General features: G+C 54.6%; 42 protein-coding genes and 6 pseudogenes (1 of these 48 running past the window's edge). 22 read left to right on the top strand and 26 right to left on the bottom strand.

The window, feature by feature from the left end:
- Positions 1–43: 43 nt before the first annotated feature.
- From AC2TDA_RS16765 to AC2TDA_RS16745, 5 genes are all read right to left on the bottom strand, one after another.
- Entirely contained in the window at positions 44–472 is a 429-nt protein-coding gene (locus AC2TDA_RS16765; RefSeq protein WP_480879855.1) for a dioxygenase family protein, read from the bottom strand.
- 370 nt (positions 473–842) lie between these two features.
- A complete protein-coding gene (locus tag AC2TDA_RS16760; protein ID WP_480879854.1) occupies positions 843–2,369 on the bottom strand; it encodes a tripartite tricarboxylate transporter permease in 1,527 nt (508 codons plus the stop codon).
- 11 nt (positions 2,370–2,380) lie between these two features.
- Positions 2,381–2,806 carry a tripartite tricarboxylate transporter TctB family protein gene (locus AC2TDA_RS16755; RefSeq protein WP_480879852.1) on the bottom strand — a complete coding sequence of 142 codons (426 nt, stop codon included), beginning with the start codon at positions 2,804–2,806 and terminating at the stop codon, positions 2,381–2,383.
- 52 nt (positions 2,807–2,858) lie between these two features.
- Entirely contained in the window at positions 2,859–3,806 is a 948-nt protein-coding gene (locus AC2TDA_RS16750; protein ID WP_480846992.1) for a tripartite tricarboxylate transporter substrate binding protein, read from the bottom strand.
- 84 nt (positions 3,807–3,890) lie between these two features.
- Positions 3,891–4,721: a universal stress protein gene (locus AC2TDA_RS16745; RefSeq protein ID WP_480879851.1), complete on the bottom strand. Its 831-nt coding sequence runs from the start codon at positions 4,719–4,721 to the stop codon at positions 3,891–3,893.
- Positions 4,722–5,520: 799 nt separating this feature from the next.
- Between AC2TDA_RS16745 and AC2TDA_RS16740 the strand changes: the two genes are divergently transcribed.
- The 4 genes and pseudogenes from AC2TDA_RS16740 to AC2TDA_RS16725 form a co-directional block, all read left to right on the top strand.
- Complete coding sequence (locus tag AC2TDA_RS16740) at positions 5,521–6,270, top strand: helix-turn-helix transcriptional regulator (protein ID WP_480879850.1); 750 nt, start codon at positions 5,521–5,523, stop codon at positions 6,268–6,270.
- Between the two features lie 126 nt (positions 6,271–6,396).
- A complete protein-coding gene (locus AC2TDA_RS16735) occupies positions 6,397–8,013 on the top strand; it encodes an FAD-dependent monooxygenase (RefSeq protein ID WP_480879849.1) in 1,617 nt (538 codons plus the stop codon).
- Between the two features lie 11 nt (positions 8,014–8,024).
- Positions 8,025–8,201: a hypothetical protein gene (locus AC2TDA_RS16730; RefSeq protein ID WP_480879848.1), complete on the top strand. Its 177-nt coding sequence runs from the start codon at positions 8,025–8,027 to the stop codon at positions 8,199–8,201.
- A 140-nt stretch (positions 8,202–8,341) separates the two neighbouring features.
- Positions 8,342–8,686 (top strand): annotated as a pseudogene (locus tag AC2TDA_RS16725) (DDE-type integrase/transposase/recombinase); the annotation flags it as partial.
- Positions 8,687–8,840: 154 nt separating this feature from the next.
- Here AC2TDA_RS16725 and AC2TDA_RS16720 read toward each other — a convergent pair.
- The 4 genes from AC2TDA_RS16720 to AC2TDA_RS16705 all read right to left on the bottom strand — a co-directional run bounded on the left by AC2TDA_RS16720 (position 8,841) and on the right by AC2TDA_RS16705 (position 14,397).
- Positions 8,841–9,872 (bottom strand): YeiH family protein, encoded by a 1,032-nt coding sequence (locus AC2TDA_RS16720; RefSeq protein WP_480879847.1) that lies wholly within the window; start codon positions 9,870–9,872, stop codon positions 8,841–8,843.
- A gap of 62 nt (positions 9,873–9,934) precedes the next feature.
- Entirely contained in the window at positions 9,935–10,942 is a 1,008-nt protein-coding gene (pta, locus tag AC2TDA_RS16715; protein ID WP_480879846.1) for a phosphate acetyltransferase, read from the bottom strand.
- Between the two features lie 24 nt (positions 10,943–10,966).
- Positions 10,967–12,742, bottom strand: coding sequence for a sulfoacetaldehyde acetyltransferase (gene xsc, locus AC2TDA_RS16710; protein ID WP_480879845.1), 1,776 nt, complete (start codon positions 12,740–12,742; stop codon positions 10,967–10,969).
- A 38-nt stretch (positions 12,743–12,780) separates the two neighbouring features.
- A complete protein-coding gene (locus tag AC2TDA_RS16705) occupies positions 12,781–14,397 on the bottom strand; it encodes a GMC family oxidoreductase (protein ID WP_480879844.1) in 1,617 nt (538 codons plus the stop codon).
- Positions 14,398–14,814: 417 nt separating this feature from the next.
- Between AC2TDA_RS16705 and AC2TDA_RS16700 the strand changes: the two genes are divergently transcribed.
- From AC2TDA_RS16700 to AC2TDA_RS16685, 4 genes are all read left to right on the top strand, one after another.
- Positions 14,815–16,053 (top strand): TRAP transporter substrate-binding protein, encoded by a 1,239-nt coding sequence (locus AC2TDA_RS16700; protein WP_480879843.1) that lies wholly within the window; start codon positions 14,815–14,817, stop codon positions 16,051–16,053.
- A gap of 66 nt (positions 16,054–16,119) precedes the next feature.
- Positions 16,120–16,785 (top strand): TRAP transporter small permease, encoded by a 666-nt coding sequence (locus AC2TDA_RS16695; RefSeq protein ID WP_480879842.1) that lies wholly within the window; start codon positions 16,120–16,122, stop codon positions 16,783–16,785.
- Positions 16,785–18,143, top strand: coding sequence for a TRAP transporter large permease (locus tag AC2TDA_RS16690; protein ID WP_480847007.1), 1,359 nt, complete (start codon positions 16,785–16,787; stop codon positions 18,141–18,143). Before AC2TDA_RS16695 ends, AC2TDA_RS16690 begins: the two co-directional genes overlap by 1 nt.
- 11 nt (positions 18,144–18,154) lie before the next feature.
- A complete protein-coding gene (locus tag AC2TDA_RS16685; protein ID WP_480847008.1) occupies positions 18,155–18,934 on the top strand; it encodes an IclR family transcriptional regulator in 780 nt (259 codons plus the stop codon).
- Between the two features lie 52 nt (positions 18,935–18,986).
- On the opposite strand, the pseudogene AC2TDA_RS16680 reads toward AC2TDA_RS16685, so the two are convergent.
- Together AC2TDA_RS16680 and AC2TDA_RS16675 are read right to left on the bottom strand one after the other, a co-directional pair.
- Positions 18,987–19,700, bottom strand: a pseudogene (locus AC2TDA_RS16680) (IS6 family transposase); the annotation flags it as partial.
- A 49-nt stretch (positions 19,701–19,749) separates the two neighbouring features.
- A pseudogene (locus tag AC2TDA_RS16675) lies at positions 19,750–19,928 on the bottom strand (IS6 family transposase); the annotation flags it as partial.
- Positions 19,929–20,130: 202 nt separating this feature from the next.
- On the opposite strand from AC2TDA_RS16675, the gene AC2TDA_RS16670 reads away from it, so the two are divergent.
- Both AC2TDA_RS16670 and AC2TDA_RS16665 read left to right on the top strand, forming a co-directional pair.
- Positions 20,131–21,012: a cation diffusion facilitator family transporter gene (locus AC2TDA_RS16670; RefSeq protein ID WP_480847009.1), complete on the top strand. Its 882-nt coding sequence runs from the start codon at positions 20,131–20,133 to the stop codon at positions 21,010–21,012.
- A 162-nt stretch (positions 21,013–21,174) separates the two neighbouring features.
- Positions 21,175–21,981 (top strand): hypothetical protein, encoded by an 807-nt coding sequence (locus tag AC2TDA_RS16665; protein ID WP_480879840.1) that lies wholly within the window; start codon positions 21,175–21,177, stop codon positions 21,979–21,981.
- Positions 21,982–22,056: 75 nt separating this feature from the next.
- On the opposite strand, the gene AC2TDA_RS16660 is transcribed toward AC2TDA_RS16665, so the two are convergent.
- The 4 genes and pseudogenes from AC2TDA_RS16660 to AC2TDA_RS16645 form a co-directional block, all read right to left on the bottom strand.
- Positions 22,057–22,704, bottom strand: coding sequence for a response regulator (locus AC2TDA_RS16660; RefSeq protein ID WP_480879838.1), 648 nt, complete (start codon positions 22,702–22,704; stop codon positions 22,057–22,059).
- Positions 22,701–23,843, bottom strand: coding sequence for a sensor histidine kinase (locus AC2TDA_RS16655; RefSeq protein WP_480879836.1), 1,143 nt, complete (start codon positions 23,841–23,843; stop codon positions 22,701–22,703). The genes AC2TDA_RS16660 and AC2TDA_RS16655 overlap by 4 nt, the downstream gene beginning before the upstream one ends.
- Positions 23,844–24,348: 505 nt before the next feature.
- On the bottom strand, positions 24,349–24,615 hold the full coding sequence (locus tag AC2TDA_RS16650; protein ID WP_480879834.1) for a MerR family DNA-binding transcriptional regulator: 267 nt from the start codon (positions 24,613–24,615) through the stop codon (positions 24,349–24,351).
- A gap of 69 nt (positions 24,616–24,684) precedes the next feature.
- Positions 24,685–25,079, bottom strand: a pseudogene (locus AC2TDA_RS16645) (DDE-type integrase/transposase/recombinase).
- 49 nt (positions 25,080–25,128) lie between these two features.
- Here AC2TDA_RS16645 and AC2TDA_RS16640 point away from each other — a divergent pair.
- Positions 25,129–26,117: pseudogene (locus AC2TDA_RS16640) on the top strand (aldehyde dehydrogenase family protein).
- Between the two features lie 49 nt (positions 26,118–26,166).
- Positions 26,167–26,370 (top strand): annotated as a pseudogene (locus tag AC2TDA_RS16635) (aldehyde dehydrogenase family protein); the annotation flags it as partial.
- Between the two features lie 218 nt (positions 26,371–26,588).
- On the opposite strand, the gene speB reads toward AC2TDA_RS16635, so the two are convergent.
- The gene (gene speB, locus AC2TDA_RS16630; RefSeq protein ID WP_480847015.1) at positions 26,589–27,536 is read right to left on the bottom strand and encodes an agmatinase; all 948 of its coding nucleotides are present in this window, start codon (positions 27,534–27,536) and stop codon (positions 26,589–26,591) included.
- A gap of 160 nt (positions 27,537–27,696) precedes the next feature.
- On the opposite strand from speB, the gene AC2TDA_RS16625 reads away from it, so the two are divergent.
- Positions 27,697–28,701, top strand: coding sequence for a LysR family transcriptional regulator (locus AC2TDA_RS16625; protein ID WP_480879833.1), 1,005 nt, complete (start codon positions 27,697–27,699; stop codon positions 28,699–28,701).
- Positions 28,702–28,841: 140 nt separating this feature from the next.
- On the opposite strand, the gene AC2TDA_RS16620 is transcribed toward AC2TDA_RS16625, so the two are convergent.
- The gene (locus AC2TDA_RS16620) at positions 28,842–30,317 is read right to left on the bottom strand and encodes an NAD-dependent succinate-semialdehyde dehydrogenase (RefSeq protein ID WP_480847019.1); all 1,476 of its coding nucleotides are present in this window, start codon (positions 30,315–30,317) and stop codon (positions 28,842–28,844) included.
- Positions 30,318–30,319: 2 nt separating this feature from the next.
- The gene (locus AC2TDA_RS16615; protein WP_480879832.1) at positions 30,320–31,597 is read right to left on the bottom strand and encodes a 4-aminobutyrate--2-oxoglutarate transaminase; all 1,278 of its coding nucleotides are present in this window, start codon (positions 31,595–31,597) and stop codon (positions 30,320–30,322) included.
- Between the two features lie 150 nt (positions 31,598–31,747).
- On the opposite strand from AC2TDA_RS16615, the gene AC2TDA_RS16610 reads away from it, so the two are divergent.
- Positions 31,748–32,314, top strand: a complete 567-nt coding sequence (locus AC2TDA_RS16610) for a cupin domain-containing protein (protein ID WP_480847023.1) — start codon at positions 31,748–31,750, stop codon at positions 32,312–32,314.
- 186 nt (positions 32,315–32,500) lie between these two features.
- On the opposite strand, the gene AC2TDA_RS16605 is transcribed toward AC2TDA_RS16610, so the two are convergent.
- The 5 genes from AC2TDA_RS16605 to AC2TDA_RS16585 all read right to left on the bottom strand — a co-directional run bounded on the left by AC2TDA_RS16605 (position 32,501) and on the right by AC2TDA_RS16585 (position 36,997).
- Positions 32,501–33,229, bottom strand: coding sequence for an MBL fold metallo-hydrolase (locus tag AC2TDA_RS16605; protein WP_480879831.1), 729 nt, complete (start codon positions 33,227–33,229; stop codon positions 32,501–32,503).
- The gene (locus AC2TDA_RS16600) at positions 33,226–34,254 is read right to left on the bottom strand and encodes an ABC transporter ATP-binding protein (protein ID WP_480879830.1); all 1,029 of its coding nucleotides are present in this window, start codon (positions 34,252–34,254) and stop codon (positions 33,226–33,228) included. Before AC2TDA_RS16600 ends, AC2TDA_RS16605 begins: the two co-directional genes overlap by 4 nt.
- On the bottom strand, positions 34,251–35,024 hold the full coding sequence (locus tag AC2TDA_RS16595; RefSeq protein ID WP_480879828.1) for an ABC transporter permease: 774 nt from the start codon (positions 35,022–35,024) through the stop codon (positions 34,251–34,253). Before AC2TDA_RS16595 ends, AC2TDA_RS16600 begins: the two co-directional genes overlap by 4 nt.
- Complete coding sequence (locus tag AC2TDA_RS16590) at positions 35,021–35,875, bottom strand: ABC transporter permease (protein ID WP_480879827.1); 855 nt, start codon at positions 35,873–35,875, stop codon at positions 35,021–35,023. The genes AC2TDA_RS16595 and AC2TDA_RS16590 overlap by 4 nt, the downstream gene beginning before the upstream one ends.
- A 63-nt stretch (positions 35,876–35,938) precedes the next feature.
- Complete coding sequence (locus tag AC2TDA_RS16585) at positions 35,939–36,997, bottom strand: extracellular solute-binding protein (RefSeq protein WP_480879826.1); 1,059 nt, start codon at positions 36,995–36,997, stop codon at positions 35,939–35,941.
- A 156-nt stretch (positions 36,998–37,153) separates the two neighbouring features.
- On the opposite strand from AC2TDA_RS16585, the gene AC2TDA_RS16580 reads away from it, so the two are divergent.
- From AC2TDA_RS16580 to AC2TDA_RS16560, 5 genes are all read left to right on the top strand, one after another.
- Positions 37,154–37,732: a TetR/AcrR family transcriptional regulator gene (locus tag AC2TDA_RS16580; protein WP_480879825.1), complete on the top strand. Its 579-nt coding sequence runs from the start codon at positions 37,154–37,156 to the stop codon at positions 37,730–37,732.
- 1,166 nt (positions 37,733–38,898) lie between these two features.
- Positions 38,899–40,755 (top strand): SLC13 family permease, encoded by a 1,857-nt coding sequence (locus tag AC2TDA_RS16575; protein WP_480879867.1) that lies wholly within the window; start codon positions 38,899–38,901, stop codon positions 40,753–40,755.
- 374 nt (positions 40,756–41,129) lie between these two features.
- The gene (locus AC2TDA_RS16570) at positions 41,130–42,821 is read left to right on the top strand and encodes a thiamine pyrophosphate-binding protein (RefSeq protein WP_480879824.1); all 1,692 of its coding nucleotides are present in this window, start codon (positions 41,130–41,132) and stop codon (positions 42,819–42,821) included.
- Positions 42,822–42,831: 10 nt separating this feature from the next.
- On the top strand, positions 42,832–43,296 hold the full coding sequence (locus AC2TDA_RS16565; RefSeq protein ID WP_480879822.1) for a putative molybdenum carrier protein: 465 nt from the start codon (positions 42,832–42,834) through the stop codon (positions 43,294–43,296).
- Positions 43,297–43,393: 97 nt separating this feature from the next.
- Positions 43,394–44,245 (top strand): DUF4396 domain-containing protein, encoded by an 852-nt coding sequence (locus AC2TDA_RS16560; RefSeq protein ID WP_480879821.1) that lies wholly within the window; start codon positions 43,394–43,396, stop codon positions 44,243–44,245.
- A 532-nt stretch (positions 44,246–44,777) separates the two neighbouring features.
- Here the strand turns inward: AC2TDA_RS16560 and AC2TDA_RS16555 are convergent.
- The 3 genes from AC2TDA_RS16555 to AC2TDA_RS16545 all read right to left on the bottom strand — a co-directional run bounded on the left by AC2TDA_RS16555 (position 44,778) and on the right by AC2TDA_RS16545 (position 48,914).
- Positions 44,778–45,290, bottom strand: a complete 513-nt coding sequence (locus tag AC2TDA_RS16555) for a hypothetical protein (protein WP_480879819.1) — start codon at positions 45,288–45,290, stop codon at positions 44,778–44,780.
- A gap of 190 nt (positions 45,291–45,480) precedes the next feature.
- Positions 45,481–45,930 carry a hypothetical protein gene (locus tag AC2TDA_RS16550; protein WP_480879817.1) on the bottom strand — a complete coding sequence of 150 codons (450 nt, stop codon included), beginning with the start codon at positions 45,928–45,930 and terminating at the stop codon, positions 45,481–45,483.
- The gene (locus AC2TDA_RS16545) at positions 45,927–48,914 is read right to left on the bottom strand and encodes a peptidoglycan-binding protein (protein WP_480879815.1); all 2,988 of its coding nucleotides are present in this window, start codon (positions 48,912–48,914) and stop codon (positions 45,927–45,929) included. Before AC2TDA_RS16545 ends, AC2TDA_RS16550 begins: the two co-directional genes overlap by 4 nt.
- 887 nt (positions 48,915–49,801) lie before the next feature.
- Here AC2TDA_RS16545 and AC2TDA_RS16540 point away from each other — a divergent pair.
- From AC2TDA_RS16540 to AC2TDA_RS16530, 3 genes are all read left to right on the top strand, one after another.
- Complete coding sequence (locus AC2TDA_RS16540) at positions 49,802–50,167, top strand: putative quinol monooxygenase (protein WP_480879813.1); 366 nt, start codon at positions 49,802–49,804, stop codon at positions 50,165–50,167.
- Positions 50,168–50,639: 472 nt separating this feature from the next.
- On the top strand, positions 50,640–54,098 hold the full coding sequence (locus AC2TDA_RS16535) for an adenylate/guanylate cyclase domain-containing protein (protein ID WP_480879811.1): 3,459 nt from the start codon (positions 50,640–50,642) through the stop codon (positions 54,096–54,098).
- 43 nt (positions 54,099–54,141) lie between these two features.
- A protein-coding gene (locus tag AC2TDA_RS16530) for a hypothetical protein (protein ID WP_480879809.1) crosses the window boundary here: on the top strand, positions 54,142–54,961 show its 5' portion. The gene runs 122 nt beyond the window's last position; only the first 820 of its 942 coding nucleotides appear in the window; it begins with the start codon at positions 54,142–54,144; its stop codon lies off the right edge, out of view.

Below are 54,961 nucleotides of genomic sequence, written 5' to 3'. Positions count from 1 at the left end.
GCCCAAATGCGCGCTTGAAAGTCCGAGGACTTGCCCTTCTCAATCACGCGCAAACAAGTTGGCAATGCCTGCGAAACACGTAGCTTCCGAACTCATCCGTTATGTCATGGCCAAAGCCTTGGAAAGCCCGATCAAATGGCACGTTGCGGTTATCGCCGGGATGCAGATACTTGCCGTTCATGCCGCATTGCCAGATTTCGACGCGGCGCCCAACTTGCGGCCGCCTGTCGCGATCCACGATGATGCTACGCAGGGTGAAGATTTCGCCGCCAGCCTCCTCAACCAGCCCTGCGATTTTGACCAAGTCATTGTCGATATCAGGCATCCGCATAGAGGGCTTGGGATAGAACAGCCCTTCTGCAGCTCGTGGGGTCAGGACAGCAGCAATGGCGCTGGTCGCAAGGGCGCTACTTCCCACCAGCCCCGCAATTCCAGCGAACACGCTGCGGCGTGTTTTCTTTGGTGTCGTCAAAAATTGCTCCCTTTTTTCAAGAGAGGTCCGGACGCCCGACTTCTATGGCCAACGATTGTTTATCGTAGTCCAGTGTGTATCGGTCTCAATGCCTGCCGTTCTCGGTTCGCAATTTCTTGTGCACTATGCAAAGTTGATTACAAGGGGCTCTAACCGACCACGAATGCAGTGGCGCAATCACACGATCTCGCTCCCTCCAAGTGTCAGACCGGCCCATTGCGGAACCTGGTGCCCCAACGAAGCACTGCGGCGAACTTTATAGGACCAGCCTTTCGGTAAACTGGGCATTATATGACCGTCGCTTCAGGCCACAGAGTACAGTTTCAACAAGTTCTGCGGCATGTTCAACATTAACACCTATGACTTGATCTCAGTCCTCGATTGTAACTTGCGATGAGGTGGTGTTGTCTGGTCCGGCACGCCTAAGGAACCACCATATCGATATGATCGATACCAGTAGCAAGAGGAGCGCGATCGGATATTCGACGATCCGTGCCAAATCGCCGTTCATCAAAGCAAGGCTTTGCGACAGCGACATCTCGAAGCGCGGGCCCAGAAAGAAGGCGATGATAAAGATGACGACCGAGTAACCGAAGCTGCTCATCAGATAGCCGACACCGGCAAAGACCAGCATGACGATCACGCCGAATATTCCACCTGTCGCCAAGGAAACCCCGACGATGCAGAGCAACAAGGCCGAAGCGAAGATAATGGATTCTGGCGCCGAAACGACCTTCACCCAAAATCTTAACCCCACTTGACCAACCCAAAGATTCAGGAAATTCGCCATGATCATGGCACCAAACAACCCATAGATCAGGCGGCCCTGATCCTGGAACAGCAGCGGTCCCGGTTGAATTCCATGGATCATGAAAGCACTGATGATCAGGGCCGCGCCGACACTGCCGGGAATGCCAAGCGTCAGTAGGGGAATGAGGTTAGAACCCACAACCGCAGAGTTAGCGGATTCCGCTGCCGCGATGCCGTGGAGATTGCCTCTGCCGAACGAACTGGGATCTTTCGAAGCGCTTTTGGCAGAGGCATAGGACATGAACGCCGCCGCCGTTGATCCGATCCCGGGCAGCGCACCCAGAATGGTTCCGATCACCGCACCTCGGAGCATGGTGAACCGGCAGGCCCAGTATTCAGCCCAGCTGACGCGCCGGTCCTGGGGGTTTCCAGTGTCCTTGACCTCGACCGCAGATTTCACCTCGCCGGACATTTGTGCCAGACGGCGCAGGATTTCCGCGATGGCCAGCGTTCCTATGGCGACCGATGCCAAAGGCAGCCCGTCGTAGAATTCGAACATGCCGAAGATCAGACGGGGGGTGTAGTTTTCCGGGTCGGTTCCGACCGAGGCGCAAAGCAACCCCAGGGCCGCGGCGATAACCCCCTTGATCAAGGAATTGCCGATCAGCCCGGAAAGCACCGAAAACGCAAAGACCATCAGTGCGAAGACTTCGACAGGCCCCATGCGCAGAGCCAGGATTGCCAAGGGAGCCGAAACCGTAATCAGGACCAGGTCGCTGAAGGTGTCCCCGGTTACCGAAGAAAACAGCGCCATCTTTGTGGCTTTCAATGGTTTACCGTCCCGTGCGAGCGGGTAGCCGTCCATGGCCGTTGCGGCCGCGTCAGGAGTGCCGGGTGTATTCATGAGTACCGCTGGCACGGCACCGCCAACCAGCCCCCCCTTGTTTACGCCGACCAAAAAAGCGATGGCCGGCAGCGGATCGAGGCCGAAAGTAAACGGGATGGCGATTGCCATAGCCATCACCGGGCCGATTCCGGGAACGGCGCCAACGAATTGGCCGACGACGACGCCGAACAGCACAAATGCCAGGTTCCAGAGCGTAAAGGCGTCCGAAAAACCGGACAGAATTGTGGAAAGATCAACCATGTCCGCTCTCCTCAGGGCAAGGCTCGGTCGAGGACCTGCGCGACCAGAAACCAGATCGCCGCGGGCATTCCTACAATCCCGCCCATCAACCAGAAGGGACGCCGTTCACCGATCAGCAGCATGATGACCAGGGCAATTATGGGGGCGACATAGACGAATCCAAACCGGCCCATGAGAACGAGCCCGACCATGAGTAGGCCGAAGTAGATCCCCGCCCGGACGAATTCGCTGACCTCTTGCGTGTGGTGTTTCGTGGGGCGCAGCATCAGCAAGGCACCGCAGAGGCTTAGTACGATAGATATGGCATTGGGAATGGTGTCGGGGTGGACCCAGCCATCTTCCACCTGTTCGACGAAGGTCGGAATGATGAACAGATAGAGCGCCAGTCCGAACAGCAAAAAGAAAAGTCCGGACGCACGGTCTGCGTTGATCTTCATGATGGCCTCCTGAATTTCCCCCCGCCGAAACCTGTCCGGCGGGGGAAGTCGATTACTGCCCAAACAGGACTTTGACGTTCTCTACACCGTCGACCATCATCTTCTCGGTGCCCTCGGCGCCGAGGTTCAGGACTTCGGTTGTTGCGGCGTTGCGCACGATCTCGGCCACTTCATCCGTGGCCAGTGCGTTTTCAAGCGCCTTGGTCAGGGCAGCGACAGCGGCAGGATCGGTGCCTGCAGTTGTGGCAAAATAAAAGTAGGGGTCGAGATAGGCGTCGATCCCTGCTTCACGCACCGTCAGTACGTCCGGCGCATAGTCATGACGAGCGTCATTAGCGCTGGCGATCATCTTGAAGTCACCCGACTCGAGATATTTGATGTGGGTACCAGCCGAGAACCCCGCCATCACCTGGCCGCCAAGGATCAGCTTTTGGGTTTCCGCCTCACCCTTGGTCGACACAAAGCGGAAATCTGAGTCGGTCTCTCGGTTCACCACTTCCATTAGCAGCTTTTGTGGCGGGGCGCCGAAGCCGATGGCCAACCCGTCATTGGCTTTAGAATACTCGATCATACCGGCAAGGTCATCGAACGGCGCATCAGCCCGGGCGATCAGCGCCAATTGGGCTCGCGAAATAGTGCCGAGGTAATCGAAACTGTCGAGATCGAAACCAAGTTGGTCGCCGCGCTTTACGAGGTTGATCAGGATAGGCATGTTGACGCCCAGACCGATGACATTCCCCTTGGGCGGCATATTTGCGATGCCGGTGAACATGGCGACGCCACCGCCGCCTGTCTTGTTCTCGGCGATGATGTTCCAGCCGGTTTGTTCTTTCATTACCTTGGCGATGACACGGCCCATTGTGTCGGTCGATCCACCGGCGGCGAAACCGATCTGCAGGCGAAGTGTGCCATTTGGTTTCCAATCTTCGGCCATTGCGGCTCCGGCAAAGGCCATCAACGCGCCGGACACAAGCCCGGTGATTGTCCGTTTCAAGTTCATGGTTTCCTCCTTTTTAATCTGTCTTTGGATCTTGCGTGCAGGGCAGATGGTTGATGCCCCTCCGGATCATCCTGCCCGTCTGTGTCAGTGAGAGACAAAAACGGGTATTTCGGCCTCTCTGAGAATGTGCTTCGTGACTCCGCCGAACAGGTCTTCGGATAGTTTCGAGTGTCCGTAGGCGCCCATGACCAAGAGGCCCGTTTTCCGTTCCATGCAGAAGTCGAGGATCGTTCGGGCGGTTCCGCCAGGTCCTTTCGGCACCACGACGTGTTTTGCCTCGACCCCATGGCGTGCCAGCAGGGTTGGCAGATTGATGCCCTTGGTTTCCTGTCGGGCGCCTATGTCCCCCACCGTGACGATTGTGACCATCTGCTTGGTTTCCAGGATGTTCATGGCGTCGAACAGGGCCCGGGACGCATTGCGCTTGCCGTCCCAGGCGATCACCGCGCTTTCGTTGATTTCGGTCGGGCGAAAATATTTGGGCGCAACCAGGATCGGACGGCCGCTTGCATGGGCAATCCGATCTGGGTGCAGAGCGTATTCATCGGCTGCCGGCAGGTTTTCATATTGTCCCAGAACCGTGACATCAAACATCCGAGTGTAATAGGAAATAGTCCGGTCCGGATCGGCGTGAACATCGATCCAGTGTTGTTTGTCGGAATCGACTTTGCCATCGAGGTAACCGCGAAACCTGCCTTCGAGTTCCGCCACCCGACCCGCAATGATGTCATCCAGAGAGGCAGAAACTTGCCGCGCCAGCCACGGAGGGAAATTCTGCACGGCGTTTGACACGCCATGCGCGACGATGCCAGTCAGATGGGCATCGTATTTTCGCGACATCTGTACGCCCAGATGCAAGGCGGTGTCCGACGCCTCGCCACCGTTATAGGCGACCAGCAGATTTTTCAGTGCCATGCCTTGTCTCCCAATTCGTCGCCATCCGCAACTAGGATTGGTTGGCAAACAAGTTAACGTGTGAATGGCTTCATGGCTGTCCACTGAAACATATGACAAGAAGGCTTCTATTTCGGCTGCCGCATGTCCTTCACACGGTGACTGGTGCCTTTTTCCGTCAGCTTGGCTGGGACATCGTTTTCATCCCAATCTCCGATCATCACGCCGATGCCCCATTTCGAAATTGATAAGCTTCCATCGGCATGTCGCAACCATGAACACCACGGCCTCCCGCGGGCTGGGCCCAATAAGGACGCCCTCGTTGTTGGTTGTGAAATCGACCCCGCAAAACACCGCCCCACGATCCGTATCTGACTTTTTGCCATACAGAACCAGCAGCAGGGATTCTCCTTCGAGGATGTGACTTGCCGCCTGCTAATTCCGGGAATGTCGGCGCCAAATCGAAGCTTTGCGCCAAAGCGTTACCGACTGTGCCGCGGCCACGGCCTTGGTCGAAGGGCCAAACGGGTTTTGTTCCACGAAGGTTTCGTCACAGGGCGACCCTGGGAAAAGGCGTTGACGTTATGTACAGAAAGGTCGGCCTTGTATTCCATCTGCGTTGCTTCACTGATAGTTTTCAGGCGCTCCTTGAGTGTTGGTGTCGTTTCGCCATATTCAGGGAACCGGTCGAAATCTGCCCGTGACGATAGGCATCAAGCTTGGAGAATTATGTCCCGTGTTGCAGGGGACAGGTCCGACAGCTTGGTCTCCGTTAAGTCCCCAAGTTGCCAACGCCACGAAATCTACTCATCATGAGATCATGACACTTGAAAATTTCTTCAGCGGTAAAGGGGCTCCGAAGTTCCTGAAAATATTGTCGTCTTGTTTGGCGTCTGTCGGCTCTGCGGACTTCAATGTACATTTTCTGGACATGATCGAATATGTCATCAAGGCCGATCAATGCATGATCTTCTCGTACAAGCACGACCGTCCGCACTGCTATCTTTCGTTTAATGAACGGCAGAAGCAGACTGCAAAGAACATGGCGCACAAATACCTTCGAGACGGGTATCTGCGCGACCCATTGCGCACAGATATCGAGGCGACAAAACAAGACGGAGAGATGCGTATTTTCACTCTGAGAGAGCTTTCCGATCGGATGCCGCCAGATTATAGGCAGGAGTTTTTTGAGAAGACAGGAATTGTCGACAAGATCACGGTGCTTGCGCGGAGCGACGACGAGGTGGTTGGTATGAACTTCTACCGTTTTCAAGAAAACGGGCCGTTCATCATCAGCGAAGATGAACTCCGCCGCGATTTCTGGACCCTCGTGTCGAAAATCGTATTGCTGCACTATTCCGGAAACCAGCCTGCACAGCTGCAAAGCCCGCTCAATTCACTGTCAGGCCGCGAAAAGGAGATTTGTGAGGCCATCCTGAGAGGCCTGACAACAGACGCCATCGCCTGGGAACTTGATGTGGCCGCCAGTACTGTCAATACCTACCGAAAACGGGCCTATGAAAAACTGGGCATCAATTCGAAGTCCGCTCTCTTTGCCTTGTGCGCGTGAGGTTGTTGACAGCAGTACAATGGTCACCAGTTCATTCTGCCTTGTCCCTTAACCCAGAGGACAGACAAGAGCGCCGCTGCAATGAAAGACTGCGCAGGAACGCGCAGTATTCAAAAGGTGGACGGCATGAGACCCGCAGGAAAAGGTCAACTGGACTCGCTGTACTTCACATATCCGCACTTTGATGCCCCGAAAGGTGCTGAACGGCGAGGACTTTCAAGTCGGGTAAAAGTCGCCATCGTCGGTGCCGGACCGGTGGGCATGACCGCGGCGCTGGCATTGGCAAAAGAAGGCATTCCGTCAGTATTGCTCGACAACAAGCCGACGTTCAATGATGGCAGCCGCGCGATCTGCATCGAGCGTCAGAGCTACTACATGCTGGAAAGCATTGATGCACTGGACCCGTTTCTGGAGAAGTCGCTGGGATGGACGACAGGCCGGTCATTCTATCGCAATCAGCAAATCCTCGAGTTCGAGATGCCGGATGGGGAGAACGAAAAATACCGTCCGATGTACAATATCCAGCAGCAATATATCGAAGAATATCTTCATGATGCCGTTGCCCGGAACGATCTGATCGACATGCGTTGGCAAAGCGAGGTCGTCGCAATCGAAGACCTAGAAGACGGTGTGGAACTGACCGTCCGGGACAGCGAGGACGTCTATGACCTTTGCGCCGATTGGGTGCTGGCTTGCGATGGGGGAAAAAGCCCGATCCGCAAAATGCGCGGGTTGCGGCTCAAGGGTGAGAATTATGAAGGCCGTTATGTCATTGCAGACGTGCAGCTGGATCATGATTATCCCACGATCCGACGGGCTCTGTTCGACCCGGCCTGCCGTCGCGGCGGTACGGTTCTAATCCACCGGCAGCCCGACAATATCTGGAGAATCGACTACCAACTATTCGAAGACGAGGCGACGGAAGAAGCCATACAGGAAGACCAGATCAGAGCTAGTGTGCAAGGTGTGTTGCATGAAATTGGTTATGAAGGTCCGTGGAACCTGGAATGGTGGAGCGTTTACACCGCCAACACGCTGGCCTTGGATGACTACCGCGACGGCCGGGTGTTCTTTGTGGGCGACAGCGCCCATGTCGTACCGATTTTCGGCGTGCGCGGTTTGAACAACGGCTTCGCCGATGCGATCAATATCGGTTGGAAACTGGGCTGGGTTCTGAACGGAAAGGCTGGACCGGCTTTGCTGGACAGCTACACGCCCGAGCGGCGCGGCGCGACGATGGACGTGTTTGCGAAGGCCTCCAAAAGCGCACGTTTTATGACACCGCCGACACATGGGTGGGAAGTGATGCGTAATGCCGCTTTGTCGCTGGCAATGGACCACGAATTCGCAGGGCAACTGGCCAATCCACGCCAGATGCGCCCCTATATCTATGCTGACAGCCCGGTTGTGACACCGTGTGCCGATGTGTTTACGGCGGGCCCCGAGGTTGGAAAGGTTCTGTCTGAGGTCAAGCTGGATCAAGGCTATTTGTCCGACCAGTTGGTCCATGGTTTTACGGTTTTGTGTTTTGATCACGCACTTGCTGATGCCATCAAATCTGCGGCTTCATGTGAACCCTTAAGCATCCTTGTGCAGCCGTTAGAAGGTCCAGTCGCGGAGTTCTATGGCGCGACAAAAGACACGGTATATCTTATCCGGCCCGACCGGCATGTCGCCGCTCGCTGGAATACCGCCACGCCGGCCGGTGTGCTGACGGCCTACAAAACTGCGGTTTGCAAGTGAGGAAAAATCTGATGTCGCAAGTCAACATCGAAACAATCTATGAGGCAATTGCCAAATCCATTGATCTGGTCGGCCCGCAGCAATCCGAGCAATTTCTCGCCAGACTTGCCCTGCTTCTAAGCCACGAAATCGACAGTACGGTAAAGGTCCTGTCGCTGGTGCAGCAAGCGGCCTTGTTTCAGGAGTAAGACGGGCCATCAATCCCAACAAATTTCTTGGGCATCAATCCGGTTTTTTCTGGGGTTGTCGGGCGTTTCTTTCTTGTTCGAATGACTGCATTCGTGATTGCCAACTTGTCTGCGCGTTCTGGAATGGTAAAGCGTCGTGCATGAAGATACTGCCCAATGTGCTGCGCCTGAATGGGTTTCGTTTCCCGCGCGAGGTCGCCAATGCCGTCTGGGCCTATCATCGCTTTTCGCTCACCACAGCCGATATTGAAGATCTTCTTGCTGAGCGCGGAGTTGCGGTCAGCCGGGAAACTGTCCGGCAATGGAATAACCGCTTTGGTGATCACGTCGCCAATTGCATCAGGCGAGACCTGCCCAAAGCGGCCGACCAACGGCATTTGGATGAAGTGGTCATCCCGATCAACGGCCGAAAATGCTGGCTCTGGCGGGCAGTGGATGCGAACGGGGATGCCCTTGATATTCTCGTCCAATCGCTGCGGCCCGCCGCTATCAACTCTTCGCCATCTCATTCCGTCACGCCAGGACCGGTACTTTCAACCTTTGGGACGGCTAGGCTTTCGAAATGACCGCCTGACGAACACAAATCAGGCCGCATTCAGGCGCGGGAATACAAGTTGGCCATGCCGTTGGCGCTGCGGATCAAGTCAGGAAGCCTATACCGACGAGGATAACTCCTGCTATGAAAAGAGTTTCTACGACAATAAGTGCGATGGCGGCGGCTCCGACCGACAAAACTTGTTTCAGATTTGTCTTCATGCCAACTGCCGCGATGGCAATCAGCAACAACCAGCGTGAGGTTTGGCTCAGAAATTCTGCAATTAGAGTTGGGATTAGCCCGAACGAACTGACAATTGCCAAGATCAGAAATCCGACGACAAAACCAGGCAGGATAGGAGGGCGTTTTCCACCACTGTCAATTTCGGAAAAGTTGCGAATAATCAAAGAGGCAACAAGAACCACTGGGGCCAGCATCGCCACGCGAAACAGTTTCACCAGCGTTGCAGTGTCGCCGGTCTGTTCCGAAATCGAAAAACCTGCACCAACGACTTGTGCAACATCGTGGATAGTTCCGCCCAAAAATATGCCGCCGGCAATTTCATTCATCCCGAATGCACGCACCAGAATGGGATACGCAATCATGGCGATGGTCGACAGGACTGTGACACCCAATACAGTAAAAATCAGTCTCTCTTCCGAGCGTTCGTCCTTAGGCAGAATGGCGCTGATCGCCATGGCCGCCGATGCTCCGCAGATCGCAACCGAACCGGCGGTCAGAAATGCAAACCGCCACTTGTGGCCAAAGAAGCGAGCAATAAGCAGGCCGAAAACAATAGTTGCCAGAACACCACCAATCACCAGCGCGATAAGATTCCAGCTGAGCCCGAGCATCAGCGTCATCGACACCCGGACTCCCAGCAAGGCTACCCCTACCCGGAGAAGGGTTTTCGCGGCAAAGTCGATGCCTTCGACGGTCTTACCTTCGTCACCCAGAAAATTCACCGCAATACCTAACAGCAGCGCCAGCAGCATTGCCGGGGTCGCGTAGTGCTCAGACAGGAACTTGGCAGTTACCGCAACAGTGATCGCCACCATCACGCCGGGAAAAAGAATGCGGGCGTGCCGACTATAACGTTGGCGCAAAGTTGACATCACTTCGTCTGCGGCAATCATCTTCATTTGTCCTTTGTCGGAAGAGAGCTGGGATACACGCCACGCGAGGGCCGGCAAGAATGTTAGGTGACGAGCGATTGCAATACGGTGACGGCGATGATTTGTGTCACATCATCCGAACTACACCCACGTGATAGGTCGTTGGCAGGCTTGGCCAGCCCCTGCATCACCGGACCAATCGCCGCATAGCCTCCTAAACGCTGAGCCATTTTGTATCCGATGTTCCCTGCATCCAGGTTCGGAAAGATCATTACGTTTGCCTGGCCCGCAACTGTCGAGCCGGGTGACTTTCGTTCACTGATCGACGGGTCGAATGCAGCATCGAATTGCAGTTCACCATCCACATTCAGCTCCGGATGGTTCGCGTGCAGCATTTTTGTCGCGTCTTGCACTTTATCGACGGCGGGATGCTTCGCGCTGCCTTTTGTCGAAAAACTCAGCATCGCGATTTTCGGTTCTTCCTGTAGCAGCGCCCGTGCAGAGCCTGCCGATGCGACTGCAATATTCACTAATTCTTCTGAGGTGGGATCAATCACGAGACCGCAATCGGAATACAACATGGCTCGTGCGCCCGGCTGCGTATCCTCGGGTGGGTACATAAGAAAGAACGACGAGACCATTCCCGCGTCCGGCTTCACCCCAACGACCTGGATCGCGGTGCGCACCACGTCGCCTGTTGTGTGAACTGCACCGCCAACCGTTCCCGTGGCGTACCCTATGCGAACCAGCATCGCCGCATAAACCAGCGGTGTTTCTACGGCCTTTCGCGCAGCAGCCTCATCTATGCCTTTGTGTTTGCGCAGTTCGTAGTATTCGCGGGCAAACTCCGGGGTCAGTTCGGATGTAGAGGGGTCGTGAATTGACACCCCTTTTCCAATCCTGGCCGAACCTGATTTCAACTCCGCTTCAACTTCGGCCTGAGGGCCGACCAGAATGATATCAGCCAACCCCGCCGCCTGTGCGGCCAGCGCCCCTTTTACGATACGGGGATCGCTGCCTTCGCTCAGAGCGACAACAGGATGGGTCGCCGGGGCGCAATCGCGCAACAGTTCAATCGGTGTTTTGGTCATGTGTCCCGGTCTTTATCCTTATACTTACACTTGCGACAGTGCCATGTCTGCAGCGTCGATGCCTGCCACGCGAACCGGCTTTTTCATTGCGTCGCGACGGAATGGATCGCCCAGTTCCTGGTTGATCAATGCCTCGATCAGGGTGGTTATGCCATTCTCCTGATCGATGATCGCCTGGTTCAGCGCTGCGGTCAGCTCGTCCATCGTACGAGCCTGAACGCCCTTCAGTCCACAGGCGTTGGCGATACCGGCATACGAAACCTGCTGATCCAGTTCGGTGCCCACGAAGTTGTCGTCGAACCACAGGGTTGAGTTGCGCTTTTCCGCGCCCCACTGGTAGTTGCGGAAGACGATCTGGGTAATCGCGGGCCATTCCTCGCGGCCGATTGCAGTCAACTCATTCACCGAGATGCCAAAGGCACCGTCGCCAGCAAAGCCCACAACCGGAATATCCGGACACCCAATTTTGGCGCCAATGATCGAGGGCAGGCCGTACCCGCAGGGACCAAAGAGGCCCGGCGCCAGGTATTTGCGGCCTTCATCAAAGCTGGGATAGGCGTTGCCGATGGCGCAGTTGTTGCCGATGTCGGACGATATAATCGCCTCGCGCGGTAGTGCCTGCTGGATCGCGCGCCAAGCCATGCGCGGGCTCATCCAATCTGGTTTGGCTGCACGGGCACGCTCGTTCCAGGTGGTGCCCGGATCATCGTTCTCATGCGTCAATGAGCTCAGCTCTTGCGCCCAGGCCGATTTGGTCTGCGCGATATGGGCTTTGCGTGCATCCCGGCCTGCGTCACCGGCGTCATCCGCCAATTGACCCAAAATTCCGTTTGCCACATTGGCCGCGTCGCCGACAATACCAACAGTAACGTCTTTGGTCAGGCCGATCCGGTCCGGATTGATATCCACCTGGATGATCTTGGCTTCGGTCGGCCAGTAATCAATGCCATAGCCAGGCAAGGTCGAGAACGGATTCAGGCGGGTGCCGAGACACAGAACCACATCCGCTTCAGAGATCAGCTCCATGCCCGCCTTCGAGCCGTTATAGCCCAGCGGACCAGCAAATAGTGGGTGGTTGCCCGGGAAGGCATCGTTGTGCTGGTATCCAACACAAACCGGTGCATCCAGACGCTCGGCCAACGCTTGTGACGCAGCAATCCCGCCTTTCGACAGAACAACGCCCGCGCCGTTCAAAATTACCGGCTTCTTCGCCTTCGACAGAAGTGCTGCCGCGTCCGCAACGGCTTTCGTGCCACCCGAGGGACGTTCGAAATCAACGATCTTTGGCAATTCGATGTCGACAACCTGGGTCCACATGTCGCGCGGAATGTTCATCTGCGCAGGGGCCGATGCCCGCTTGGCCTGCATGATCACACGGTTCAGAACCTCGGCCACGCGGGTCGGGTCACGCAGTTCCTCCTGATAGGCAACGCAGTCTGCAAACATGCGCATCTGTTCCATTTCCTGGAAACCGCCCTGACCAATAGTCTTGTTCGCGGCCTGCGGTGTTATGAGCAACAGCGGCGTGTGGTTCCAGTAGGCCGTCTTAACAGCCGTCACAAAGTTGGTGATGCCGGGGCCGTTCTGGGCAATCATGATCGACATCTCGCCAGTTGCCCGGGTATAGCCATCGGCAATCATCCCGCCAGTGCACTCATGCGCGCAGTCCCAGAACGTGATTCCGGCTGCAGGAAAAATATCCGAAATTGGCATCATTGCCGAGCCAATGATCCCAAATGCATGCTTGATGCCATGCATCTGCAGCGTCTTAACAAAAGCTTCTTCGGTCGTCATCTGCATGTGTTTGTCTCCTGGACAGGGTAAAATGGGGGGTGGCTTTAAGCGGTCATGTTGCGATCTTCTAAGATCAGATCGCTGCATTTTTCTCCGATCATGATGGCGGGTGCATTTGTATTGCCGCTGACGATGTCCGGCATGATCGATGCGTCTGCGACGCGCAGACCTTGTACACCGCGCACTCGAAGACGCGGGTCGACGACCGCCAAGTCATCGACACCCATTTTGCAGGTAGATGTTGGGTGATAGATCGTCTGGGCCATATTGCGCGCGGCTTCGAGGTAATCATCGTCCGTTTCAATTGTGCCGGACGGTTCGTGTTCACGTACGACGAAGGGCGACAGTGCCTTGGTCTTGGTCATGGCCCGTGCGAATTTCACGGCCCGAACAGCACAAAGCTGATCCGCGGTGGCCGACAGATAGTTTGGCACAATCTTGGGATAGACATGCGCATCTGGTGCCGCAATGTGAATGTGCCCGCGGCTTTCGGGGCGCAGTTGACATACCGAGGACGTAAAGCCTGAGAACGGATGCATTTCGATCCCGGGTTTGTCAGCCGAAAGCGGTTGGAAATGGAACTGGATATCAGGAGTTTCCAACCCCTCCATAGACTTGGCAAAAATGGCAACCTGAGAGGCACCCAGGCTCATCGGGCCTGTGCGACGCAAAGCGTATTCGATACCTATGCCCGCGCGATGAAAGATATTATTGATCGCATCGTTCAGTGTTGGGACGTTGACCTCATAAACAAGGCGGATTTGAAGGTGATCCTGAAGATGCTCGCCCACACCCGGTAATTCGTGTCGGACTTCGACGCCGGCGGCTTTCAGGATGTCAGGGTCACCAATGCCCGAAACTTCGAGCAATTGCGGCGAGCCAATCGCCCCGGCGGACAGGATGACCTCACCGCCAGGCTTTAGCATCGCTTTTTGCGGCGAGCCTTTGCGGTCATATGCGACCCCGGTCACCTGTTTAGGCGCATCGGCGGCGAATATCAGACCTTTGGTATGAGCATGGGTGACGATTTCCAGATTGTTGCGCTTGCCCTTTATCGGCGACAGGAATGCCTTGGCGGACGAACAACGGAACCCTTTGCGGGCAGTCTGGTGAAAGTAGCCGACACCTTCCTGTTTTTCGCCATTATAGTCATCTGTCCGGGGCACGCCCATCTCGACGGCGGCGTCAATGAACGCTTCGGATATTTTCGACTTGGCGCGGATCAGAGATACCGCCAGTTCGCCATCCTTACCGTGCAACTCGGAATCTGCATCCTCGTGGTTTTCCGAACGTTTGAACAACGGCAACACGTCATCCCATGCCCAGCCGGTGTTCCCCAATTGAGCCCAGCGATCATAGTCTTCTCTCTGGCCACGCACGTAGAGCAACCCGTTGATTGAACTTGATCCGCCCAGAGTTTTTCCGCGCGGCCAATCCAGCGAACGGTCATTCAGCCCAGGATCGGGCTCGGTCTTGTAACACCAGTCCGTATTCGGGTTGTGCAGTGTTTTGAAATACCCAACAGGAATGTGAATCCACGGATTTGAATCCTTTCCACCAGCTTCCAGCAAAAGGACATTGATACTCGGGTCAGCAGACAGACGGTTGGCGATGACGCAGCCTGCGGAACCCGCTCCGACGATTATGTAATCAAAGTTCATTTCTACCCCAAGTTATGTCTGGCTGGCGCCACGTGTGAAAGATGTGCCCGCGTCATGGCTGTGGCCAAACCCGCCTGCGCACCTGGGTGCAAATCCGTGCATTTTAGGAATCTTGCCGGTAGCGAATTTCCCTCTGGCACCATGCGAGAGGGTCTTTGTTTGGACCTGCAGCATGGCCCTAGACCGGTTTCGGAGAGATGGCGCTGGTCAACTAAGGGATCACGAATCAACTCGGGGTGACGGCTGTGCGGACCGGCCATCAGACATCCAAAAGAACGTGGTCGGACAATGGCGAAAATTACTTCCATAATGGTCTCCTCCCAAAGTTGCTGAAAAAAGGTCTATACAAATTGCTGCAATTATTCTAGTCTTTTTTGATACGAAACGTCTCATTTTTTGCGAACAGGGAGGTAAGCAATGGAGATCGGCAAAAAACTAACGGGTATTTCACGGCGGGATTTTTTCCGCGTGGCAGGCCGGTATGGTATGAGTTCCACGCTACTGGCTGCAGGAGGCTTCGGGGGCGCAATGAGCCTTGCGAATCTAGCGCAAGCCGCTGAATCGACATATGAAAAGCGGTTCTCAAAAGAACCCAAGCATACGCTGAAATTCGGCGCTTCGGGGTTCAACACCCGCAACCTGTTGATCGAACGCGCAGGTGCGATCGAGTTTGCGCGCGACTTGGAAGAACGGACCGACGGTGAGATTCGCATCGAGTTCATCGGCGACAACCAGATCTGTGGTCAGTTGAGCTGTGTCGAGAAAACCCAGCAGGGGATCGTCGACATCTATGCGGCTTCGACCCAGAACTCGGCGGGTGGCGCGCCATATCTGAACGTGTTGGACTATGCCTACATGTTCCCCAGCCGCGCGGCGCAGTATCATTTCTTTTATAGTCCCGCGAGCCAGCGCATTCTGCGCGAACCGCTGGAAAAACGGCACGGGCTGAAGTTCCTTTTCACCCATTGCGAACTGCGTGGTCTGCAAATGGGGTCTACCTTTGCCGACAAACCAACCGTCACCAAACTGGAAGAGTTGTTCGGTACTAAGAACCGCGTAACGGGCACACAGTTAGGCCGGATCGCCATGCAACTGCTGAACCTGAACCCGGTACCGGTGGCATGGGAAGAAACGTTGGACGCCCTGAAAACAGGTCTGATCGACGGGGCGGAAACCTGGGCGTCAGCCGTCGCCTACGCCAATATGTCACCAGTCGTATCCCAATCGGTGAACCTAAAGTTCTTCTGCGGAACCGAGCACACCTCAATGTCCGCCAAGGTCTTTGATGGGCTGAGTGGCGAATTGCAAGACGCCGTCATGGAATCGTCTTACTTCACACAGGCGCTTATCCAGGGTGCAAACGAAGCGGCGCTTTTGAACACGGTTGGCTTCTCGGATCCGCAATTGCCCAACACGATCTTCGCTGAAAACGGCGTGCGCCCGGCCTTCCTGGCGGACGATCAGATTAAACTGGCCGAAGAGATGTGCGCCCCCAACTACAACCCCGAACCTTGGGCACAATGGCGCGAGCGGTTGAACAAGTGGTCTGGCGGCATCGACACCTATCAGGAAATTTACGACGTCGCGCGCGAGATTCCAGCAGACACTCTTCCAGAAAATGTCGAACCACGCCGCTGGTGGAGGGGTGAGGCCTGATACAACTTTGAGACCCAGCTCCAATGGGGCTGGGTCAATCAAACACCAACAGGGAGGACGGGGTTCATGTCATTTTGGGCAGATCTCGGTGCAATTTTCAGCGCCTTACTCAGCCAGGATTCGTTCGAGATACAATCCGCATTGGCGTCTGACGCAACTTGGGTCGTCGGCACTGTATTTTCGGCCCTGGGTGGCTTACTCATCATGCTGATCTATCGGACAGTGCCGTTCATTGAACGACACTTTGAACGGGCTGTGATGGTTTATTCGTACCTGGCCATCTCTATGATCATCTTCTGGGGAGTGATTGACCGGTTTGTCTTTAACAATCAGGAACCCTGGTCCACCACCATTCCCCCGCTGTTGTTCATGGTTATGGCCTGGTTCGGCGCGTCCTATAATGTGCGCTTACGCACCCATCTGTGTTTCAGCGAATTCCGCACAGCCATGCCGCGTGCAGGACAATTGGCATGCCTGTTTCTGGACGCTGTCCTTTGGTTCATATTTGCCGTTATCGTTATCGTCACGACAACGCGGCTGGTGGCGCTGTCAGCTTCGAACTTTCAGATTGTACTGGGGACAGACAACATTATGCAATGGTGGTTCCTTCTTGCAGCACCACTTTCCTTCTTCCTAATGGTCGGGCGGGTGTTTCAGAATCTGGCCGACGACTTGCACAACTGGAAAACTGGCGAGCCGCTGATCAAGCAGGCCGTGATTGGAGCGGACTGATGGCTGACGGAACTTGGGTTACACTGATCTCGCTGGGCGTCACGTTCCTGTTCATGCTAGGCGTACCGGTATTACTTGTTATCGGGTATTGGGTGATAGGCTGTTCGTTTGTCCTCGGCCTGACGCTGGACAATATGGGCGCCGAGTTGCTCAACGTGTTCAACAAGGGCTTTGCACTGCTCGCGATGCCACTGTTCATCCTGACCGGAGACCTGATCAACAGATCAGGCATTGCCCGACGGCTCAGCGATTTTGCCTATGCCTGTCTGGGCTGGATACGCGGCGGGTTAGCTATGGCATCACTTGGGGCGTGCGGATTGTTCGCTGCAATCTCAGGCTCAAACTCAGCCACGACGGCAACAATCGGGTCGATGCTGCATCCGGAAATGGTCAAAGGTGGCTATGACGAACGCTTTAGCGCGGCCACTGCCGCAGCAGGTGGTACTGTGGGGATCATCATTCCTCCGTCGATTATCTTCATTGTCTATGGTTTCCTGATGAACCTGCCGATTTCCGAACTGTTCGTGGCAGGCATTCTTCCCGGTGCACTGATGGTAATTGGCATGCAGTTCGCGTGCTGGATCATTTGCCGGATCAACGGCTGGGGGCATCTCATTCCGTTGCAATTGAATCGTGTCCTGAAGACCGCTTTTGGGGCATGGCTCGGATTCTTTGCAATCGGGCTGGTGTTATGGGGCATTTATACAGGCAAGTTTTCCCCGACCGAGGCAGCGGGCGTCACCGTTGGGTTCTGTATGATAGCTGGTCTTGTCAGCTACCCAATCAACCGGATCATGGGCGCGCGCGACGATATCCTGCCAACTGACAAGAGCTTTGCTGAAATGTTGGTCGTCGAAGGGTTCACTGTCCCCGAGATTCCATCGATCGTCATTCGCTCGGCGCAGATCACCGGGATTCTTGCGCCGCTGATCGCAATTTCAGTCGTTATGCAACAAATCCTGTCTTTGCTGGGCGCACAACAAACCATCGGAGATTTCGTGACTTCGATGGGTGGCTACTACGCCGTTCTGTTCACCTCGATGGTGATTGTGTTCTTCTCGGGCATGGTGTTGGAAAGCCTGCCGGTGACGATCATTCTGGCGCCGATCCTTGCACCAATCGCAGCCTCGGTCGGTGTTGATCCGATCCATTTTTCGGTGATCTTCCTTGTGGGTGCATCCATCGGCTTTATCACGCCGCCATATGGGTTGAACCTCTATGTGGCGTCGGGTGTAACGGGCGTGCCTTACTTCCGTCTGTTGCGGTACACGGTGCCGTATCTGGTGGCGCTTCTGTCGGTCTGGATTTTGGTGGCGTTGGTGCCCGATCTGGCCTTGATCCTGCTGCCAAATAACTAGAATGTTGCAGGATGGCCGAGACGGAAAAACAAGACAAAGAAACCCAGATTCCGACCAATCTGCGTTTGCTTCTTATTCTGGAAGAGGTGGCGCGGCGTGGTGTGGCGGTAAAACCCGCTGAATTGATCGATGCCCTCGGCCTGGCTAAGCCAACCGTTCACAGGCTGCTTCAGACAGCCGAGGTCGAGGGTTTCCTACAGCGTGATCTGGACGGTCGTTCTTATGGTCCGGGTCCCCGATTGCGCAAACTATCGGTCAACATAATGTCTTCCGAACATTTGCGGACCGCACGGCTTGCTATCTTGCGAGGCGTCGCGGACAAAATCGGCGAGACATGCAACCTCGCCATCCCCGACCGCGAGGGCATGATCTATCTGGACCGGGTGGAAACCAAATGGCCGTTGCGGATTCAGCTGCCAATCGGGACCCAGGTGCCTTTTCACTGCACCGCCAGCGGTAAAATGTACCTGTCCACGCTGCGTCAGAAAACACTGGATGGCGTGCTGGAAGCAGGGCCTTTAAAGCAACACTCAGATCACAGGTCTATTGACACAAAGGCATTACGTGCCGAGCTGAAAACTATTGGCGAACGAGGGTATTCTACTGACAATGAAGAGTTCATGATCGGCATGACCGCAATTGCCGTGCCGATCAATGACGAACACGACCGCATCACTGCAACACTGTCAGTCCATGCACCTATCCAACGCCATGATATCAATGGATTGATAGACTTTCTTGCGATCCTAAAGCCAGCTGCTGGAAGGCTGGCCAAACTAATAAATGAATAAGGCATTCCAATTTGTTTGCCGCGACTGAATGCGACCTGGTTTGTGCCCGCCACGAGGTCATTTCGAGAGCGTAGCCATCCCAAAGATGGAAAGAATTGGTCTTGGCGTGACGGAGTGAGATGGCGGAGAATTGATAGCGGCAAGAGCTAAAGACAGTATTGATCTGATCGTGAGCGGCAAGAAACCTTTGCGCCTGCTTTGCGGACTTGAAACGTCCCATCAGCTTCTCGCGCTTTCGAGTGGGTCTGCGTGATCCTTCATCCTTCGATCCGATTGTTTAACCCTTTATGTGCTCGGTGAGCTGCACCCACCGCAAGATCGCGGATCGGCCTGAAATAGCTTCGCAACTTATCCGTGATCACGACACGGGGTTCGTAGTATTGCGAAATCAACTGCTTCAAAAAGCGCCGGGCCGCCTTGGCGTTCCGCTGTAGTTGGACGAGAATATCATAGGCATCCCCGTTCGCATCCACCGCCCGCCAGTGCCAGCGTTTTCAGCCGTAGATCGGGATGACCACTTCGTTCAAATGCCATTTGTCGGGCGCCTTTGGCCGGTTTCGCCTGATGCAATTGGCGAAATGACCACCAAAACGGTTAACTCACTGTCGGAGAGTTTCCCGGCTGACCGTAACTCCGCGATCAGCGAAAAGACCGTCAACATCGGCTTTACTGAGCGAAAAGCGATGATAGGCTCAGAAGCATTGCCGATGATCTCGCGCGGAAAACGAAACCTCATCAGGTGCAGCACTTTGGGCGGAATCTTCATGCGTGGCGCTTTACCAGTTCAGAAAGCGCAAGCATGTTGGCAATCACCTTTCGGCAATTCCGCCAGAATATCGTGTTACCCTGCGGTTTAACGTGGTGTGATCCACAAAAACGCAGCGTTCGGCCATGATCTCCTCATCATCGCGATATGACACTCCTTAGCGACCATTGAAGAAACGGTGAACAGGATCACATCCTTCGGATATTGTGTGTCTTTGAAGGAATATATGAGCTCGCTTTCGACCTGAAAAGACAGACAGTCATTCACACACAAGCTCCAAGAGCGTTAATGGTCAGAAGTTTGCGACAGAACTAGGTATCCGGCCATAAAACCCTATTCCATTTTTACGAAACACCTGTTTACGTTTCGAGCATGGGAACTCTCCTATAGCCCGAGTTTTCATTGACGTTTGATCGAGGATCGTGGCCAAATGACACAGAAATTCGCGCTTTGGTCCATTCCAATTTCAATCGCCGTACTGGTCCTAAAGCTGCTGGCTTGGTGGTTGACAGGCTCAGTGGCTTTGCTTTCGGACGCAATGGAGTCCACCGTGAACGTCATGGCCGCTCTGCTCGCGTATTTCGCGGTGCGGGTTGCCAGTAAGCCGCCGGATAAAAACCACCCATTTGGTCACAAAAAAGCCGAGTACCTATCTGCTGTTGTGGAGGGCATACTAATTGTGCTCGCGGCCTTTTTGATCATCAGAGAGGCGGTGTTGGCACTTCCTAATCCACATCTTGATGATGCGCCGCTGCTTGGTATCGCCATCAACATCATTGCGACTGGTGTGAATGGTGCTTGGGCCTATCTGTTGCTTAAAATCGGCAGGCGCGAGGGGTCGCCTGCCTTGGAAGCAAGTTCCCGACACATTTTCACGGACGTGATGACATCAGTTGGCGTCGTGGCGGGGCTTTTATTGGCTCTCGTCACGGGATGGCTGATCCTTGATCCGATCCTGGCAATTCTTGTTGCCCTGAACATCTTGTGGGAAGGATGGAAAGTTATCCGGGCATCCGTGGATGGTTTGATGGATGTGAGCCTTTCCGACCATGACTTACAGGTCGTTTCTGCTGCTATTGAAGCAAATCTCGGATCAGCTTTGGAGTATCACGACCTCAAAGGGCGTAGATCCGCGAATGTCATATTTGTCGAATTTCATCTTGTTGTGGACGGGTCAATGTCTGTCAGCGCGGCTCATGACATATGCAATGAAATCGAAGAAGAATTGGAGCATTTGTATCCGGGTTCTGTCTTTGTCATTCACCTCGAACCTGACGAAGAGTTGCAAGGTGACAGGGTTGGTGCACACTGAAATCTTTCGAAGGCCCTGTGAAAGCAATTTCAGTTGGTTTCGCGTTTCTGCCTAAGACGTTCGGCCTGCAATTAATCAGACCTAAGCCCGATGTGGGGAAACAGGGGCCACGATAACCTGTCTCCAGTTCATGAAACGCGTCGAACAGTATTGGAGGCGAAGATGAAAGTTCAAAGAAAGTTAGGCCAACTTCTCAGCACAGCGGCACTGGCTTCGTTGATTGCAGTGGCGCCGTACGTGCCAAAGTTTGACGCTGACGGTCGTCTGCAACTTGAGCCAGCCTACGCTTTTGCCAAGAGTGGTAAAGGTAAAGATGGGGATGGTCGCGATGATGATCGGGATGACGACCGCGACGATGACCGTGATGATGATCGCGACGACGACCGCGACGACGACCGCGACGATGACCGTGATGATGATCGCGACGGCCGTGATGATGACCGTGATGACAGTTCAGGATCAGGCAAAGGCGGTCGCGACGATGACAATGACGATGACTCGAAACGCGCCAACAGGGGCAGCGGAAAAAAGGATCGGTCTCATGCTGGGGGCAAGGCTTCAGGTTCGGCCGGGATAACAAAGGTCGAAACAAACGCTAACGGCATCGAAGTGCGTTACGCCGACGGAACCAAAGAAGAGATCGAAAACGGCAAGTATGAGAGAAAGAATGCTCAGAACCGAACCGTTGAGGAGCGCCCCGCGACTGGCGCCGACGTCTCAAGGCTCCGGTCTTTGGCAAATGGTATCTCAATCGATAACGTGCGCTCATCCGGACAAGGGGGCACTGCTGGTAGCCGGCCCACGAAAATAGAACGCCAGGGCAACAACATCGAAGTAAACTACGCAAATGGTTGGAAAGAAGAGATTGAGTTTGGGCGCTACGAGTTGAAAGACCCGTTCAACCGCACTGTTGTTGAGAGAAACGCAACTGCCTCTGATCGCCGGAGACTACAGTCGGTTACCAACTAAACAATAACTCTGGTCAATGTTCCGCTGGCGGTTTCTTTTAGTGAGAGACCGCCAGAGTCATCAAAGACACCGCAACTAGTCTGCTTTGTTCCAAACATCGTGCGCTATCAGAGCTGCCTCTACCCGATTTCGCGCATGAAGTTTGGACAGGATTGCCGTCATATAGTGCTTCACGGTTTTTTCCTGAAGGTCTAGGTCCTCTGCTATTTCCCGGTTGCTTAACCCCTTGGCCACACGCCGAAGTATTTCTTCCTCTCGATGCGTAAGTTCATTGAGGATGCCATCTTTTTTGGAAGTGTCGGCATCGCTGTTGATCTGAAGCAGTACGCGCGACGCCAGACCTGGCGAAACGAACCCCTCTCCCGCGGCAATGTTGCGCAGTGAACCTGTCAATTCGCTAGCTGTCACGCCCTTTACAATGTACCCTATCGCTCCTGCCTCCAAAGCATCCGCGACATCACTGCTGTTCTCTGAGACTGTCAAAATTGCAATGAAGGGAGGGTTCGCCATCGCCGCAATCTTACGTGTAGCGCTTATCCCACCACCCGGCATCGAGAGGTCGAGAATAGCTATGTCAGGCTGATGCGTTCCAACAAGTGAAATCGCCTCGTCTGCATTTGAACCGGCAGCGAGAACTTCGAACCCGTCGGCTTCTTCTAACGTACGCTGCAAACCGTCCCTGAAAATCGGATGATCATCCGCTATAACGACAGATGTTGTCATGATGTAATGTTCTTTCTGGGAAATAGTGTCATCGTGATGGTGGTTCCTTTGCCAGGGCTCGACGATACCTCGAACCGGCCACCGATACTTTCGACCCGATCTCGCAAACCCATCAACCCCTGGCCTCCATCGTCCCGTAAAACCGCGCCGTTTGTAGGATCAAATCCGGGTCCGTCGTCGTTGACATCAATGACGATGCGATCACTTTGCACCTCACAGGTGACTGTGCATCGGGAACTTGGCGCATATCTCGCGGCATTGGAAAGCGTTTCCTGGAGAAACCGAAACACACACAACTTGTCGGACACTGACAACCCGGGTGCCTGGCTTCCTTGAAACGAAACTTCCGGTCGCAATGGGCTGTGTTCCGAGTGATCTTCTATGGCTCTTTTCACGACATCGATGAGTGCCAGGTTGTCGATGTCCGGAGCAGACAGCCCCCGCGACAATGCACGAATTTCAGCCAGGGACTTTTGCAAGGATTGTTGAATTTCCTCTGCCTCTTTAGGCTTTTCGGCCCCTTCGGGAAACGCGGCCTCCAATCGAAGGGCGGCGAGTGAGAGGTATTGAGCGGGACCATCATGCAGCTCGCTACCAAGTTTTCTAAGAAACCGATCTGTTTGAGCGGAATATCTTTCAGATGCTTCGATTACGCGCGACCGCAGCATGGCATTCTGCTCGGCCATCTTTTCACTTTCAGAAAGACGCTCCTTTAGGAGACGCCCTTGCCGTCGAATTGTGTTGTCGCCAATTGCAACGATAGAAAACAGCACAATCGTACTTGCCACAAATGCCGAGCCGACGAACAGCCAGCTTGTTCTTCTTGCTCTGGCCATGTCCAGTTTCAGTTGATCAGCTCTCTCATAGAACTCGGCGACTGCAATGATTTCGCCGGACCAGAGTTCGCGAATAGGGCTGTAGACTTCCAGTAACGGTATCCCTAGTGCCGCTTCCGCGGCGCTTTCGGCATGATCGAGCTCTTCGAAAGAGCCGGAGATCTCTCCGCTCCATGCCCGCTTCAGATCTTCAGTTGGATTGAAACGATTACCAATTGCGGCTGTATCGGAAGCATGCGCAATCAACCCTTCTTCTTTCCAAAATTTGTAAGAGACAATGCGGTCACGCATTGGTTGGGTCATGAAAATCTCATCCAGTGCCCGGCTCGCCTGCTCAGAAAGACGGTCGCCATGTGCCAATTCCTGACTGAGGGGGGATACGATGCTCTCCATATACAGCGCCGCAGAGTTGGCGGAGTTCTGTACGACGGCGTTCTCTATACGATTTGACACCCAAATCCCGACAATTGCAGTAGCAGACCCCATCACGACAATACTGGCCGCGAGAAAAACTCGCGACAATGACCAATTGCCAATCGTCAGGTCAGCTACTTTCGCTCTCATCGTGAAATTGAATATGTACTACAAATTCTTAACGCACCACCGACCTTAGTCTGACGCGATCTGGTCTAAAAACCGGAGCTTGAGTTATGCCCCAGTTGCGAGACTTAGACGCCCTCCATCATTCTCAACGTGACAGCATCGGTCAGCGAACAATCCCGCTGTCACAATTGGCTGTGTGCTCGCTCAATACGTCCTCCATGCGTCTTAATTCATCGATCTTGCTTCGTACGTTAGCGATATGGGCCTAAGGCAATTCTTTCTCGGATCGGCAATCTTCGTCACCTGCTTTTGGCAGATACAAAAGCACCTTTGCGTCTGAGAGTGGAAGTTCCATGTCACGGCACTGCATTAGAAATCGAAGGCTGCCAACAGTGCTTTCTGAATCTTGCTGAATAGAGTGAGGATTGATCAGAGCTTGTGCAGGCTTTGGCACGATTCCTTCGTGTTCGTAATTGCGGATGGTTTCAGTTCCGACACCCGTTTGGCGGGAAGCCTCTCCTGTCGCAATCACGTGAACCGCTCCCTTTGGTTCTGTCGCGAAAATTTTGGATGGTCTAAATCAGTTTGCCATCGGACACAGTTATCCTGCGAGTGCCGCGAACTGCCTGAAACCGGGTTCACCGTTTGCACCAACTTGCCCTTTTCGGATCATGTGAGCGACCTCAATACCTTCCAGGGCCGCTACTGCTGAATGGAGGCCCCGAAGCCGAGCATCGCCCGGGTCAAGCGTTTGATAAACCGATGATCCTGTTCGATAACGTTGTTCAAATATTTGACCTGCCGGATCTCGATCTGGCGACCTGATCGGGCAAATTTCACGACCCAGCGGTTCAATGCGGCGTGGTCAACCGCAACGCCACGTTCGGCCATGATTTCGTCGAGATCGCGATACGAAACCCCATACCGAATACAGAAGAAAATGGCGTACAGGATCACGTTTTTCGGATAATGCGCGCCTTTGAAGTCCACCGTCATGCTTTCTACTCGGCTTCCTTTGAACACCAGTCTTCTATGACCTAGTAAAATCCAAAGGAAAGACGGGCGAAACCTAGCGACAGATCCAGATATCCTGCGCCTGATCGCCCTGCAAACGCAAAACAGCGGCAAGCCCCAGATCGAAGCCGAAATCGACGTCGGGGACGCGATTGCCACCTTCGAGTCTTACGCTGAGCTCGCTGATGGCCTTGATGCCGCTCAGGGCGCACGGGTCACCCATGCGGGTAAGGTGCATTTCGGGTTTGTGCGACATGAACCGGTCGGTCCTGTCGGAATGATCGTGCCCTGGAACTTCCCGCTAGTTACAGCTGCATGGAAACTGGGCCCGGCGCTTGCAGCTGGCTGCACCACAATTCTGAAATCGTCGGAAATGACGCCGTTTGCCGATTTGGTTTATGGCGACATCGCTCAAGAGATTGGCTTCCGGTCGGCGTGCTGGACCTGCTGACCGGAGATGCAGAGACAGGTATAGCACTGACCGGCAATCCCCTTTTCCGCAAGATCTCGTTTGCCGGCTCCAATATGGTTGGCAGTCAGGTCATGAAGGCTATCTCGCGCCGCTGCCTGCCGGTTGCATTGGAACTGGGCGGAAAGTCTCCGATCGTGGCCACGGCGGATGCGGATGTCAATAAAGCTGTTGACTGCATTATTGGCGGCATTTTCTTCAATGCAGGTCAAATCTGTTCCGCAACCTCGCGGCTTCTCGTGGATAAGTTTATCGAGTCAGAACTGATGGACGCCCTGATTTCCGGAACCCAAGCACTTAGCCACGGACCCGACAAAGATGACGGTGCTGACATGGGGCCAATTACGACCCGGCAACAATTCGAGAAGATCCAGAGATATCTGGAACAGGCTCAGGTAGACGGTTTGGACTGCGTAACAGGCGGTACTGCCCATGGTGAGACCGAAAACTATGTCGAACCTACGATCTATCGTAATGTGTCACACGACAATCCTGTCTGGACCGAAGAGATTTTCGGGCCAACCCCTCGCTACCACAGCCTTAGACGATGAAGCAGAGGCCGTTGCTTTGGCAATTGCCACGGATTAGGGGCTAGTAGGGTCTGTCGTCAGCGGAGATTGGGATCGGGCCAAGCGTGTCGCGGATCAGATTACGGCTGGTCAAATCTGGATCATTACACCGCAAATTGTCTATCCCGACAGCGCCTGGGGCGGGTTCAAGTCCAGCGGGATTGGGCGCGAACTGGGTCCTTGGGGCTTGTCCGGATACCAGGGCGTCAAGCACATTCTATCACCGGTTACCTAGCGCGCGGATGTCTGGATCAGGGGCGTGCGTGTCACAGACAGAGGGCCGCACGCCGATCTTTGGCCGTTATACTTCTGAGATCCGTCTTAAGCTGGACTTAGATTGTCAGACCAATGTGAGCAGTCCGCTGTGACGGCGGATTAATTTGTTAACGTGATGCAAACTATAGTGCAGGCAACAAAAGGCGGCCAACAAGTGGCCGCCGGTTCTCGGGGGAGTCATTCTTTACCGTATGGAACGCCCGGTAGCACACAGAGCATTTCGTACAGCAGGTTGCCCGCGATGACGGCGGTGTTGCCCGAGGGATCGAAGGGCGGTGAGACCTCGACCAGATCGCAGCCGACAAGGTTAAGCCCCTTGCAACCCCTGACAATCTCAAGGGCTTGATTGGTCATCAAACCACCCATTTCGACCGTTCCTGTTCCCGGGGCACAGGCCGGGTCCAGACTGTCGATGTCAAATGTCAGATAGACCGGAGTGTCTCCAACCGCGTCGCGGATTTTGTCCATTAGCGGGGCGCAGGATTTGAACCATAGCTCTTCTGCCTGCACGACGGTAAAGCCCCACTTGCGGGCTATATCAAAGTCGTCGGCCTCGTATCCGGTGCCCCTCAACCCAATCTGGAAGGTCTTTTCAGGTATGATCAGACCTTCCTCATAGGCGCGGCGGAACGGAGTGCCGTGGGCGATCTCTTCGCCAAACATATGGTCATTGATGTCAGCATGCGCATCCACATGGATCAACGCGACTGGCCCATGTTTCTTGTGGATTGAACGCAGCACCGGCAAGGACAGCGTGTGATCCCCACCCAGGGTCAATGGGATCACATCATTTTTGAGAACGTCGTCATAAAAGGCAGTAATCCGTCGCACGCTGTCCTTAAGATCAAAAGTGTTGATCGGGACATCGCCGATATCCGCCACCTGAAGCCCCTCAAACGGTGCCGCAGTGGTCCACATGTTATAGGGCCGGATCAACGTGCTTTCGGCGCGGATCTGGCGGGGCCCGAAACGGGTGCCTGACCGCAAACTGGCCCCGATATCCATCGGAATACCAATAAACGCGGCATCAAGCCCCTCGGCCGTTTCAGCTGCGGGTAGGCGCATGAAGGTGCCCGGCCCCCCAAAACGTGGCATTTCGTTTCCGCCAAGGGGTTGATTATACATAGCTTAACTCCATTCTATTCTTTAGACGATCCCAAGCCACTGCGTGGCCACCGACGGTATTATGCGGCCAGTACGAAGTATTTCTTGAACTGTTCGTTTACCCGAAACTCTCTGCACCACCCTTTGTTGATTACGAAGCTGTCGCCAACCAGCCAGCGAAATGTCGTTCAGGGCAACACAGCGCAAGGCTCGCGATACCTTACAAGCCAGAGCAATTCTCAAAAATTTGGTTTTGCAATTTCTTACATTTGTTGATTTCAATCTATCGATGCGAATCTCAGGTTCAGACATCCACCTGTTGTCAATTTTTGAATGCGTCGCGCGAAGCAAAGGCTTCACCGCCGCGCAGGCCGAGCTTGGCTTGAGTCAGCCGACAATTTCCAATCACATTACGGCCTTGGAGGAACGGCTCGGTGTGAAACTCTGCCAACGCGGTCGCCGAGGGTTTCTGCTGACCGATAAGGGGCAGGTTGTATATGACTTGTCCAAATCGCTGATTGAATCCTTGGAGGACAAGTCCGACAAGCTTTCCGCGCTGAAAAGTAGCCTGACCGGACGGCTTTCGATCGCTGTTGTCGATTGCTCGGCGACAGACGAAAACCTGAGGCTGTCGCAAGCCATTTCGGAAATGACGCAAGAGGCTCCTGATGTGCATTTTTCGATCGAAGTAAAGCAACCTCAGGAGATTATGAACGGCTTGTCCAACGGGCACTATCATGTAGGTATTGGCAGCTTTGATAATAAAATCAATGGCCTGTCCTATGAAGATCTTTATGAAGAGAGGCATTCACTTTACTGCGGCACCAATCACATCCTGCTGTCGCAGGACTTGAATGGTCTGACGCTTGCAAACCTTCGCGAGTACCCCTGGGCGCATCGGGGATATTGGAACCGGCAGCGTCTGAGGCAGGTCAGACAAAACGAGTTGGACAGTGTCGTCAACGATATCGAGGCGCAGATTTTCCTATTGCTGAGCAATCAATATCTGGGATTGCTCCCAGAGCACGCGGCGGCCCAATTCGTATCCAGCAACCGGCTGGTAAAACTGCCTGTAGCGATGGCTGACTATAGTTGCCAGATGCAGGTTGTGTCGCGATCAGGAAAACAGCCGGATATGGTCGAACTGTTTAGGTCGTTTCTCAGAGAGAATATGCGCAGTCAATAGATTGGAAATTCCAATGTTCAACGTCGGAAGCGCCAGGTGTTTCTGGCCGACATTCCTACGAGGCAGAAACGCAAAGCGGCCCGCTTCCGGGCCGCTGAATAGGTAGTACCGCACATTCCGGGCGCGTCGACCTGAATAGATCAGGCGATCTCCCCCATGCAGACATATTTGATCTCCAGGAAGTCTTCCGTCCCGTATTTCGAGCCTTCGCGACCCAGGCCGGATTGTTTGACGCCACCAAAGGGCGCGACTTCAGTTGAGATCAAGCCGGTGTTGACACCCACCATGCCCGATTCCAGAGCCTCGGCCACGCGCCAGGCGCGCGCCAAATCGCGGCTGTAGAAATAAGAGGCCAGACCGAATTCGCTGTCATTGGCCATGGCGATGACGTCGTCTTCCTCATCAAACTTAAACAGAGGAGCTACGGGGCCAAAGGTTTCGTCCTTCGCCACCACCATGTCGCGGGTCACGCCGGTCAGAACTGTGGGTTCAAAAAAGGTGCCGCCCAGATCCGAACGTTTACCGCCCAGCGTTACTGTCGCACCTTTGGAAACCGCGTCTGAGATGTGTTCTTCCACCTTGTCGACCGCCGCCTGATTGATCATCGGTCCGGTCGTAACACCGTCACCGAAGCCGTCGCCCACATTCAGCGCTTTGGTCTTTTCCGCCAGCTTGGCGGCGAACTCGTCATAGACGCCTGCTTGCACATAGATACGATTAGCACAGACGCAGGTCTGACCGTTGTTGCGGAACTTGGCGATCATCGCGCCGTCAACTGCGGCATCCACATCAGCGTCGTCGAACACGATGAAGGGCGCGTTGCCGCCCAGTTCAAGGCTCATCTTTTTGATGGTGCCCGCGGCCTGGCGCATCAGGATCTGGCCCACGCGGGTCGAGCCGGTGAAGGTGATCTTGGCGACTTTGTCGTTAGTGCACAACTCGTTCCCGACGCCCGAACTGTCGGTGCCCGGGATCACGTTGAACACGCCTGCGGGGATGCCCGCGCGTTCACCTAGAACTGCCATGGCCAATGCCGAGAGCGGCGTCAGTGTCGCTGGGCGCGCTACAAAGGTACAGCCCACGGCCAGCGCCGGTCCAACCTTGCGCGCAATCATTGCGTTGGGGAAGTTCCATGGGGTAATCGATCCGACAACGCCAACGGGCTGTTTCAGCACCACGATACGCTTGTCGCGTTGGTGGCCGGGGATGATGTCACCGTACACGCGTTTAGCCTCTTCCGAGAACCACTCGATGAAAGATGCACCATACAGAATCTCTCCGCGCGCTTCTGCCCACGGCTTGCCCATCTCGGCGGTCAGGATGGTGGCCAGATCGTCGGCATTTTCGACCATCAGGTCGAACCACTTGCGCAGGATTGCGGCGCGTTCCTTGCCGGTCTGGGCGGCCCAATCCTTCTTGGCGGCATAGGCCGCATCAATGGTATCTACGGTGCCATCGATGCTGACATCGGTCACGTTGGCGATCAGATCACCGTTGGCGGGGTTGTGGACGGGGAACGTCGCTTCGCCTTCAACCCATTCACCGTTGATATAGGCGCGGGTTTCCAGAAGGCTGGGATCTTTCAACTCCAGCTTGGTCACTTTGGTATCCAGCATGTTCAGGCTCCTTTGGCAGCGTCAACCGAGGCTTCCACAATATCCATGGCTTCGGCAAAGATGTCGTCTTGCACCGTCAGCGGTGCGAGAAAACGGATTACGTTTCCATATACGCCGCATGTCAACAGGATCAATCCGCGCTTCAGCGCTTCGGCCCGTACGGCGTTAGCCATGTCCGGGTTCGGGGCGCTGCCATCGGCAGTGTTGAATTCAGCTGCCACCATGAAGCCGGGGCCGCGAATGTCGACGATCTCGGGTGTGCGGGCGCGGATCGATTCCAGACGCTGTTTCAGACGCGAGCCCAGCTCATTGGCGCGAGCACACAGGTCCTCTTCTTCGATGACGTCCATCACCGCATGGGCGGCTGCGATGCCTAGAGGGTTGCCGCCATAGGTGCCACCCAAACCGCCGGGCTGCGCTGCATCCATCAGGTCGGCGCGCCCGGTGACAGCTGCCAAAGGCAGACCACCCGCCAGACCCTTGGCCATGGTAGTGATGTCAGCAGCCACGTCATAAGCGTCCATCGCAAACAGATTGCCGGTGCGAGCGAAACCCGTCTGCACCTCGTCAGCGATCAGAACGATACCGTGTTCGTCACACAGCGTGCGCAGGCCGCGCATCAGTTCGGCAGGCGCGGAGTAGAATCCGCCTTCGCCCTGGACCGGTTCGATTATGATTGCGGCAACGCGGTCCGGATCCAGATCGGCCTTGAACAGCTTGTTGAGCGCGCCCAGCGAATCCGCGGTCGAAGTGCCGTGAAGCTCAACCGGGAAGGGGACGTGATAGGTGTCTGGCATCATCGCGCCGAACCCTGCCTTATAGGGCTGCACCTTGCCTGTCAGCGACATACCCATGAAGGTTCGGCCATGAAACCCGCCGCCAAAGGCGATAATAGCCGGGCGCCCGGTTGCGGCACGGGCAACCTTGACGGCATTCTCGACTGCCTCAGCGCCGGTCGTGACAAAGACGGTTTTCTTTGCGAAATCGCCGGGCACCTTCTCGTTCAGGCGTTCGGCCAGACGGATGTAGTTTTCGTAAGGCAGAACCTGATGGCAGGTATGGGTGAAACTGGCGGCCTGTTTCTGCACGGCCTCCATTACCTTGGGGTGGCAGTGTCCGGTGTTCACAACGGCGATGCCTGCGGCGAAGTCGATATATCGTTTGCCTTCGACATCCCACACTTCGGAGTTTGCAGCACGATTGACGTAGACCTGTGTTTGCATGCCCACGCCCTTAGCGATCGAGGCATTGCGGCGTTCAGCAATCTGAGCGTTCAGCATCTTGCGTCCTTTCCGGTTACCGGGCGCTGTGCCCGTATGTCTGATTGCGCAACACTAGTGCCCGCTGTCCAAAGTAAAAGCCTGTTTCTTGTGAATCATAAGTCCTTGAATTAACGTTCTCGCACCTGCCGGATGATGCGGATATTGAACATGAGAAACACTGATCAGGATGATCTGAACCTTGGCCTGCGCCTGCGCTCACTTCGCAAACGTGCCGGGTTGTCACAGCGGGCGCTGGCTAAAAAGGCGAATGTGCCGAACTCGACCATCTCACTGATCGAGTCAGGCAAAACGAACCCGTCGGTGGGTGCGTTGCAGCGCATTTTGCAAGGTATCCCGATTGGCATGTCCGATTTCTTCTCATACGAGATCGAACCCGAGCAAACCGTGTTCTACGCCGCCGAGGACCTGACCGAGATCGGCAAGGGCGGCTTGTCGCTGCGGCAGGTGGGAACAAACCTGCATGGCCGTGCGATGATGATTTTGCAGGAAACCTATGACCTGGGTGCTGACACGGGCCGGGTGATGTACGGGCATGAGGCCGAAGAGGGCGGCATCGTCGTCGCGGGCCGGATCGAGGTCACTGTGGGTGAACAGCGCAAGATGCTGGGACCGGGCGACGCGTATTACTTCGACAGCCGCACTCCGCACCGGTTTCGTCAGGTCGGCCCTGAGAAGTGCAGGATCATTAGCGCCTGTACTCCGCCGACGTTTTGAAGACGACTATCACAGAAACCGATGCCCGGACCTTGCAACCAGTGACGCGCTGACCCTGCGCGGCAAACAGAGCAGTTTCGATTCTTTCATCGTGCCTTTGTCAAATCCTCGGTCAGCCGGATAGTCTGTCAGGGTTTGCGACGGGATAGTACAAGTCACGCCAAAACCGGGCGCTGCTGCTAAAGATTACCTGTCCTTCTCTCGCAACCAGCTGGAAATGATCTCGACGTGGCGGTCACCAGAATAGGATGGGAAATGGCCGCCGTGCACAATCCGCGCGGGCAGTTCCAAAAGTCGCTTCATACTTTTGATGTAGTCCGCCATGTCGTTAGCGTCGTCGCTTTCAATCAAAGGTCCGTCATAGACGATATCACCGCTAATCAGCGTTGCTGTCGCAACCTCCCACAGCGCAATTCCACCGGGCGAATGACCTGGCGTATGGATAACTTCAAAATGGCGGTCGCCCAGATCGATGACATCGCCGTCTTCCAGAATACGTGTCGCCGGGGCCGCCTTTACGCCATAGGTCGAAGACTCGTACCGCCCAGGGGGCAGCTGATGGAAGATGTCGTCTTTGACATAGTCTTCGGCCAGGGTGTTCACGCGGCTGGGCTGCGCAAGAATATCTGCTTCAGCAGTGTGGCATAGACGGCAGGGAAATTCGTGATGCGTTCCGATATGGTCGAAATGGGTGTGGCTCGCGACGGCGTCGAGAGGGCGCTCGGTGACAAGCGGGACCCAATTGCGCAACGACAACACACCCATGCCGCTATCGACCAGCATATCTCGGTCGCGTCCGCGTACATGCCAGATGTTGCAGCGGAAGAACTCCTTGATATGCGGCTCGTCAATCCAGGTTATCCCGTCCGAGAGGGGACGTATCCTGTACCAGTTTTCCGGGCGGGCCCGTTTCATTCTGTACCGTCCAGCACCAGCGGGTGCGACCCGAAAAGATTGACTTCGCCACCGAGCTCGGGCAGCTCTCCAAGCGGCAGGTGGGCGATGAACTCCAAGTCTGGCTGTTGGATCGGTCGGAAGTGACAGCGGTGATATGTTCCGAAAAAGGCCGTGCTTTCCAGTACTGCTTTACCAAGTTCGATGGCGCCGCTGAGGCCTATGTTCTCGGGACGCATACACAGATGCGGATTGGCGCAGTTCTCCACGCCTTCAATCCTGCCAAAAGTAGTGGTGGCGGTGCCATCCTTTATCGTGGCGGGGATGATGTTCATGTCGCCCATGAAATTGGCGGAAAACATCGTGCGCGGTGTCAGGTAGACCTGCTCTGGCCGTCCCACATCTTCGATATGACCGTGGTTCATCACCACGATGCGATCTGCCACAGCCATCGCTTCTTCCTGATCGTGGGTGACATGAACAAATGTGGTTCCGACCTGACGCTGGATGGTCTTGAGCTCTTCCTGCATTTGGCGGCGCAGCTTTAGATCAAGCGCACCGAGTGGTTCATCAAGCAGCAAGACATCCGGGTCTACTGCCAGAGCACGAGCAAGAGCAACCCGCTGGCGCTGACCGCCTGAAAGCTCATGCGGTTTGTGGCCGGATTTGTCCGGCAAACCCACAAGCTCAAGCATCTCCATCGCTTTGTCGTTTCGAGTTTTTTTGCCCTCTCCCTTCATGCGCAGACCAAAAGCCACGTTGTCGCGCAAGGTCATGTGCGGGAACAGGGCATAGTCCTGAAACATGGTGGTTGTCGGGCGGTCCTTGGGGGCAACACCGGTCATGTCATTACCACCGATCAGCACCTGACCCGATGTTGGCGTCAGGAAGCCACCCAGTAAGAACAACAGAGTCGACTTACCGCAGCCCGAGGGCCCCAAAAGAACCAGAAACTCACCCGCCGCTATGTCGAGATTTATTTCGTGCAGCGCTGTGAAATCGCCGAATTTCTGGTGAACAGACTGAAAGGATACGTCAGCGGTCATGATTTGGACTTTCTAAAGACGGCCACCTCAAGGATCAGAAGCACCGCAACGGAAACAAGGAAAACGAGCGATCCAATCGCGTTGGTCGCCGGGGACAGGCCCGATCGCAGCATCGACCAGATTTCAACCGGCAGGGTGACATCAAACCGGGTCAGCAGGAAGGCGATGATAAACTCGTCCCAACTGAATGTGACCGCCAGGAAAAACGCCGCCAGCAAGGCCGGGCGAAGCATCGGCGCCGTCACCAGACACAACACCCGCCATTCGGACGCTCCCAAATCACGCGCAGCGCGTTCGGCATTTTTCTGATGATCTCCCATCGCCGCAAACAAAATAGCGAAACACAGAGGCAGGTTTATAACGACGTGGCCGATCCCGGCCGTCCAGAGCGAAGGCCGGATGCCAATGTCATTGAACATGTTCAACAGCCCCAACGCGATGATCAGATAGCTGACCGTCATTGGCGCGATCAGAAGGCCGCGCATGATGACCGAACCCGGCAACCAAACGCGCGCCAGGCCCTGCGCGGCCAGAAAACCCAGAAACAGCGCGACCGATGCCGACAGAAGCGCCACTTTGAGAGAGTTCCAAAGACCCTCCATCAGGTCGCGGTCGTTCAGAACCTCAACATACCAGACTAGCGAAGGGCCGTTGAATGGTGGCACCGGCAAGCGGCTTTCCTGAAAGGAAAAAAGCACCAGAACCACAACAGGAAGAAAAATGAACGCGAAGATCGCTGCCAGATAGATCCATCCAATGATCCGCATCATACCCGCTCCATTTTCAGCCAGCGCGCCGTGGCTGCGTAGGCAATCGTGACAATGACCATCAGGACTAGGGATAAGGCCGAGGCCATCGGAAAATCACCGCGCCGTCCCAGTTGAAGCATGATCAGCTGTGGCATCGTCAACTCGTTGTTGCCGCCCAGAATCTGCGGTGTGATGTAATCGCCGATACACAGCACGAAGGTCAGAAAAGCGCCTGTCATGATCCCCGGCAAGGTCAGCGGTAGGATCACGAGCCGAAAAGTGTTCCAGCCGCTTGCACCCAGATCAGCCGCTGCCCGTGCATAGTTGGGCGACAACTGGATCAGGTTAGAGTAGATCGTCAGCGTCAGAAGCATGACAAAGAAATGCACGAAACCGATGATGGTCGCGCTGCGCGTCGCCATGATCTTGATCGGTTCGTCCAACAGGCCGATGCCGATCAGCGCCTCCATCAACACGCCATTTTGCCCCAGAACGAGGGCCCAAGCGTATGACCGTACCACGTAGGACGTCCAGAACGGCAAGACGGCTAACATGATCGCAAGCCGCTGCCAGCGCTGGGGCACTTGTGTGGCAATAATCCACGCCAATGGCCACGCCAGAAGCACGGAGAGGATCGTGACAACGGCAGTGATTTCCAGAGACACGATTATCCCCTTGAACAGCGAAGGGGTCGTGAAAATCCTGATGTAATTACCGAAGTCGAACGACTGAACGATCTCTCGGCCTTCCAGGTGAGCAAGGCTCAACAAGATCATCGCCGCAAAGGGCAAGACAAAGAACGCACCTGTCCACATCAGAGCTGGAGCGACAAGCGTAAAGGCTCGTTTTCTTTCGATTTTTTCGATACTCATGTGCGTTCCCAGATAGGCTGTGCGGCGTGGAAAGGCCGCACAGCATTTGACTGACAGCAAGATTTATTGCTGCAGCATGTCAGTCCACAAATCCTGCATCTTTAGGTCAAGCTCTGCACTTGGGATTGGGTACAGTTGCGTGCGGGCAAGGTAGTCGTCCTGCTGGTCCCAGCGCAGCGCAACTTTCTGATCGTCTGTCAGATGATCACCAGCTGCTGCATTGGCTGGCATCGCCCAATAGCAAGACGATGTCGCAAGGCGGGCCTGTCCTTCAGGGCTGGTGATGTATTTGACGAATTCAACCGCGAGGTCCTTGTTCTCGGAACCCGCGAGAACACCGATGGATTGCGACCAGCGCAGCGCACCTTCTTCCGGAACGCTCCAATCGAGATCAGAGTTCTCGGCAGATAGAACCGCCGTCAGCCACTCGCCGCCGCCAATGACAACATCAACCTCACCTGTAGCAAGGGCTGTCTGGCTGGCGACCACATCGGCCACGGATTGCGATGCGGCCTTCAGGCCATAGACACGATCACGCAGTCCTTCGACAGCCTCGGCATCCAGATCAGAGGTGTTTACCCCCTGCTCCAGACTGACCAGCCCAAGCAGTGGCAGGTAGTAGTCATAGATGGCGATCCGCCCATCATATTTTCCACTCCAAAGGTTGCTCATGTCGTTCATATCAGCGGCGTCTACTTTCGCCTTGTTATAGGCGATCGTGTTGTAGCCGAACTTTTCGGTTACGGCATAAGTCACCCCATCACGGGTGTTGTTCTCGGCCATCACGACTTCAGGAAAGAATGATGCAGTGGCCAGCTCGTCCGCAGGCAAGGGCGCAAGGCGATCTTCGTCAATTGCACGCCCTACGTCGACTGTATCGATCACCATTACATCCCAATCACCGGGACGCGACTGATCGAGAATGGCAAGACCGGCGGCGGTACCTTCATACTCCTTAATGTTGACCCGCACGTCATGCGCCTGCTCGAACGGTTCGAGCAAGGCAGGATCAGCGTGGTCACACCAGACAAGAGCATTCAGCTCTCCTTCGGCAAGCACGGCTGTAGTGGAAAGCAGCATTGCAGATGTGGCGGTAAGCACAGTTAGGATACTTTGTTTCATAGTCGCCCTCCCAGTTGGAATAGTTGTTTTGGTGGATGCTATAAGGCTTGCATACTCATAATTTTGAAGTCAATATGATTTTATAGTCACTACAACTTTGGAGGCTGCATGGTTGGTTTAAGGCAGAAAAAAAAGGAAGAAACGAGCCGAAAGATCATGGATTGCGCATCCAAGATGTTCCGTGAGAACGGTTATGAGGCCGCGCGCATTGAGGACATTGCAGCAGAAGCCTCCCTATCGGTGGCGACTTTCTACAACTACTTCAATTCAAAAGCGGATATTCTGCTGGCGACGGTTGTTGCCGAGACTGAGATTGTCATCGCAGCGGTCGATGCTTGCATTGAAAAAAGGAATCAGAGCCTTGAAGCCACCTTCGACGAAATCGCGAAATGCTATTTCGACATTTCGTTTCAGTATACCTCACGTGAAACGTGGAGCACGGCCGTAGCGCGCACGTTGCTGGACCCAAACGCAGAGTTCAGTCGGCGTTACTTTGAAATTGATCGACAACTGGCATCTCAACTCTGTCGATTTCTCAAGACCCGGCAGGACCAAGGGCAGGTCGCAAGCGATATCGACATAGAAGCAGTCGGGCAGCTTTTGTTTAACAACGTGAACATGAACTTTCTGGAGTTCATGCGCAGGTCGGACATGATGTCAGAAGAGGTTCGTTCTATTGTGAATGCACAAAGTGCCCCAATCTTCAGGTGCATTTCGGTGAAGCAAACATGTTAGGAAATCAATCCCTTCGATTGGTGTGTGGGAGCTGGCATTAAGCGATCTGGTGCCGATAAGGCTTTCTCAGGTTGTTGGCCGGGTGACGGCGGGGTAGCGAAGGATCATGCTGGGTTTACCCGACCCATCCTGCATCAAGGGCCTCCGGTTTCCTCCTTCCGTGACCGGTTATACCGTATGGGCGTATCGCCGATTTTCCCTCAGCCTGAGGGACGTCGAGGACCTTCTTGCGTCACGCAGGATCCGGGTTACGCGTTTCGATGGTCAGATCGCTGCGAAAGTAGCCGGGGCCGGCCCGTGCCTTCGGATAAATGGTATCTGGACGAGGTGGTAATCCTGATCGAGGGTCAGAAACATGCACTCTGGCGAGCAGCTGCTTCAAATGGCCCCTCTCAGCGAATGCAGTGTATTCGCCTGCCGGGTAGCGGATGTGCTCGATGCTCTGGTTCAGTCGCGCTGGGACAAGAGTGCTGCCAAGCGTTTCTTTCGAATGTTGTTTCGGCGTTGGGATAGGCCTTAGGTGCAGGTGACATGCAAACTCCGATCCTATGCCGCAGCCAAGGTCGAGATTGCCCCCGGAATCGAACATCGCCAGAACAAAGGTCTGAGTAATCGAGCTGAAGGTTCGCATTTGTGTCGGCCACGTTGGGTGATATCGACGTCGCCAAAATGATCCGTATGGGGCAGTTCCTTGAAGCGACAACATCAGGCTTACGACAATTGGCGGGATAAGTTTTTTCAGGCGAAATGCAAACGCTGGGCGTTCAAATGTTTTCGAAGCATCCGTATTGTATTCAGGGTGCTGTCTGTTCGAAGCGCGTATCGAAACTCCACATTAGCGCTTGTTGGCTTCCAATACTCGAAATGCCGTTCCTCGTACGACCAGAGGTATTTTTGCGATCCTGGTTTTCGGAGTTCGAGCCTTCGGTAGGGATCGTCAGCAGTGCGTGGGAGTTACGAGTTTTTGGTGTTGCGCCGAGAAATGTTCGTCGAACAAGATGTCCCGATGAGGGTAGGCGGCCATTTCAGCGAAACTTTATTTCGTTTTACTGAAGGAAATCGAAACTTCATGACAAGGCGGGTGCTATACTTTAGTTGTTCACCTTAGATCAATTGAAGACAATTTTTCGGTGAACTCTGTGGAACATATAGGCTTTACGTTCGAGATGGGGGTGGTTTGTGCTTTGTTGGCCTTCACCGTCTTTCTGTTCGTGTCCGAGGTTGTCAGAATTGATCTTTCTGCCATTCTGGTCTTGGTTATCGTCGGTCTTCTGAGCTACGCGCCCGGGCTTGAAAACCTCGCAGATGTTCCGCACCTGTTTGATGGGTTTGCCTCAAATGCCGTGATTTCCATCATCGCGGTCATGATCGTGGGCGCGGGCCTGGATAAAACTGGCATCATGAACAAGGTCGCCGCAGTCATTCTGAAGTACGGTGGCACAGCCGAGAACCGAGTGCTGCCAATCGTTTCAGGTACCGTCGGCGTTATTTCATCCTTTATGCAGAATGTGGGGGCGGCCGCGCTGTTCTTGCCGGTTGTCAGCCGGATATCGTCAAGGTCCGGGATTCCGCTGTCACGTCTGCTGATGCCAATGGGTTTCTGTGCCATATTGGGTGGCACAATGACGATGGTCGGATCGTCACCGCTTATCTTACTGAATGATCTGATCCTAACAGCAAATCAAGGGTTGCCCGCCGGTCAGAAAATCGAACCGTTCGGTCTTTTTTCGGTGACTCCAATCGGTGCCGCCTTAATTCTAACCGGGATCGCATACTTTCTGTTACTTGGACGCTGGGTACTGCCGGGCGACGCAGGTTCTGATAGCACAGGCACCGGACAGGGCACACAAGAGTACCTGCAACGGGTCTACGGTCTTAAGGCGGATGTTTTCGAAGTGATTGTACCGGCGGACAGCCCGCTGGTGGGGCATATTTTGGCCGATATTAATCACGAAAACCATCTCTATATCATTTCGACCTTTTACCGAGGCAAAACCTCGATGGTACAGGTCCTAACGGCCGAGATTGCTGCGCCCTGCAGGCTTGCGATCATAGGGAACCGGTGGGCCGTGGAAGAATTCGCTCAGAAATTCGGTCTGACTGTCCTTCCGGAACTCGACATTTTTGTAGAAGAGTTTGCACCCACTAATGCAGGAATAGCCGAAGTCGTTGTAACACCTGACAGTAAGCTGATCGGAAAGTGCCCGCGCGAGCTTTTGTTCCGCAAGACATATGGCATGTCGTTACTTGCAATTCATCGAGGAGAAGAAACGCTCAGTCATGTGGAGACAGAAACGCACGAGTCCACCCAAATCGGGCTCGAGAATTTCCACGCGGGCGACATGCTTGTTGCGCATACAAGATGGGACAACCTGATGCGGATCAAGCGGGATCCGGATTTTGTCGTCGTAACAACGGATTTTCCGCAGGATGAACTGCGGCCGCAGAAGGTCGGCTGGGCCCTGGCCTTTTTCGCGATTTCGTTGTCGCTGATTTTGTTCACCGACGTGCGGTTATCGCTGTGTCTGTTGACTGGAGCCGCCGGAATGATGCTCACCCGGGTGCTTAGCGTGGACGAGGCATACCGCGCAGTCGGATGGAACACCGTTTTCCTGCTCGCGTGTCTCATACCGTTGGGGCAAGCCGTGCAAAACACTGGAACTGCAGCGTGGATTGCGCAGCAAATCATGATCATACTGAATGGATGGCCGATCTGGGCGCTTCAGGCCGGGGTTGCAATTTTGGCCACTGCTTTTTCGCTCGTGATGTCAAATGTCGGGGCCACCGTGTTGCTTGTCCCACTTGCCGTTTCGATTGCAGTAGCGGCTGGTGGCAACCCTGCGGTCTTTGCGCTTACGGTCGCCATTTCGACTTCAAACAGCTTTATCATTCCCACGCATCAGGTAAACGCGCTGATTATGGGTCCCGCAGGCTATAAGGTCATGGACTTTGTGCGTTCAGGTGGGGTCATGACCATCCTGTTCCTGGTTGTTTCCTTGTTGATGCTCAACGTAATGTATTGAGCCAACCAATCCGGTGAACAATCAATCGCGTGGTCGTGCGAACCTTGGGATCAGCTGGGCACCCAAGCTTTTGTTTCCAGTGCAATCGTGATGCCGCGGATGTAATTTGCAGGTCGCAGCCTTGGTCGGGAATGCCTTTGAAGCGGAGTGACGCGCTTAGCGTCGAAAGCCGTAATCGGGTAAATTTTCTGGAGTATTTCGCATGCGTTCTGAACCTAAGTGAAGGGGCGACCTTTTAGCGATTTAGTAGGTTCCTCCACATCTACAGTGATCTGTTCGAACAAGCGCCCGCACCCCCGTAGTTTTGAGAATCCAGTCTCCGCGCATAAGATGCGCGATAGTTGATTTTAGTAATTGATAGCGAGGAAACTGGCATGGCAACAGAGCGATGGACTGTCGGGTCATATTTGGCGAAGCGTTTGCAAGAGGCTGGAATTGAGGACTACTTTGTGGTGCCAGGTGATTACAACTTGGTGCTGCTGGATGAGTTGCTGGGCAACCCGGATCTGCGAATGATCAGTTGCTGCAACGAACTCAATGCGGGCTATGCAGCGGACGGATACGCTCGTGCAACCGGAGGGCCGTCGGCAGCAGTCGTGACCTTTTCTGTAGGCGGTTTGAGCCTGCTCAACGCGGTCGCTGGCGCATATGCCGAAGACCTTCCACTGATTGCCATTTCCGGTGGCCCCAACACAAATTCTGAAGCCGAGTGGGAATACTTGCATCATACACTGGGCGAGGTCGACTACGGTTACCAACGGGAAATGTTTGCCCGTGTCACGGCGGAAGCTGTAATGATACATCATCCGTCACTCGCGCCCGTGGCAATTGACAGGGCTATCGATACGGCAATGCTGCGCCGAAAGCCTGTGTATATCGAAATAGCTTCGAACATAGCGGGATCGCCCACCTCTGCGCCCGTCCCCCGCAGTTTCGCCAGACGAGCGAGCAGCGATCCAAACACGCTGGCAAAGGCAGTAGACCAAGCCTCTGAGTTTCTGAATGCCGCAGAGCGGCCCGTACTGGTCGCGGGAAGCAAGGTACGTGCGGGTCAGGCAGAGGCTTCCTTGCGTGCTCTTGCTGAGAGTTGCGGCTACGCTCAAGCGTCCATGCCCAACGCCAAAAGCTTTTTGTCCGAAGCACACGAGAACTTCATGGGGATTTATTGGGGCCCGGTAAGCACTCCTGGTTGCGGTGAGATTGTCGATGCGGCGGATGGGCTGCTGTTCGTCGGGCCAGTTTTTACTGATTACACTACAACTGGTCATCAGCTGGGATTTGACACCAGTAAAGCGGTAATGGTTCATCCAAACTCGGTCCAGCTGGGACAGACTCATTTCAGCAATGTGAACATGAGCGAATTCCTGGATGCGCTGAACGGCAAGCTGAAGCCCAACGATGGTGCGATTAGGGCTTTTGAACGCGTGAGGACTACCAGTAGCTTGCCTGAACCCGCTGAGGCTGAAACACCAATCACTGTTCGCCAGCTATTCGCCAGAATTCAAAGGATGCTGGACGGCGATAGTGCTCTGCTCGTTGAAACAGGGGATTCATGGTTCAATGGAATGGGTGTTGATTTGCCTGATGGCGCGCGGTTCGAAATCCAGATGCAATATGGTTCAATAGGATGGTCCGTCGGTGCAACGTTGGGTTACGCGCTTGGCAACGGTGAACGCAGGCTGGTTTCTTGCATAGGTGATGGTTCCTTTCAATTAACCGCGCAGGAAATCTCGACAATGATCCGGTACGATACGAACCCGATCATATTCCTGATTAACAACGGCGGTTACACAATCGAAGTAGAGATCCATGACGGACCGTACAACACTATCAAGAATTGGGATTACGCTGGTCTGATCGACGTATTTGGCGCCGGCGAAGGCAAGGCATGGGGCTGCAAAGCAACCACAGAAGGAGAGTTGGACGCGGCAATTGAAAAGGCACAAGGCCACGACGGCTTGTGCTTGATTGAGGTGCTAATTGATCGCGACGACTGCAACGTGAACTTGCTGAGATGGGGCAATCAGGTCGCACGAAACAATAGTCGACCAAACCGGTGTCGCTAGGTATTTCTCGGTGAAAATCGTAACGGGCGGTCAATCCGGTGTCGACTTGGCGGCGCTGAAATTCGCGCATGAGAGCGGTTTTTCCTACGGGGGATGGGTCCCGAAAGGTCGGACAAATGAGTTTGGCAAAATCCCTTCAATTTATAGAGGTTTGATCGAAACGCAGTCTCACGATGTCAGTGAAAGAACGAAGCTAAACGTTCGTGACAGCGATGCGCTGCTTGTATTTGTTGATGGTTCGTCAAGCCGAGGAACACAGCTTGCAATCGACTTTGCCAGAGAAATAGGAAAACCGTACCTGATCGTAGACGTCAGAGATGGAACAGATACCTGCGCAGGGCAAGTACGATCGTGGGTAACGTCGAAATCTATCGCGGTGCTGAATATAGCTGGTCCGAGAGAGACTGAGGCACCGCAAATCGGCGCTAAAGTGGCAGAAATACTAAATGGGTCTCTAGGTCGGAACAACGGGTGACCTAAGGGTCAAAGCACGGTTTTTCTTTCCTTAGACACGCCCTCTGAAGCCGTCTACCCTTATCTTAACCTTGGCTCCTTTCTCAGAGGAGGTTGAAATGCTCAATGGCGCAATGCTTGTCTGGTTTCTTTTGACCGGTGCCAGTGTGGGCTTTGTCATTTGGGATTCAATAAGCAATGGTGTGACAAGCTGGGTGCAGCGGGCGGCCTGGATTCTCGTTACTCTCTATACCGGCCCGATTGGTTTGTTTTTTTATCTTCTTGCATGCCGTCGCCCATTTCCGGGAGGTCATGACCGCTATACTCAACCCATTTGGAAACAAGGCATCAACAGTGAAATGCATTGCGTCGCCGGTGATGCCACCGGGATTATTTTCGCTGCAATTCTCGTCCATTTCCTAGCTCTTTCTAATGGGTGGGATATTGTGATCGAATACGCATTTGGTTTTGTGTCCGGGCTGTTCATATTTCAGGCGCTGATGATGAAGCCTATGTTTGGAAACTATTGGCTCGCGGTCCGGAAAACGTTTTTTGCTGAAACGGTCTCGATGAATATGGTGATGACGGGGATGATCCCCACGATGGTCCTGCTTGCGGCAGAGTGGCCGGGCTCCGAAAATCCGCTGACCCCACAGTTTTGGTTTCGCATGAGCCTTGCAACTGTCGTCGGCGCAATAGTCGCTTTTCCGATAAACCGATGGTTGGTGGCCAATCACCTGAAACATGGTTGCATGACGCTACCCGGAGCGGATGGTCCGGCCCCAGCGCTTGGACATGCCTCTTCCGAGCCTGACGCGATGGGCGCCAATGGCGAAGGTCAAATGTCAGATCACGGTATGGAAATGAAAAGCCTATCGGTTGGGAGTGTGATTGCTTGGATATTCGGCACGTATGCAATCCTGATCGCCGCGCTGTGGATAACTTCCTTTTTTACTTCAATCCGCTTTTAAGAAAGGCGCTACTAGAACGTCCCTCACTGGGTTTTCGGAAGGTGCATGCATCTTTGAGGCAGATGGGTTGGGGGAGCACACAAGGCGACCATCGATGTCATGTTGTGTAATGCCCGGACTGCGCTCGCTGCAGGCGTTGCCTTAGTTCAGAATGTTGTGACAAGCTATTCTTGCGCGTCCTGTTTGAGAAATTGGATGCAGTTGTCTGATTGCAAAGCGTACACGCGTGATGAAAACCAGACTGAGCGAGCCGCTGGTTCTTCCCTGTGGCGCGAGCCTGAAAAACCGTTTATCCAAAAGCGCCGTGATCGAAGTGCTCGCAGATGCGAACGACAATCGAACAGAAGGCCATCAAAGGTTATATCAACGATGGGCCGCGTGCGGCATGTCCGTTCAAGTAACGGGCAACGTCATGATCGATCGGAGATATCTAGTACGACAATGATATCCGGGTGCTGCGTCCTCTGCGTGTTATAGCCGCGAGTTTCTTGCTATGGACGCATTAGGAATATCACTCGCCCGAACACCTTTTTCATCCTGGAATAGTCTCCGCCGCCGTATCGAAGTTCCTGCCACGCATGCCCTTTCCCCGCTCGCCGCTGACCCGACATTCGACATTAGCTTGGCAATCCGCCTCGCTGAGAACATATTTTGGTCGCCCACGCGGTGCGAGGCGGAACAAAGGCCAGTCTTGATCTGATCCGGCTTTTGGTACTTCGATGCGTTTCGCAACAAAGGACGGGCATTCCAAGCCGCCCGTAAATTCCCCGACAAGCAGTTCCCGATCTTTCAGGTGCGTGCCGGTAATGCCCTTCAGAATACCCTTGGGAGTGGTCTTTTCGCGAGCCAAACCCCCCGGGCCAAGTTCCATTCGACCGTCCACAAACCGGCCGGAGACCTGCTGTTCGTCGATGTCGCCGACGAGTTGCCTAGTGACTTCGCCTTCCGGGGCAGAGAGCATGAGCGAAAAGTAGGTATTCGATTTGCAACCCGTGAGCCAGCCAGACTGCTCTGCGTTCCAGAGCACTTGCAGGGTGGGCAGCAAAAATAGAGATCACCGCGATCAGAACGGTGGCGGGCAAAATAACAGGTTTGCGACAGTCACTACCTCGCGCGGCATCAATAGTCGGCTTTGTAAGTCTGTGAGGTGAAACTCCCGCGTCCCTTGCCGTACCCTCCAGAGCAATAGGGTGTGTCATGACGTGAAGAACACTCGCTGAGCTGGGCAGGCCGGATCAGAAACCGGGGCAACCGGCTCGTCTGATTGCGTCTATGGCCCTGCTGGAGCCAGAAAGAGTAAACGCGTCCAGTCCACGATGAATGTCCCAAACTTCAACCCAATTGCCCGCACGCAACGCATTCACTACGAGCAGATATCCTGGCCGACCTCCGGTGCTGCAACGGTTGTCACGGCAAGACATGGAAACGTCAAAGCGCGAATGCCCATCAATAACAATAACGTAATTCGCCTGCGGATCGCTCTGAGCGACGATCGGGCGAAGATCCGGGGAGATTACAATGCCGACTTCGCCACTGTTGCCGCAATCCACGGCAAGTTCCGTTCCGCCTGGGCTTACCACCACCGCCTTTCCCGCCGGGGCGTGCGCCACGTAGGTCCAATCCTCTGCAGCAAGTACCGCGAAAGGTGCCAACAAAAAGAGAACGAGGCTGAACGTTCTGATCATGGCCGCCTCCAGAGGTAAATCTGGTCGTGCCCGATCTCTTCGGGACCGACGGTTACCGCTGGGCTCAAACTAATTGCCGTTATCGAAGTTCCGGTTTCGACCAGCAGATCAAAAATGTCGTCCCCGCGAACCGTTGCGTCAAAGGGAAGGTCCAAAATCAAACGATCTTGTGGATCTCCAAGGCCCTGGATGTAGATAGTTCGCATGTGAGAGACGCGGCTGGGAGGGGCAAAAAAGCTGCGCGCCACGACTACCAAATCGGGTTCGCCGTCGTTGGGAGAATAGATTTCTGCGCTAAGTGCGTCGTCCTCACCACAGAGCAGGACGATGTCGGCTCCGTCACCAGGTTCGACGCTGGCCTGATTGTCGAGAAGAGTGATCCGATCATTTCCGTCACCGGCAAGCAACCGTGCCTCTGATCCGACCCAGGTTTCTGGCCGATCTTCTAGAACAGCTTGAACGATACGATCATCGGTCGGACCGTATACGGCGGAGCCTTGTTCGTTGACTACCTTTCCGGGTTGCTCGACGGGCACGTCCGCCGCCGCCATCTCTGCCGGATCGCAGGAAAGTGGCGGCAACGCAAAGTCCGGCGGGTTGCCGGTCATGCTTCGAGCCTCCCACAAGCTTGTGACATCTAACGTAGCGCCCACTTCGGGCGTGCGCCTAGTCGGTGTCACAAGCCGACCTATATCCATGCTGGGAGCGAGCACTGCTATAGAAGACTGGGCGCGGGCAACCCGATCAGATTGATCGCGAATATCCAAGGGGTGGTTGAGAACAATGTCGACGCCATCCAAGCGGACTGTAGTCTGGAAATTGTACCCCCCGATACTCTGAACATCTGTCCCCGGTGGCAGGATCAGGCGATCAATCTCGGGGATGAACCCGAGTATGTTGATCCGGCGAACCTGACCATCTGGCACGCCCTGGAAAACGGCATCGGCAACGACGACAGTATCCGGTGCAAGATCCGGTGATGCATGCTGATCGAGTATGATCGTGGCCTCGAGATCCTCAAGCGAGCAAAGCACAAAAAGGTCACTTCCCGCTTCACCATATATTCCGGAGGCACCACTCACATTCGCCAGAAAGACAATATCGTCACCTTGGCCAAGGGCCATCACGTGTTGTTCGCCGTCACCCTGATGAAAGAGCATGTCGTCGCCGGCACCCCAGTACGCCGAGTTCCAGGCATCAATCATCTCAACACTTGGTCCGCTCGCCCACGGACGAAGTGGCGCGACCAAGCCACCGCAACCGGGCACAGCGGTTCCCTGCGTGATCAGATCCAGGCTTCCGGGACTATCAACTCCGGGTACAATTTCCCGCCCTATAATCTCGATCGGTGTACCGTGGCCACCGTGGCCGAGATTGTCACTTCCATGTTTGCCGTCGTGGTCTTCATGGCCGCCAAGCCCAATCCTTTCGCCCGTTCCGGAGTGAACAGCGGCAAGACCTTCTGGCGGAACCAGACCCGCCATGGCCGCCTCAAAGTTGAAATCACGCGAGCTTTCCCCTTTGGGAGCTTCCGACCAGGTTATTCCCTTTGAAAGAACTTGAACATTTGCCAAATCAGCCGAGAAATTCGTGACCGTTATGTGTCCAATCTCGACACTGCTGCTGCCCATCATCGGTCGGTCGGTGATGGCGGGTTTAATGTGGCTTCGTACTGTTATCCGATCAACTTCCGGGTGGAAATCGGACAACATTAGTTGCACCCCACCGAGATGCTCAGCGTCTTCGAGTGCATCCTGATGAATAACGAGTGTGTCGGGTATACTGTCCGCTACAATACCCTGCGGAGATCCGAGAGTCAGGCTGGCGTAGTTGCTTTCGAACGAGCAGATATGCAAAATATCCGTTCCATTTCCGCCTGATACAACGGTGCGGCGCCCGCCATTGACCAGCAAGATCAGATCATCGCCGTCTCCGGCCATTCCCATTATGCCGTATTCGTCCGGCGCGATCAGAATGCGGTCGTCTTTACTTGTCCAAATCGCTTCAAGATATTTTCCTTCTTCTATAGGTGCTAACGTTTGCGGCACCTCAAGGTGGTCGGGAATGTCGACGATGGTGGATGTCGCTTCTGACGGAGCCGCGAAAGACAAGTCTTTCGCGATGGCGGCGCAGCTCGTGTCGATTAAGCCGCTATGGGAAGAGCGGCCCATTTCACCAGAAGGTGACGTGGTTTCGGTAGCGGCCACTGCGTCCTGATTGGAAATATCTTCGGAATGACTCTCTGCGACAGGCGTTTTACCAAAGTCCGGAGGGGCACCTGCCGCGATACGTGCCAGGTAAAAACGACGGTCAATCAAAGTTGCTTCAAGGCAATCTTCGGACGCAATACACTGATCTCGCTGATCTTTGATCCAACGCCTTTGTTCCTCGCGAAGTATGTCTTTCTCGATCGGCGTCAGTCTCTCAAGGGCTGACGTGTAGGTGCCGGCGACGCTGCTATCCAAATGTGCGAGAGTGTCATTCTGACAAATCGTATTCTCCGTGGGACTGGAGGCCTTTTCACAGTCAAAACTCGCTCGGCCCGTCGTGGGTGGGGGCACGGTCACTGGCTCCTCACTCAGGGTTTCGCCGTGCAGGCGCCGATACGTCCCGACATGTGCAGCCCAGGCCTGCGCGACTTCGGACCGAACCTGCTGGCCAGGTTGGCCTGTGAGCCGAAGCCCATGGTCGCGCTCAAACGCCGATATTGCCCCCCGAGTCCGCTGACCCATGAGGCCATCGGCGGGGCCGGGGTCATAGCCGAGCTCTGCGAGCTGCAGCTGTAAGTCACTGATTTCAGAGCGTGACGCCGCAGGTGGCTGTTGCTGAACTTGAGCTTTTGAATTCGTTTTTTGCTGCGGGGACTGATCATTAAGGTCGATGACCTTTCGCCCGATATCCAGCAGTTCCAGCAGGTCTTGGGACGCAGCCTGCCCGGCAAAAAAACAAATCAGAATGCAAACAATCGGTCTTACACACAGCATCGCAGAAACCCCGCAGCTGGTAGTCAAATAGACTCCATAAATGTGCCAGTTTCGTGCTTGAACGTCAATTTTTCTGGAATCCTGACCTCGTAAACGCTCTGCCCTGCGGCGGTATGCCCTATGCCTCTAACCGGGACGCTATTTCTCTGAACAGTGATTTTTCAAATCGGGTCTGAGTATGCAGAGGATAAATGTCTCGCCGGATCGTGCCCTCGTCGTGGCTGCTTCCCAGGCAGATCCGAAGCAAGGGTTGCGCAGCTTTGAGCAAGACTATCGACAAGTAAGACAAGCCTTGCGGCTGAAACGAATGAGTTCTTACCCAAGTTGCGAATGAATTGGATTTGCCGCCAACTTTGTGGACTTTTGAATCGCACAGAGCCTGGGCGCCAATTGACCCAAACGAAAAGGTGCACCCGGTTTTTTTGAGACGGTGGTTCTGTTCAACCATGCCCCCTTGAGATGATCGGTAGATTCTGTAACGATTACGGCAATTCGTACAACACTAGAATTTCTCGCAATACAGTCTGTGACTGATCTGGGTTTAGGTTGCCTGACATCCTGAAGAGACAATTGTCACTTCTCCGGAAACGTCCTCAGAGAGACTCCGCCAACTTTCAGACAACAGCCATCATCGGCCAAAGGAGATTGAAAGCCGGATTAATATAGCGTCGCTTAATGTATTTTCAGAATGCGATGCAGGCTTAACATCAGACGAACCCTATCTTTTGTTCAGAGCCATGCCAGCTTGTTCCAAATCGCCTGCGGCCGGACATTGCACGACCTGAAGCACAAAGCTGCTTCGTTGGTAAGCTGCCATCAGGCTGAGGCAACACAATCGTTGGACACAAATATGAATTTATGACCTGACCCTTGAAAGGAGAGATGAATTGTTTAGCACGATTGCAACATGGTACTTGAAACCAGAGTGCCAATCTGAAGGCGTTGCTGCGCTCCGTCGGCTCGCCAAGGATGTCGAAGAGAACGAACCGGACACATGGGGTTACCTCGTGCATTCCGGCGGCGGGGATTCTTCACCGCCAAACAGCGACGGCACCATTGTTTTTGTGGAAATCTACAAGAACAAAGAAGCCTTCCTTCACCACGTGAAAGGCCCGGTCTTTTCGAAGTTTATGACTGATCATGGCAATCTTTTCCAAGCCGGGCCGGGCGGCGATAGCCCCTTCGTCCAGGTTCAGAATGTTGACCGCATTCAAGGCTTCCTGCGACCCCAAGCCAGTTCTGAGAAAGGCTGATCGCACACAACCCCAAGCCGCTGGTGAAATTGTGGTTAGGCCGACGGACATCCCAAGCGCGACTGGCGCTGCTTCTTGAGCTCTCGCTCAAATACGATATCCAACACAGAATTTGGGGCGCAGCGTCAATTGTTCGCAGATCTGACATTTATCTCCGTGTTTCTGGTCGTCCTTCGGTCGATCCAGAGTTGCCGTTCGGGAAGGCGTTGGTTGGGTTTCGGATTGCACCTGGGCGGTTCATTCTACCTTCTCCCGGAACCAGCGTGATCGCGCAGGCGGCAACAACCATTTGTGTGGCCCGTTCGCGAGTCTCATCGCACGGTGAATGGAGGAAGGGATAATCGGCGGTACTTCGAAACTATGATCCGGCCAATGCCCAGACAAGGGGCATACCGATAGTCAGTCTGTATCGGTCATAAAAGACTGTTCGACACAACCAACTGGAATTGATGGGCGACGTATTGTCCATAGTATGCTACCAAAGGTTTCATATTCATATTGTTGTTTCAAGATAAGACGTGTTTTGTCTAAAAAGATAGAGGCGGCCAGATTGGTAAGTCCTGAGGTCAATTGCCCAGAATGTGGTTCGGCCAATCCTGCCGGATCAAAATTTTGCAACAGTTGTGGACGCGCCCAGACCTTGACGTGTGGGGCGTGCGGAGAACTGACCGTGCCAGGCGCAAAGTTCTGTACGGCCTGCGGGTCGTCTTTGTCTGGGTCAAAAGTGGGATCAGCGGGCAACGACCAACTGGAAGTGAGCAAAGCCGCGCCGCCGACGCAAGCCTCAGACAGTGTTGCTGAACGGCGCCAGTTGACCGTTTTGTTTTGCGATCTGGTTGGCTCAACCGCCCTGTCCGAAAAATTCGACCCCGAAGATTACCGGGATCTCATTACCCGGTATCGTGATCTGGTCGGAAGCACGGTCGCCAAATTTGGCGGCGAGATAGCGAACTATGCAGGTGATGGTGTAATCGCTGTCTTTGGTTACCCGATTGCACAAGAGGGCAGTCATTACAACGCAGCGCTGTGCGCGCTTGATATCGCCTGCACGGCACGAGACATCGACGCGGGATTCTCAAGCCAGTCTGTTTCAACAAATGTGCGCATCGGGATTCACACCGGACCCGTTGTAGTCGGCACTGCCAATAGCTCTTCGCTAGATGAAAAGATGTGGTTGTTTGGCGATACGCCGAACGTGGCTGCGCGAATTCAGTCCGTCGCCGATGTGGGGCAGGTGGTGGTGTCTGAGGTAACACGCCGGTTGATCGGTGAGCGTCTCGACTTCATCCCGCTTGGCAGCCCGCCACTGGCGGGTGTCAGCACACCGCTGGAGCTGTTTCAGGTCCGACGGAAGGTTGCGGGGTTTGAATCTGCCCGCAAGGACTTTTCGCATGATACGACGCCGACCATCGGACGAGCCGCAGAAATCGCGCTGGTTCGGTCAAGATGGGAGGGCGCGTTGGAAGGTGAAGGGCAGGTGTTGCTGCTGACCGGCGACGCCGGTGTCGGCAAATCCAAAATTGCCTTTGGCCTCAGGGATGAATTGACTGACGAAAACTCATCTCAGTTCGTTTTGTTCGGGTCCCCGCTTCATCAAAGCAGCGCCTTTTATCCAGTAAAAAACGCTTTGACGGCGCTAACCGGCATGTCCCCAAACGAGACGCCTGAGAGCAGCAAAGCAAAAGTTATCGATTTTCTTGCGAACCTGGGTTTGGACGACGAAGTCTGCACTGTGCCAATCCTGCGTTTGATGGACTTGAAAGGCAACTCGGCACCGGTCGAACCGATGGCTCCGGAGCGGGAAAAAGGTGCACTGATCGAGGCCTTGCTGCGCCTGTGTGCCGGCCTGGAACAGAATTGGCCGTTGCTGCTGCTGTTAGACGATGTGCATTGGTTCGATGCCTCGACGTTGGAATTTGTCAACGGCTGGGTCGAGCAATTGTCAAGCCGGCGCTGCCTGATCCTGATGACTGCCCGCAGCGAGTTTCAATCACCTTGGCGGAACCAGTCTCACGTCACAACTCTTGAGCTGAACCGCCTGGTGCGCCGCGACATCTTCAAGCTGGTTGAGAGTATTTCGGGTGTCCGTCCCTCGGAGGAGATCCTGAGTCAACTGGCGGACCGAACAGACGGAGTACCACTTTTTGTCGAAGAGCTGACAAAAATGGCCATGGAAGCCGGGTTGCTGGCCAGCCGGGATCAAAGTCAAGCCGAGCTGTCCCTGGCAATCCCAGAATCCCTGCAAGATTCATTGATGGCCCGACTGGATCGGTTGTCTGCCAGCCGCGAAATCGTGCAAGTCGCCGCGGCAATCGGACGTAATTTTGAAAGAAATCTGCTGAGCCATGTCCTTAAATGGAATGAGGAGGACATTGCCAGTGCGTTGGAGCAGCTGCTGGAAACCGAGTTGATCGTGCCGGCGGGGCTGCGAGGTGATGAAGACACTTATCGGTTCCGTCATGCGCTGGTACAGGATGCGGCCTATCAATCCATGCTGCGTGCAACAGCTTCCAGATGGCACGGGCAGATCGCTCGAATCCTCGAAGAAAAATACAAGGAAACGGTCAAGCGCGAGCCGGAAATCCTGGGTCATCACTATCGGCGTGCAGGCGATTATGTTGCGGCCGAACGCTGCCTGATGACCGCCGCCCGCCAGGCTCTGGATCATTCGGCTAATGTCGAAGCGATAACGCATTTGCAACACGCGCTGGAATGCTTGCAGGAATTACCGCCCTCTCAGGAACGGGATCGGCGCGAGATCGACCTACAAATCACGATCGCTGTGCCTTTGGCTTTTGTGCAGGGCTATGCGCACGCTTCTGTTCTGTCCGCCTATGCCCGGGCGCAGACGCTGTGTCGCGAATACGGTGAATCGGAACGTCTGTTCAAGGTCGTCTACGGGCAGTTCCGGTCAACAATGCTGGGCGGGGAATACGCCATTTCCAAACAGAATGCGGATCGCCTGGTATCGCTGTGCCAGGATCTGAAAAGCCCGCTTGCTTTGGTTTCCGCTGAAAGGTCGCACGGGGCGCTGCAAACCTATTTGGGCCACCCGCTGGATGCCTTGAAACATCTCGAAGCCGGGATCGAGGTCAACTTATCGCTTGAGCATCGGTTCGTGGGCCTGGATTACGACGTTGTTGACCTGTCAGTCGCGCTACAGGGGTACCGGGCATTGTCCAGCTGGTTGTCGGGCGACACGGCAAGCGCGCTGGATGCGATTAGGGCTGCCCTGATCCACGCGGAAGAAACCGCGCATCCCTTTAGCCAATCCTTTGCCAACGCTTTCCTGGGCTGGATTTCCCAATTCCGCGGCGATGAAGCGACGGTGCAGGAAAGCTCTGCAACCTTGATTGCTTTGTCCGAGGAGTATTCGTTTCAGTTCTGGCGTGGATGGGCGCGGATCATGAATGGGTGGGCCCGCCGGAACGAATTGGGTGAGAAGTCGCTGGATGAAATCGAACTGGGTCTGCGCGAATGGCGGGATACCGGGTGCCGGCTGGGTCTGAGTTTCTTTCTATGCCTCTACGCGGATGCCGCCATTTTGCATGGACAGCTCGAGTTGGCGGAAGAGGTGCTGAGTGAAGCAGAACAGTTCGCACAGGGCAGTGGGGAACAGTTCTGGATCGTCGGACTGACGCGCCTAAGGGGTAAGCTGGCACTTGCCCATGGCAAAGAAGAAGACGGAATTCGCCATATTAAAAACGCAGCATCTCTGGCGCTGGATCTTGGGCATTTTGGCCCGTTGCTGAGCACGATCAAGGAACTGGCCGAACTCAGTTCGACGCCCGAATGCCTGAGAATGGTTGCAGAGGCCGTAAAGGGTGTCGTCGACAATGCAGGGACCGACATTCCAGATCTGCTCGAGGCAGACGCCATTTTAAAAAAACTGACGCCAGAAGTGACGGAGAGTTCATCGGAAGAAAATTGAATTAATCAACATATTCAACGCGTGTGGGGAGGCCACAACCATTATGACAAAGAAAAAATCAAAAGGTGACCGTTGCCATCAGACTGATGTCACCGGTGTGATGCCAAAACTGCCTGAGCAGTTCGATACATTCCCTTTCTATTACGCCTCACTGCAATGCCAATGGATGTACTGGTACACATCCGTCGAAGCGGCCAAACCCTTCGTTAAGGGTACAGGTCTGTGTGTTGCCGAATTTCCCGATGAAAACGGCGAGAACAAGGCCGTAATACTGTTGAATTTTCAACGCTACACCGCGCATTATGACAATTCGCTGGGCACTGTGAACGAGGTAGAATTCAATCTGCTGGCCTACCCCTCGAACCGAGTGCCCGGTGTGCCCAAAATGACCCTGACCGAGTACCTGCACGGTCGGGATCAGACCAAAACGATAGGTCATTTGCGGGTTCACGTCGCCGCAGACAATGCCATGGCAGTTAAGGCTGGTCGCGAGGCTTTTGGCGAACCCAAATTTCTGGGGCAGTTCAATTACAAAGTTCCCTCGCTGAATGCCCAAATGAAAGGCAATCCGCCAATTTCCCCGAAAAAATGGTGGATACAGTTGGTGAACCCCGATGATCCCCAGACAATAGTCTACGACCTGAAAGCCGATTTAGGCAAATTGATGGGCCATCAGTGGACGACGACAAACTGCACCCCAATTCCGGAATTTGCTACAGGCCTTGGCCGGACCGTCTGGACCAGATGGACAATCTCGGGCCTGTTCGAAACCGCGATGCTGACCAACAAGGACGGCAAACGCGTTGCCAAGACCTTTGAACTGAGGATTGGTGACAACGATTTTCCGATGACGCGTGACATGC

Source organism: Ruegeria sp. HKCCD6426, from assembly GCF_057221115.1.
The sequence above is the reverse complement of the archived record's forward strand: the minus strand, read 5'-3'. Positions and strand labels throughout refer to the sequence as shown.

Bases quoted from the DNA above. Each gene is read 5' to 3' on its own strand.
- AC2TDA_RS16700 (WP_480879843.1), top strand. From the start codon at position 14,815: ATGGAGATCGGCAAAAAACTAACGGGTATTTCACGGCGGGATTTTTTC.
- AC2TDA_RS16655 (WP_480879836.1), bottom strand. From the start codon at position 23,843: ATGACCCAACCAATGCGTGACCGCATTGTCTCTTACAAATTTTGGAAA.
- AC2TDA_RS16545 (WP_480879815.1), bottom strand. From the start codon at position 48,914: ATGCTGTGTGTAAGACCGATTGTTTGCATTCTGATTTGTTTTTTTGCC.
- AC2TDA_RS16745 (WP_480879851.1), bottom strand. From the start codon at position 4,721: ATGGCACTGAAAAATCTGCTGGTCGCCTATAACGGTGGCGAGGCGTCG.
- AC2TDA_RS16600 (WP_480879830.1), bottom strand. From the start codon at position 34,254: ATGACCGCTGACGTATCCTTTCAGTCTGTTCACCAGAAATTCGGCGAT.
- AC2TDA_RS16670 (WP_480847009.1), top strand. From the start codon at position 20,131: ATGACACAGAAATTCGCGCTTTGGTCCATTCCAATTTCAATCGCCGTA.
- AC2TDA_RS16660 (WP_480879838.1), bottom strand. From the start codon at position 22,704: ATGACAACATCTGTCGTTATAGCGGATGATCATCCGATTTTCAGGGAC.
- AC2TDA_RS16535 (WP_480879811.1), top strand. From the start codon at position 50,640: ATGCTACCAAAGGTTTCATATTCATATTGTTGTTTCAAGATAAGACGT.
- AC2TDA_RS16760 (WP_480879854.1), bottom strand. From the start codon at position 2,369: ATGGTTGATCTTTCCACAATTCTGTCCGGTTTTTCGGACGCCTTTACG.
- AC2TDA_RS16590 (WP_480879827.1), bottom strand. From the start codon at position 35,875: ATGAGTATCGAAAAAATCGAAAGAAAACGAGCCTTTACGCTTGTCGCT.
- AC2TDA_RS16705 (WP_480879844.1), bottom strand. From the start codon at position 14,397: ATGAACTTTGATTACATAATCGTCGGAGCGGGTTCCGCAGGCTGCGTC.
- AC2TDA_RS16570 (WP_480879824.1), top strand. From the start codon at position 41,130: ATGGCAACAGAGCGATGGACTGTCGGGTCATATTTGGCGAAGCGTTTG.
- AC2TDA_RS16755 (WP_480879852.1), bottom strand. From the start codon at position 2,806: ATGAAGATCAACGCAGACCGTGCGTCCGGACTTTTCTTTTTGCTGTTC.
- AC2TDA_RS16665 (WP_480879840.1), top strand. From the start codon at position 21,175: ATGAAAGTTCAAAGAAAGTTAGGCCAACTTCTCAGCACAGCGGCACTG.
- AC2TDA_RS16695 (WP_480879842.1), top strand. From the start codon at position 16,120: ATGTCATTTTGGGCAGATCTCGGTGCAATTTTCAGCGCCTTACTCAGC.
- AC2TDA_RS16730 (WP_480879848.1), top strand. From the start codon at position 8,025: ATGTCGCAAGTCAACATCGAAACAATCTATGAGGCAATTGCCAAATCC.
- AC2TDA_RS16615 (WP_480879832.1), bottom strand. From the start codon at position 31,597: ATGCTGAACGCTCAGATTGCTGAACGCCGCAATGCCTCGATCGCTAAG.
- speB (WP_480847015.1), bottom strand. From the start codon at position 27,536: ATGTATAATCAACCCCTTGGCGGAAACGAAATGCCACGTTTTGGGGGG.
- AC2TDA_RS16575 (WP_480879867.1), top strand. From the start codon at position 38,899: ATGGGGGTGGTTTGTGCTTTGTTGGCCTTCACCGTCTTTCTGTTCGTG.
- AC2TDA_RS16605 (WP_480879831.1), bottom strand. From the start codon at position 33,229: ATGAAACGGGCCCGCCCGGAAAACTGGTACAGGATACGTCCCCTCTCG.
- AC2TDA_RS16690 (WP_480847007.1), top strand. From the start codon at position 16,785: ATGGCTGACGGAACTTGGGTTACACTGATCTCGCTGGGCGTCACGTTC.
- AC2TDA_RS16550 (WP_480879817.1), bottom strand. From the start codon at position 45,930: ATGATCAGAACGTTCAGCCTCGTTCTCTTTTTGTTGGCACCTTTCGCG.
- AC2TDA_RS16610 (WP_480847023.1), top strand. From the start codon at position 31,748: ATGAGAAACACTGATCAGGATGATCTGAACCTTGGCCTGCGCCTGCGC.
- AC2TDA_RS16560 (WP_480879821.1), top strand. From the start codon at position 43,394: ATGCTCAATGGCGCAATGCTTGTCTGGTTTCTTTTGACCGGTGCCAGT.
- xsc (WP_480879845.1), bottom strand. From the start codon at position 12,742: ATGCAGATGACGACCGAAGAAGCTTTTGTTAAGACGCTGCAGATGCAT.
- AC2TDA_RS16750 (WP_480846992.1), bottom strand. From the start codon at position 3,806: ATGAACTTGAAACGGACAATCACCGGGCTTGTGTCCGGCGCGTTGATG.
- AC2TDA_RS16740 (WP_480879850.1), top strand. From the start codon at position 5,521: ATGACACTTGAAAATTTCTTCAGCGGTAAAGGGGCTCCGAAGTTCCTG.
- AC2TDA_RS16620 (WP_480847019.1), bottom strand. From the start codon at position 30,317: ATGCTGGATACCAAAGTGACCAAGCTGGAGTTGAAAGATCCCAGCCTT.
- AC2TDA_RS16720 (WP_480879847.1), bottom strand. From the start codon at position 9,872: ATGATTGCCGCAGACGAAGTGATGTCAACTTTGCGCCAACGTTATAGT.
- AC2TDA_RS16625 (WP_480879833.1), top strand. From the start codon at position 27,697: ATGTCGTTCAGGGCAACACAGCGCAAGGCTCGCGATACCTTACAAGCC.
- AC2TDA_RS16585 (WP_480879826.1), bottom strand. From the start codon at position 36,997: ATGAAACAAAGTATCCTAACTGTGCTTACCGCCACATCTGCAATGCTG.
- AC2TDA_RS16580 (WP_480879825.1), top strand. From the start codon at position 37,154: ATGGATTGCGCATCCAAGATGTTCCGTGAGAACGGTTATGAGGCCGCG.
- AC2TDA_RS16735 (WP_480879849.1), top strand. From the start codon at position 6,397: ATGAGACCCGCAGGAAAAGGTCAACTGGACTCGCTGTACTTCACATAT.
- pta (WP_480879846.1), bottom strand. From the start codon at position 10,942: ATGACCAAAACACCGATTGAACTGTTGCGCGATTGCGCCCCGGCGACC.
- AC2TDA_RS16595 (WP_480879828.1), bottom strand. From the start codon at position 35,024: ATGATGCGGATCATTGGATGGATCTATCTGGCAGCGATCTTCGCGTTC.
- AC2TDA_RS16685 (WP_480847008.1), top strand. From the start codon at position 18,155: ATGGCCGAGACGGAAAAACAAGACAAAGAAACCCAGATTCCGACCAAT.